52 protein-coding genes (1 of these 52 cut by a window edge) are annotated in these 55,432 nt (G+C 67.3%); 31 read left to right on the top strand and 21 right to left on the bottom strand.

Annotated features, from left to right (window positions below; translation table 11 throughout):
* The 5 genes from HMPREF2914_RS18145 to HMPREF2914_RS18125 all read left to right on the top strand — a co-directional run.
* Positions 1-331: the 3' portion of a TetR/AcrR family transcriptional regulator gene (locus tag HMPREF2914_RS18145; RefSeq protein ID WP_003093144.1), read on the top strand. 317 nt of this gene lie to the left of the window's left edge; only the last 331 of its 648 coding nucleotides appear in the window; the start codon falls outside the window, past its left edge; it ends in the stop codon at positions 329-331.
* Positions 328-1,977, top strand: coding sequence for an acyl-CoA dehydrogenase family protein (locus HMPREF2914_RS18140; RefSeq protein ID WP_023092452.1), 1,650 nt, complete (start codon positions 328-330; stop codon positions 1,975-1,977). Before HMPREF2914_RS18145 ends, HMPREF2914_RS18140 begins: the two co-directional genes overlap by 4 nt.
* Before the next feature lie 11 nt (positions 1,978-1,988).
* Positions 1,989-2,420 carry a PaaI family thioesterase gene (locus HMPREF2914_RS18135; protein ID WP_003137711.1) on the top strand — a complete coding sequence of 144 codons (432 nt, stop codon included), beginning with the start codon at positions 1,989-1,991 and terminating at the stop codon, positions 2,418-2,420.
* Between the two features lie 54 nt (positions 2,421-2,474).
* Positions 2,475-3,974, top strand: coding sequence for an AMP nucleosidase (gene amn / locus HMPREF2914_RS18130; RefSeq protein ID WP_003119204.1), 1,500 nt, complete (start codon positions 2,475-2,477; stop codon positions 3,972-3,974).
* A 150-nt stretch (positions 3,975-4,124) separates the two neighbouring features.
* Complete coding sequence (locus HMPREF2914_RS18125) at positions 4,125-4,691, top strand: SEC-C metal-binding domain-containing protein (RefSeq protein ID WP_003161869.1); 567 nt, start codon at positions 4,125-4,127, stop codon at positions 4,689-4,691.
* Here the strand turns inward: HMPREF2914_RS18125 and HMPREF2914_RS18120 are convergent.
* Positions 4,649-5,734 (bottom strand): MBL fold metallo-hydrolase, encoded by a 1,086-nt coding sequence (locus tag HMPREF2914_RS18120; RefSeq protein WP_023092453.1) that lies wholly within the window; start codon positions 5,732-5,734, stop codon positions 4,649-4,651. The two genes, HMPREF2914_RS18125 and HMPREF2914_RS18120, sit on opposite strands and share 43 nt — an antisense overlap.
* A gap of 138 nt (positions 5,735-5,872) precedes the next feature.
* On the opposite strand from HMPREF2914_RS18120, the gene HMPREF2914_RS18115 reads away from it, so the two are divergent.
* The gene (locus tag HMPREF2914_RS18115) at positions 5,873-6,442 is read left to right on the top strand and encodes a pseudouridine synthase (RefSeq protein WP_003093129.1); all 570 of its coding nucleotides are present in this window, start codon (positions 5,873-5,875) and stop codon (positions 6,440-6,442) included.
* A gap of 33 nt (positions 6,443-6,475) precedes the next feature.
* On the opposite strand, the gene HMPREF2914_RS18110 is transcribed toward HMPREF2914_RS18115, so the two are convergent.
* The 3 genes from HMPREF2914_RS18110 to HMPREF2914_RS18100 all read right to left on the bottom strand — a co-directional run bounded on the left by HMPREF2914_RS18110 (position 6,476) and on the right by HMPREF2914_RS18100 (position 7,889).
* On the bottom strand, positions 6,476-6,868 hold the full coding sequence (locus HMPREF2914_RS18110; RefSeq protein ID WP_003093127.1) for a globin: 393 nt from the start codon (positions 6,866-6,868) through the stop codon (positions 6,476-6,478).
* A 100-nt stretch (positions 6,869-6,968) separates the two neighbouring features.
* Entirely contained in the window at positions 6,969-7,178 is a 210-nt protein-coding gene (locus tag HMPREF2914_RS18105; protein ID WP_003093125.1) for a DUF2788 domain-containing protein, read from the bottom strand.
* A 201-nt stretch (positions 7,179-7,379) separates the two neighbouring features.
* Complete coding sequence (locus HMPREF2914_RS18100; protein ID WP_003119210.1) at positions 7,380-7,889, bottom strand: Lrp/AsnC family transcriptional regulator; 510 nt, start codon at positions 7,887-7,889, stop codon at positions 7,380-7,382.
* A gap of 447 nt (positions 7,890-8,336) precedes the next feature.
* Between HMPREF2914_RS18100 and HMPREF2914_RS18095 the strand changes: the two genes are divergently transcribed.
* Positions 8,337-9,020: a DUF6515 family protein gene (locus tag HMPREF2914_RS18095; RefSeq protein ID WP_023980206.1), complete on the top strand. Its 684-nt coding sequence runs from the start codon at positions 8,337-8,339 to the stop codon at positions 9,018-9,020.
* Here the strand turns inward: HMPREF2914_RS18095 and fieF are convergent.
* Positions 9,013-9,909, bottom strand: a complete 897-nt coding sequence (gene fieF, locus HMPREF2914_RS18090) for a CDF family cation-efflux transporter FieF (RefSeq protein WP_003093118.1) — start codon at positions 9,907-9,909, stop codon at positions 9,013-9,015. The two genes, HMPREF2914_RS18095 and fieF, sit on opposite strands and share 8 nt — an antisense overlap.
* An 88-nt stretch (positions 9,910-9,997) precedes the next feature.
* The gene (locus HMPREF2914_RS18085; protein ID WP_003093116.1) at positions 9,998-10,414 is read right to left on the bottom strand and encodes a hypothetical protein; all 417 of its coding nucleotides are present in this window, start codon (positions 10,412-10,414) and stop codon (positions 9,998-10,000) included.
* Between the two features lie 141 nt (positions 10,415-10,555).
* Between HMPREF2914_RS18085 and hrpB the strand changes: the two genes are divergently transcribed.
* Positions 10,556-13,072: an ATP-dependent helicase HrpB gene (hrpB, locus tag HMPREF2914_RS18080; RefSeq protein ID WP_015502379.1), complete on the top strand. Its 2,517-nt coding sequence runs from the start codon at positions 10,556-10,558 to the stop codon at positions 13,070-13,072.
* A gap of 10 nt (positions 13,073-13,082) precedes the next feature.
* Here hrpB and HMPREF2914_RS18075 read toward each other — a convergent pair whose 3' ends face one another.
* From HMPREF2914_RS18075 to HMPREF2914_RS18065, 3 genes are all read right to left on the bottom strand, one after another.
* Complete coding sequence (locus HMPREF2914_RS18075) at positions 13,083-13,490, bottom strand: hypothetical protein (RefSeq protein ID WP_003093113.1); 408 nt, start codon at positions 13,488-13,490, stop codon at positions 13,083-13,085.
* 23 nt (positions 13,491-13,513) lie between these two features.
* Positions 13,514-14,248 (bottom strand): substrate-binding periplasmic protein, encoded by a 735-nt coding sequence (locus tag HMPREF2914_RS18070; RefSeq protein WP_003093112.1) that lies wholly within the window; start codon positions 14,246-14,248, stop codon positions 13,514-13,516.
* A gap of 89 nt (positions 14,249-14,337) precedes the next feature.
* Positions 14,338-15,477 (bottom strand): endonuclease/exonuclease/phosphatase family protein, encoded by a 1,140-nt coding sequence (locus HMPREF2914_RS18065; protein WP_003106827.1) that lies wholly within the window; start codon positions 15,475-15,477, stop codon positions 14,338-14,340.
* 61 nt (positions 15,478-15,538) lie between these two features.
* Between HMPREF2914_RS18065 and HMPREF2914_RS18060 the strand changes: the two genes are divergently transcribed.
* Positions 15,539-16,375, top strand: a complete 837-nt coding sequence (locus tag HMPREF2914_RS18060) for an SDR family oxidoreductase (RefSeq protein WP_003106828.1) — start codon at positions 15,539-15,541, stop codon at positions 16,373-16,375.
* 6 nt (positions 16,376-16,381) lie between these two features.
* Here HMPREF2914_RS18060 and HMPREF2914_RS18055 read toward each other — a convergent pair whose 3' ends face one another.
* The 4 genes from HMPREF2914_RS18055 to HMPREF2914_RS18040 all read right to left on the bottom strand — a co-directional run bounded on the left by HMPREF2914_RS18055 (position 16,382) and on the right by HMPREF2914_RS18040 (position 19,456).
* Complete coding sequence (locus tag HMPREF2914_RS18055) at positions 16,382-16,816, bottom strand: VOC family protein (RefSeq protein WP_003093109.1); 435 nt, start codon at positions 16,814-16,816, stop codon at positions 16,382-16,384.
* A gap of 66 nt (positions 16,817-16,882) precedes the next feature.
* On the bottom strand, positions 16,883-17,539 hold the full coding sequence (locus HMPREF2914_RS18050; RefSeq protein WP_003106831.1) for a DUF7847 domain-containing protein: 657 nt from the start codon (positions 17,537-17,539) through the stop codon (positions 16,883-16,885).
* Between the two features lie 83 nt (positions 17,540-17,622).
* The gene (gene sfnG, locus HMPREF2914_RS18045) at positions 17,623-18,717 is read right to left on the bottom strand and encodes a dimethylsulfone monooxygenase SfnG (protein WP_003093107.1); all 1,095 of its coding nucleotides are present in this window, start codon (positions 18,715-18,717) and stop codon (positions 17,623-17,625) included.
* Positions 18,718-18,874: 157 nt separating this feature from the next.
* Complete coding sequence (locus tag HMPREF2914_RS18040; protein ID WP_003110389.1) at positions 18,875-19,456, bottom strand: cysteine hydrolase family protein; 582 nt, start codon at positions 19,454-19,456, stop codon at positions 18,875-18,877.
* A 99-nt stretch (positions 19,457-19,555) separates the two neighbouring features.
* Between HMPREF2914_RS18040 and HMPREF2914_RS18035 the strand changes: the two genes are divergently transcribed.
* From HMPREF2914_RS18035 to HMPREF2914_RS18025, 3 genes are all read left to right on the top strand, one after another.
* Complete coding sequence (locus tag HMPREF2914_RS18035; RefSeq protein WP_023092455.1) at positions 19,556-20,272, top strand: DUF2076 domain-containing protein; 717 nt, start codon at positions 19,556-19,558, stop codon at positions 20,270-20,272.
* A 65-nt stretch (positions 20,273-20,337) separates the two neighbouring features.
* Positions 20,338-20,841 carry a LabA-like NYN domain-containing protein gene (locus HMPREF2914_RS18030; RefSeq protein WP_003093104.1) on the top strand — a complete coding sequence of 168 codons (504 nt, stop codon included), beginning with the start codon at positions 20,338-20,340 and terminating at the stop codon, positions 20,839-20,841.
* A 77-nt stretch (positions 20,842-20,918) separates the two neighbouring features.
* The gene (locus HMPREF2914_RS18025) at positions 20,919-22,268 is read left to right on the top strand and encodes an RNA helicase RhlE1 (RefSeq protein WP_023092456.1); all 1,350 of its coding nucleotides are present in this window, start codon (positions 20,919-20,921) and stop codon (positions 22,266-22,268) included.
* A 22-nt stretch (positions 22,269-22,290) separates the two neighbouring features.
* On the opposite strand, the gene HMPREF2914_RS18020 is transcribed toward HMPREF2914_RS18025, so the two are convergent.
* Together HMPREF2914_RS18020 and HMPREF2914_RS18015 are read right to left on the bottom strand one after the other, a co-directional pair.
* Positions 22,291-23,532: a TIGR03862 family flavoprotein gene (locus tag HMPREF2914_RS18020; protein WP_023092457.1), complete on the bottom strand. Its 1,242-nt coding sequence runs from the start codon at positions 23,530-23,532 to the stop codon at positions 22,291-22,293.
* A 292-nt stretch (positions 23,533-23,824) separates the two neighbouring features.
* Positions 23,825-24,454 (bottom strand): response regulator transcription factor, encoded by a 630-nt coding sequence (locus HMPREF2914_RS18015; protein ID WP_003093094.1) that lies wholly within the window; start codon positions 24,452-24,454, stop codon positions 23,825-23,827.
* A 281-nt stretch (positions 24,455-24,735) separates the two neighbouring features.
* Here HMPREF2914_RS18015 and rocR point away from each other — a divergent pair, with 281 nt between their 5' ends.
* The 7 genes from rocR (at position 24,736) to HMPREF2914_RS17980 (ending at position 34,158) form a co-directional block, all read left to right on the top strand.
* Positions 24,736-25,914: a two-component system response regulator cyclic di-GMP-specific phosphodiesterase RocR gene (gene rocR / locus HMPREF2914_RS18010; RefSeq protein ID WP_003106013.1), complete on the top strand. Its 1,179-nt coding sequence runs from the start codon at positions 24,736-24,738 to the stop codon at positions 25,912-25,914.
* A 101-nt stretch (positions 25,915-26,015) separates the two neighbouring features.
* Positions 26,016-29,654, top strand: a complete 3,639-nt coding sequence (locus HMPREF2914_RS18005; protein ID WP_023092458.1) for a transporter substrate-binding domain-containing protein — start codon at positions 26,016-26,018, stop codon at positions 29,652-29,654.
* A gap of 214 nt (positions 29,655-29,868) precedes the next feature.
* Positions 29,869-30,459 carry a GNAT family N-acetyltransferase gene (locus HMPREF2914_RS18000; RefSeq protein WP_003110394.1) on the top strand — a complete coding sequence of 197 codons (591 nt, stop codon included), beginning with the start codon at positions 29,869-29,871 and terminating at the stop codon, positions 30,457-30,459.
* 26 nt (positions 30,460-30,485) lie between these two features.
* A complete protein-coding gene (locus HMPREF2914_RS17995; RefSeq protein WP_003110395.1) occupies positions 30,486-31,064 on the top strand; it encodes a GNAT family N-acetyltransferase in 579 nt (192 codons plus the stop codon).
* Between the two features lie 2 nt (positions 31,065-31,066).
* Positions 31,067-32,662, top strand: a complete 1,596-nt coding sequence (locus tag HMPREF2914_RS17990; RefSeq protein ID WP_023092459.1) for a SagB/ThcOx family dehydrogenase — start codon at positions 31,067-31,069, stop codon at positions 32,660-32,662.
* Positions 32,663-32,695: 33 nt separating this feature from the next.
* Entirely contained in the window at positions 32,696-33,565 is an 870-nt protein-coding gene (tesB, locus tag HMPREF2914_RS17985; RefSeq protein ID WP_023092460.1) for an acyl-CoA thioesterase II, read from the top strand.
* Positions 33,562-34,158 (top strand): HAD family hydrolase, encoded by a 597-nt coding sequence (locus HMPREF2914_RS17980; protein WP_003107576.1) that lies wholly within the window; start codon positions 33,562-33,564, stop codon positions 34,156-34,158. Before tesB ends, HMPREF2914_RS17980 begins: the two co-directional genes overlap by 4 nt.
* Positions 34,159-34,281: 123 nt before the next feature.
* Here the strand turns inward: HMPREF2914_RS17980 and HMPREF2914_RS17975 are convergent, their stop codons facing one another.
* Positions 34,282-34,608, bottom strand: a complete 327-nt coding sequence (locus tag HMPREF2914_RS17975) for an HU family DNA-binding protein (RefSeq protein ID WP_223198316.1) — start codon at positions 34,606-34,608, stop codon at positions 34,282-34,284.
* Positions 34,609-34,932: 324 nt separating this feature from the next.
* Here HMPREF2914_RS17975 and HMPREF2914_RS17970 point away from each other — a divergent pair, with 324 nt between their 5' ends.
* The 6 genes from HMPREF2914_RS17970 to HMPREF2914_RS17945 all read left to right on the top strand — a co-directional run bounded on the left by HMPREF2914_RS17970 (position 34,933) and on the right by HMPREF2914_RS17945 (position 41,872).
* On the top strand, positions 34,933-35,853 hold the full coding sequence (locus HMPREF2914_RS17970) for an acyl-CoA dehydrogenase family protein (protein ID WP_003143037.1): 921 nt from the start codon (positions 34,933-34,935) through the stop codon (positions 35,851-35,853).
* A gap of 204 nt (positions 35,854-36,057) precedes the next feature.
* The gene (tauA, locus tag HMPREF2914_RS17965) at positions 36,058-37,071 is read left to right on the top strand and encodes a taurine ABC transporter substrate-binding protein (RefSeq protein WP_023092461.1); all 1,014 of its coding nucleotides are present in this window, start codon (positions 36,058-36,060) and stop codon (positions 37,069-37,071) included.
* Positions 37,072-37,134: 63 nt separating this feature from the next.
* Positions 37,135-37,926 carry a taurine ABC transporter ATP-binding protein gene (locus HMPREF2914_RS17960; protein WP_003093072.1) on the top strand — a complete coding sequence of 264 codons (792 nt, stop codon included), beginning with the start codon at positions 37,135-37,137 and terminating at the stop codon, positions 37,924-37,926.
* Positions 37,916-38,734: an ABC transporter permease subunit gene (locus tag HMPREF2914_RS17955; RefSeq protein ID WP_003093070.1), complete on the top strand. Its 819-nt coding sequence runs from the start codon at positions 37,916-37,918 to the stop codon at positions 38,732-38,734. Before HMPREF2914_RS17960 ends, HMPREF2914_RS17955 begins: the two co-directional genes overlap by 11 nt.
* A gap of 106 nt (positions 38,735-38,840) precedes the next feature.
* A complete protein-coding gene (gene tauD / locus HMPREF2914_RS17950) occupies positions 38,841-39,674 on the top strand; it encodes a taurine dioxygenase (protein WP_023092462.1) in 834 nt (277 codons plus the stop codon).
* A gap of 161 nt (positions 39,675-39,835) precedes the next feature.
* Entirely contained in the window at positions 39,836-41,872 is a 2,037-nt protein-coding gene (locus HMPREF2914_RS17945) for an OPT family oligopeptide transporter (protein WP_023092463.1), read from the top strand.
* 107 nt (positions 41,873-41,979) lie between these two features.
* Here HMPREF2914_RS17945 and betT read toward each other — a convergent pair whose 3' ends face one another.
* The 3 genes from betT to HMPREF2914_RS17930 form a co-directional block, all read right to left on the bottom strand.
* Positions 41,980-43,941, bottom strand: a complete 1,962-nt coding sequence (gene betT, locus HMPREF2914_RS17940) for a choline BCCT transporter BetT (protein WP_003119234.1) — start codon at positions 43,939-43,941, stop codon at positions 41,980-41,982.
* A 189-nt stretch (positions 43,942-44,130) separates the two neighbouring features.
* Positions 44,131-45,105, bottom strand: a complete 975-nt coding sequence (locus tag HMPREF2914_RS17935; protein WP_021265241.1) for a sigma 54-interacting transcriptional regulator — start codon at positions 45,103-45,105, stop codon at positions 44,131-44,133.
* A gap of 175 nt (positions 45,106-45,280) precedes the next feature.
* Positions 45,281-46,060 (bottom strand): MetQ/NlpA family ABC transporter substrate-binding protein, encoded by a 780-nt coding sequence (locus HMPREF2914_RS17930; RefSeq protein ID WP_003093057.1) that lies wholly within the window; start codon positions 46,058-46,060, stop codon positions 45,281-45,283.
* Positions 46,061-46,497: 437 nt separating this feature from the next.
* On the opposite strand from HMPREF2914_RS17930, the gene cioA reads away from it, so the two are divergent.
* Genes cioA through HMPREF2914_RS17915 form a run of 3 tightly spaced genes read left to right on the top strand, consistent with a single transcriptional unit; the run spans position 46,498 to position 49,159 of the window.
* Positions 46,498-47,964, top strand: a complete 1,467-nt coding sequence (gene cioA / locus HMPREF2914_RS17925) for a cyanide-insensitive cytochrome bd quinol oxidase subunit I (RefSeq protein WP_003093054.1) — start codon at positions 46,498-46,500, stop codon at positions 47,962-47,964.
* A 3-nt stretch (positions 47,965-47,967) separates the two neighbouring features.
* A complete protein-coding gene (cioB, locus tag HMPREF2914_RS17920; RefSeq protein WP_003093053.1) occupies positions 47,968-48,975 on the top strand; it encodes a cyanide-insensitive cytochrome bd quinol oxidase subunit II in 1,008 nt (335 codons plus the stop codon).
* Between the two features lie 13 nt (positions 48,976-48,988).
* Positions 48,989-49,159, top strand: a complete 171-nt coding sequence (locus HMPREF2914_RS17915) for a DUF2474 domain-containing protein (RefSeq protein WP_003093052.1) — start codon at positions 48,989-48,991, stop codon at positions 49,157-49,159.
* A gap of 271 nt (positions 49,160-49,430) precedes the next feature.
* On the opposite strand, the gene HMPREF2914_RS17910 is transcribed toward HMPREF2914_RS17915, so the two are convergent.
* On the bottom strand, positions 49,431-50,219 hold the full coding sequence (locus HMPREF2914_RS17910) for an AraC family transcriptional regulator (RefSeq protein ID WP_003110797.1): 789 nt from the start codon (positions 50,217-50,219) through the stop codon (positions 49,431-49,433).
* A 101-nt stretch (positions 50,220-50,320) separates the two neighbouring features.
* Here HMPREF2914_RS17910 and HMPREF2914_RS17905 point away from each other — a divergent pair, with 101 nt between their 5' ends.
* Positions 50,321-51,502, top strand: a complete 1,182-nt coding sequence (locus tag HMPREF2914_RS17905) for an MFS transporter (protein WP_023092464.1) — start codon at positions 50,321-50,323, stop codon at positions 51,500-51,502.
* Between the two features lie 56 nt (positions 51,503-51,558).
* Here HMPREF2914_RS17905 and HMPREF2914_RS17900 read toward each other — a convergent pair whose 3' ends face one another.
* The gene (locus HMPREF2914_RS17900; RefSeq protein ID WP_003110795.1) at positions 51,559-52,734 is read right to left on the bottom strand and encodes an acetyl-CoA C-acyltransferase; all 1,176 of its coding nucleotides are present in this window, start codon (positions 52,732-52,734) and stop codon (positions 51,559-51,561) included.
* 181 nt (positions 52,735-52,915) lie between these two features.
* Here HMPREF2914_RS17900 and HMPREF2914_RS17895 point away from each other — a divergent pair, with 181 nt between their 5' ends.
* Positions 52,916-54,598, top strand: a complete 1,683-nt coding sequence (locus HMPREF2914_RS17895) for a fatty acid--CoA ligase (RefSeq protein ID WP_003103012.1) — start codon at positions 52,916-52,918, stop codon at positions 54,596-54,598.
* A gap of 211 nt (positions 54,599-54,809) precedes the next feature.
* The coding region (locus tag HMPREF2914_RS17890; protein ID WP_049263061.1) for a DUF1302 domain-containing protein at positions 54,810-55,432 on the top strand (623 nt) is incomplete at its 3' end.

Here is a 55,432-nt window from a genome sequence, read left to right as displayed (position 1 = left end):
CCAGCGGCTGGCCTTCGCCCTGATCGCCGAGCCGGTGGATCCTGAAGTCGACGAGCAGCGCCTGCGCTATCGCGAGGCCTACGCCGCACTGTTCGTCGAACTGCTCGAGGAGGGCCGGCGCAGTGGCGCATTCCAGCTTTCCCTGGTGCCGCTTGCCGCGGCCTGCCTGGTCGGGGCCATCGCCGAGGCGCTGGTCGGCCCCTTGTCTCCCCCGGCGCGCGCCGCTCGCGACAGCGGCCAGCCGGAACCGAGTCTGGAGCCGGTGAGTACGGCTCTGGTGAACTTCTGCCTGCGCGCGGTGGGCGCGCCTGTCTGCGAGGAACCCTCATGAACCTGCACCAGTACGCCGAAACCCACGAAGTGACCAACCAGGTACCGTCGCTGGATGGCGCCAACCTCTACCGCCTCGACCGGCCTCTCCAGGAGTGGGTGCGTCGCTACCAGGGCGGCTGGGCCGAGGAGCGCCTGCAGCGCTACGGCGAGCTGGCCGGCGGCCCGCTGATGGCGGCCGGCTTCCTGGCCAACCAGCACAAGCCGGAGTTCCATAGCCACGACCGCTACGGCAACCGCGTCGACCTGGTGGAGTTCCACCCCGCCTACCACGAGCTGATGCGCGCCGCCATCGAACACGAACTGCCCTCGCTGCCCTGGACCGACCCGCGCCCCGGCGCCCAGGTGGCGCGGGCCGGGCTGTCCTACCTGCACAGCCAGGCGGAGGCCGGCACCGGTTGCCCGTTGACCATGACCTACGCCAGCGTGCCGGCGATTCGCCTGCAGGCGGACCTGGCCGAGAAATGGCTGCCGAAGATCCTCTCCCGCGAGTACGACCCGCGCAACGTGCCGATGGAGCAGAAGGCGGGCGTCACCATCGGCATGGCGATGACCGAGAAGCAGGGCGGCACCGACGTCCGCGCCAATACCACGCGGGCCTACCCGGTGGGGATTCCCGGGCCGGGGCAGGCCTACGAACTGGTCGGGCACAAGTGGTTCTGCTCGGCGCCGATGTGCGACGCCTTCCTCACCCTGGCCTACACCGACAAGGGCCTGACCTGCTTCCTGCTGCCGCGCCACCGGCCGGACGGCAGCCGCAACCAGTTCTACATCCAGCGCCTGAAGGACAAGCTGGGCAACTGGTCGAACGCCTCCAGCGAAATCGAGTATCGCGGCGCCCTGGCCTGGATGGTCGGCGAAGAGGGCCGTGGCGTGCCGACCATCATCGAGATGGTCGCCATGACCCGCTTCGACTGCATGATCGGCTCCAGCGCACTGATGCGTCAGGCGTTGACCCAGGCCGCCCACCACTGTGCCTACCGCAAGGTCGGCGGGCGGGTGCTGGCCGAGCAACCGCTAATGCAGAACGTGCTCGCCGACCTGGCCCTGGAAAGCGAGGCGGCGCTGGCCCTGACCCTGCGCATGGGGCATGCCCTGGACCGTGCCCACGACGAGCAGGAGGAGAAGTTCGCCCGCCTGGTCACCGCGGTGGGCAAGTACTGGATCTGCAAGCGTGCCCCGGCGATGATCAACGAAGCCTCCGAATGCATGGGCGGTGCCGGCTACGTCGAGGAAACCATCCTGCCGCGGCTGTACCGCGAGGCTCCGGTGAACTCGATCTGGGAAGGTTCCGGCAACGTGCAGTGCCTGGACGTGCTGCGTGCCCTGTCGAAGGAGCCGGGGGTGCTCGACGCGCTGTTCGCCGAACTGGGCGACGGCCATGGCGACGCCCGTCTCGCCGCGCACATCGGCAACCTCAAGGCGGCCTTCGCCGACACCGCCGACATCCAGTACCGCGCCCGCCAGCTCACCGAGGACGTGGCGATCGCCCTGCAGGCCAAGCTGTTGCTGGAAGCCGGCAACTCCGCGGTGTCCGACGCCTTCATCGGCAGTCGCCTGGGGGACGGCGGGCGGGTCTACGGCACCCTCCCGCGCGGCGTCGAGGTCGAGGCGCTGTTGGCTCGCGCCACCCCGCACCTGGCCTGAGGCGCGTCGCGATGCAAGCGCATCCGCGCTACCGGGAGCTGGTCGAGCAGGGCTTCGCCGCGGCCAGTTTCGTCGGCGACCTCGGCATCCGTCCGCTGGACTGCGGGCCGGGTTGGGTCGAAGCGGGGCTGGACATCCTGCCCCGCCACGCCCAGCAGAACGGCTTCATCCATGCCGGGGTCCAGGCGACCCTGGCCGACCATGCCGCCGGGGCCGCCGCCGCGACCCTGGTGGAGGAGGGGCAGACGGTGCTGAGCCTGGAGTTCAAGCTCAACCTGTTGCGCCCGGCGCTTTGCCAGCGCCTGTTGTGTCGCGCCGAGGTGCTCAAGGCCGGGCGCCAGGTGACGGTGGTCGAGGCCGAGGTGTTCGCCGAGCGGGACGGTCGGCGGCGCCTGTTCAGCAAGGCCACCGTGACCATGGCGGTGGTGGCGCTGGCCGAATGAGGTAACGGGAGAAAAGCGCTGTGTTTTCCTGTCGGTACAGGCAAGATGTTTTCCATGCGAACCGACAGGAAGCCCACCATGAGTATCGATTCCGACGACGGGTTCGTCGTCGCCCGCACGGCCGAGGAGGCCGTCGACCGTCTTGCCGAGCTGCACCGCCAGGCCACCGCGGCGCTGAGCCAGGCGCTCAAGCGCTACATCAAGGAGCGCATCGAGCCGAGCGAGGCCGAGCGGCAGAACTTTCACTACCCGCAACTGCGCATCGGCTACCGCTGCCAGGGCGAGGTGCCGTCCACCACCCGCGCCTACGCCAAGGTCCAGGTGCCGGGCGAATACAGCGTCACCGTCACCCACCCCGACGCCTTCCGCAAGTACCTGCTGGAACAGTTGCGTCCGCTGATGGACGATTTCACCGTGCAGGTGCAGGTCGGCCCGAGCCAACAGGACATCCCCTATCCCTACGTGGTCGAGCAGGGCGACGAGCTGGCCGGCTCCGGGGTGACCGCCGCCGAGCTGGCGCGGGTGTTCCCCAGCACCGACCTGTCCGCCGCTTCCGACGACATCGCCGACGGCCTCTACGAATGGGAACGCGCCGACCAGTTGCCGCTGGCGCTGTTCGACGCCGCGCGGGTGGACTTCTCCCTGCGCCGCCTGGTGCACTACACCGGCAGCGACTGGCGCCACGTGCAGCCGTGGATCCTGCTGACCAACTACCACCGCTACGTCGACCAGTTCATCCGCCTCGGCCTGACCCGCCTGCGCGAGGACCCGCGCTTCGTGCGCATGGTCCTGCCGGGCAACGTGATCATCGAGCGCGGGATGGACGAAGGCGAGGCCAACGCCATCGTCGCCGGGGTGGTCTGGCACCGCTACCAGATGCCGGCCTACCACCTGATCGCCGCCGATGGCGACGGCATCACCCTGGTCAACATCGGGGTCGGCCCGTCCAACGCGAAGAACATCACCGACCACCTGGCGGTGTTGCGTCCGCATTGCTGGCTGATGATCGGCCACTGCGGCGGCCTGCGGCAGTCGCAGACCATCGGCGACTACGTGCTGGCGCACGCCTACATGCGCCGCGACGGCATCCTCGACCGCGCGCTGCCGCCGCACATCCCGATCCCGGCGCTGGCCGAAGTCCAGGTCGCCTTGCAGGAAGCCGCCGCCGAAGTCACCGGCGAGCGCGGCGAGTCGCTCAAGCGACGCTTGCGCACCGGCACCGTGCTCACCTACGACGACCGCAACTGGGAGCTGCGCTGGGCCCAGGAGCGGCCACTGATCAACCTGGCGCGGGCCATCGCGGTGGACATGGAGAGCGGCACCATCGCCGCCCAGGGCTACCGCCTGCGGGTGCCCTACGGCACGTTGCTGTGCGTCTCGGACAAGCCGCTGCACAGCGAGATCAAGCTGCCCGGCTCGGCCAACGCCTTCTACGAGCGCGCGGTGAACCAGCACCTGCGGATCGGCATCGCCGCCCTCGACCTGTTGCGCAGCCAGCTCAACTCGCTGCACTCGCGCAAGCTGCGGAGTTTCGACGAGCCGCCGTTCCGTTGATCGGACGCGCCCCGGTTTCCGCGCGGAAACCGGGGCGCGCTTCTACGCCTCGCGGCGCCGAGGCCCTACAATGACGGCCCTTCGCCCTGCGTGGAACCGCGGCGCCTTCTGCCGGTCGGAACGACCACGCCTGCCATCGATGTGAGCCCCATGCCGTTCAGCGCCCCCACTCATCTCAGCAACCCGCTCCGTCGCTTCGCCCGCCGCCTGGTGCCCGATGCCGCGCCGGAAGTGGCAGCGCCGTTGCCGATGCCGGAAAGCCTGGCCGGCGAACCGTGGTTCTCGGTCGGTCGGGCGGTCGAAGCCCTCGGCGGCGAGCGGGTCGACGGCTGGATCCTGGAAGAATGGCGCGGCCTGGCCCTGCGCGCGCGTTTCAGCGCTTGCTGGCGCGATCCGCGCGGCAACCTGTGGAATGTCCTGCCGCAGGCGGGCGCCATCGCTTTTCTGGCAGACCCGCAGCGGCGCTACGAAGGCGTGCCGCTGGCCGACCAGTACCAGGCGCTCAGCCGCGATGTCCTGCTGGAAGACTACCTCGGCCTGCGGCGCCAACTGGCCCGCGCCGGCCTGGACGACGAGGCCCGCGAGCGCCTGGCCGGGATGGCCGCGCGCCTGGAAAGCTGGCTGGCCCTGGGCGGCCGTGGCGACCAGGCTTGTCCGTGCGGCAGCGGCAAGCGCTACCGCAACTGCTGCTCCCGCCTGGTGGCCCCGGCCTCCTGAGCGACGTTGCGCGGTGCGACGCGCCACTGTTCGCCGGGTTTCGGCGTGCCGAAGGTCGCCGGGTCCACGCCTTGGCTGCGCAGCGCCGCCTGGAGCGCCTTGGGCGGGTCGTCCTGCTGTTCGTCGGTGAGATTGAAGGTACCGAAGTGGATGGCCATGCTGGTCTGCGCCTGCAGCGTGCGATGGGCCTGCACCGCGTCGTCGGGATTCATGTGGTGGTCGCGCATGAACCAGCGCGGCTCGTAGGCGCCGATCGGCAGGGCGGCGAAGCGCATCGCCCCGAAGCGCTGGTTGATCAGCCCGAACTCCGGGCCGAGCCCGGTATCGCCGGGAAACAGCAGCGGGCCGTCCGGCGAGTCGATGACGAAGCCGAGCCAGAGCGTGCGGTTGGTGTCGCTGCGGGTGCGCGACGACCAGTGCTGCACCGGTACGCCATGCAGCGTCAGGCCAGCGCCCAGCGGCACGGCCTGCCACCAGTCGATCTCCACGACGTCGGCGAAACCTGTCTGGCGGATCAGCCCGGCGTTGCCCAGGCCGCTGACCACCTTGGTCGTCGGCCAGCGCCGGTGGAGCTGGCGCAGGGTTTCCAGGTCGAGGTGGTCGTAGTGGTTGTGGCTCACCAGCACCAGGTCGATCGGTGGCAACTGGTCGAGCGTCAACCCGGGCGGATGGTGGCGCTTCGGGCCGATGAAGGCGAGCGGGCTGACCCGTTGCGACCAGACCGGGTCGGTGAGGATGTTCAGGCCGCGGTGCTGGATCAGCAGGGTGGCGTGGTTGATGTAGGTGACCCGCAGTTCTTCGCCGCGGGCGCGCTCGTTCACCCTTGGCGGCGTTGCCGTCGGCGGCAGGGCGACCCACGGGCGTTGCGGCGGGCGGTTCCACTGCCACTTGAGCAGGTCGCGCAGGCTCTTGTGCGCGGTCGGCTGGATATTGCGGAAACGTTCGCCGTCGAAATGGTCCGAAGGCGGACCCTGATAGGCGCTGCCAGCGCAGCCGGCCAGGGTCAGCAGGCTGATCAGCCAGGTGGGACGCAGGGAGGGCATGAGGGGATGCTCTTGCGGTCAGGCTCTCGGACAACCTAGCATGCCGCCCGGTACCCCGATCAAGCCAACTCGTTTCCAGTCATGTCCCGTCCCCCGCGTCCTTCCCCGCGTCATCCCGTCCGCCCTGCGCCACGCCGGGTGGCCAAGGCGCCGCCGAGCGAGCCGAAGCTGCTGCTGTTCAACAAGCCGTTCGACGTACTGACCCAGTTCAACGACGAGCAAGGGCGCTCGACCCTCAAGGACTTCATCCCGGTGCCGGGCGTGTATCCGGCCGGGCGCCTGGACCGCGACAGCGAGGGCCTGTTGCTGCTGACCAACGACGGTCGCCTGCAGGCGCGCATCGCCGACCCCCGGCACAAGCTGCCGAAGACCTACTGGGTGCAGGTCGAAGGCACGCCGGACGAGGAGCAATTGCGGCGCCTGCGCGAGGGCGTGACGCTCAACGACGGCCCGACGCTGCCCGCCGAGGCGCGTCTGCTGGATGAGCCGACGTTGTGGGAGCGGGTGCCGCCGGTGCGTTTTCGCAAGTCGGTGCCGACCCAGTGGCTGGAACTGGTGATTCGCGAGGGGCGCAATCGCCAGGTACGGCGGATGACGGCGGCGGTGGGCTTGCCGACGCTGCGGCTGGTGCGGGTGCGGATCGGCCCCTGGAGCCTGGACGGCCTGGGCCTCGGGGAATGGCGGGAAGTGCCGGCGCGGCTGGACTGACGAGAGGGGCGTCGTCCAGCGGGCGCGGAACGATCAGTAGTACGACTTGATCACGGCGATGCCACGACCCATCACGTCGCGCCAGGCGTCGCGGGTCTCGGCGTCGCAGTCGCGGTCGTGCTCGGCGACCGCCATCAGCAGGGCGTCCAGCCACAGGTCGTAGAGTTCCGGGCGGATATCCAGCGCGGCGCGCGAATGGCTGGCACCGAGGGCGCGCAGCTTGCTGTCGGACATGCCGCGGGCGTACATCACCAGGTTCATGATCCCGGCACGCAGCAGGTGTTTCTGCGCAGTCATGTCGGTGGTGGCGAACTTGGCGCGAATCTGCGGGGAACTGGCAAGGAAATGCCGGTAGAAATCATCGAAGAATCCGGTGCTGGCACAGCAGCGTCCATAACTCTGCATGACGCGGTCGGCGGCGTTCATGGCGACTCCCTTGTTCTAGGCAATGGCAAGGCGAGCCGGCCCCGTTGGCCGGGGCCGGCGGATGATTACGAGTGGTTGGATGACGCGCGTGGCGCCGGGGTTACATGCCCGCGCCTTCGAGGCTGCCGATGACCAGGCCCTTGATGATGAAGCCCAGTACGCCCAGGCCGAGGGCGAAGAACAGGATCAGGGTTCCGAACTTGCCGGCTTTCGACTTCTTCGCCAGGTCCCACACGATGAAAGCCATGAACAGGATAAGCACGGTCACCAGACCGGTCATCATCCACTCTTCGAACAGTTCGGGATCCATTGGCAACCTCCGGATTTTCAAGCAAACGAAGTCCGGCTCGCGGTCGGACGGAGCGTGCCATGGGGGGCGGGCAAGGCGTTTATCGTTCTACGAGCAGGCTGCTCTTTATATGCGGGGGCCACGCGGGCATGACAACTGAAACAGGCTGCCGATTATACGGCATGCCGCCTGTTCCGTGTCATGTCCCAGGTCTCGCTACGATCAATCGCGCAGGTGCTCCAGCGGCAGTTCGGTACTCGCCAGCACCTGGTTGAGGACGAAGCTGGAGCGCACGCTGGAGACCCCTTCGATGCGCGTCAGGGTACCCAGCAGGAGCTTCTGGTAATGGTCCATGTCCGGCACCACGACCTTCAACTGGTAGTCCGCGTCCATCCCGGTGACCAGGCTGCACTCCAGCACTTCCGGGCATTTGCCGATGACTTCCTGGAAATGTTCGAAGCGTTCCGGGGTGTGTCGGTCCATGCCTATGAGGACGAAGGCGGTGAGGCTCAGGCCGAGTTTCTTGCGGTCCAGCAAGGCTACCTGGCGGACGATGTAGCCGTCGTCCTCGAGCTGCTTGACCCGTCGCGAACAGGGCGATGGCGACAGGCCTATCCGTTCTGCCAGTTCCTGGTTGGAGATGCGTGCGTCGCGCTGGAGTTCTTCGAGGATACGCAGGTCGTAGCGATCGAGTTTGTTCATGGCGAGGATTTCTTTCAGGTTGATTGCCATTGGCAAGGTGAATTTGAGTGATTTATTGCGCAATCAAGGTTCTGGTGAGCAATATTAGCAATCATTGGTCGCGCCTGGCGACGTATTCTTTTACCCAGATTCACGGCCCGGACATCTCGTCCATCACGGCTCGCCCAATCAGGCCAGCCGTGGCCGCCGACCTTACAGGGTTGCGCCGGCCTCCGGGTTGCACACCGCCCAGAAGGTGGAGTGAGGTGAGCCGTCGCCAACAGCGCCGAGCCAGGACAGTTACCCCAGAAGGGAGGTCGACGGGCCTCCCTTTTTCTTTGCCCGCGATCCGGCCCGTGCCGCGCTTTTACCCATTCTTTACCCGGCGTTTACCCACCCTTGGCGGAAAACGGCGGAAAGTCGTTCCCGGGATCATTCGAACGTGGCCGGGCGACCAGGCCCGGGGCGAGGCAGACGATGAACGGTGGATGGTGGCGAATGCTCGGGGTGGGCGCTCTCTCGCTGAGCCTGTGCGTCCAGGTGCAGGCCGACGACGGCCGAGGGGGACGCGGCGGACCCGGCGGCGAGCGCGGTGTTGCCCACGGACAACCGGGACCTGGCCGCGGCGAAGCGCATGGCGGCAGTTGGGGACCGCATCCCGACTGGCGTCCGGGCCGGGTGGTGGAGGCCTTGCCGCGCGGACACCTGCGGGTGCCCTATCGCGGCGGCGAGTATTTCTTCCACGACGGCTACTGGTACCGACCCGACGGCCCGCGCTATGTGCTGGTCGTGCCGCCCCGCGGGGTGCGCGTCCGCAGCCTGCCGCCCTATGCGGAGCAGGTCTGGCTGGGCAGCGTGCTGTACTTCCTTGCCGCCGGCACTTACTACCTGTGGCATGCCGACACCCGCGAGTACGAAGTGGTCAGCCCGCCGCCGCGGGCAGCGGGACCCGTTTATCCGGTCAGCGGGCCGGCCGCCAGCTACGACGTGGTGGCCTACCCCGCGCGCGGCCAGGGGCCCGACCAGCAGGGCCGCGACCGCTACGAGTGCCACCGCTGGGCGGTGGGCGAGAGCGGCTTCGACCCGGCGGGGGCGACCTACGCGCCGGCCGCCGAGGTCGCCAACGACTACCGCCGGGCCATGGCCGCCTGCCTGAGCGGGCGCGGCTACAGCGTCAACTGACGGTTTCCTTGCCGACCACTTCCTGCGGGTCGGCATGGATCAGCACTTCGGCCTTCGGGTATTCGCGCTTGATCGCCAGCACTGCGCGGTCGGTCAGGGCGTGGGCCACCGACAGGCTCAGCTCGCCGGGCAGTTCGAGGTGCAACTGGACGAACCAGTGGTTGCCGGAAATCCGCGTGCGCACGTCGTGCGCGCCGAGCACTCCCGGCACGCTGCAGGCGAGTTCGCGCATGCGCTCGCTGATGTCGGTAGGCAGTTCCCGGTCCATCAGGATCGACACCGACTCGCGAGCGATCTGCAGGGCGCTCCAGAGGATGTACAAGGCGATGCCCAGGCCGAACAGGCCGTCGCTCTGTGGCCAGCCGTAGCGGGCCAGGAGCAGTGCCACGAGGATGCTGGCGTTGAGCAGCAGGTCCGAGCGGTAGTGCAGCGAGTCGGCGCGTATCGCGGTGGAACCGGTGCGGCGGATGACGTGGGTCTGGAAGGCCAGGAGAAGGGCCGTGAGCAGCAGCGACAGCAGCATCACCGCGATGCCCCAGGTGGCCGCGCCGAGGGGCTGCGGGTCGCGCAATTGCTCGACCGCCTGGATAGCCACCAGCACCGCGCTGGCACCGATGAACATGGCCTGGGCCAGGCCGGCCAGGGCCTCGGCCTTGCCGTGGCCGTAGCGGTGGTCGTCGTCGGCCGGGCGTAGCGAATAGTGCACCGCCAGCAGGTTGAGCAGCGAGGCGGCACTGTCCAGCAGGGAGTCGGTGAGGCCGGCGAGCAGGCTCACCGAACCGCTCAGCCACCAGGCAATGGCCTTGCCGATGACCAGGGTGACGGCGACACCGAGCGAGGCCAGGGTGGCCAGGCGCAGCAGGCGGGCGTGGGGGGAATCGGGACTCATGGGGCGCTTCTGGCAGAAGGGACGGCGCCACTGTAAACCAACCGGGCGGCGACCGGGCACTGACGCACGGTCGCGCTCGGAGGGCGGATCAGGCGGCCGGCTTCAGGCCATAGGCCGCCAGTTGCTCGACGCTGCCGCTGTGGCGGATGAGGCGCGGGTCGTCGAGCGGCAGTTCACGGCCGATCTCGCGTTCGAGGATGGCCTTGAGCTTGCGGTTGTCGACCTTGCCGTCCGCGCCGACGGCATCCTTGAGCACTTCCGGGGCGACCGAGTACTTGGCGTCGGGCAGGTAGATGGCGCCGGTGGCGAAGTCGACGCCGAAGGCGATCAGGCCGGGGATGATATAGAACAGCAGGCCGATGGCGTCGAAGGCGACGATGGCCGGATCGATGCGACCGTCGATCTGGCCGCGTCGCTCGGGGTAGAACAGCGTACCGCAGGCCGACAACTGGCTCAGCAGGGCTGCACTGAGAACGGCACAGGAAACGCGGGTGGCAAGGCGCATGTATGACCTCCGGGTGAACATGACGGCGAACTATAGCAATCGACCAGCGTTCGGCAATCTTCTGCCGCGACGATGACGATAAGACCGTCGAAAGCGCCTGCCGGTTCGCCGGTATACTTCCTCGGTCAGTCCGGAGCCAGCATGATTTCCCTACCCATCGACGCCGTTGTTCCCGCCCTGCGCCAGGCCCTTGGCGCACAACACCAGGCCGTCCTGGAAGCCCCGCCGGGTGCCGGCAAGACCACCCGGGTGCCGCTGGCCCTGCTCGACGAGCCCTGGCTCGCCGGCCAACGCATCCTCATGCTCGAACCGCGACGCCTGGCGGCGCGGGCCGCGGCCGAGCGGCTGGCCGCCGAGCTGGGCGAAAAGGTCGGCGAGACCGTCGGCTACCGGATCCGCCTGGAGAGCAGGGTCGGCCCGAAGACCCGCATCGAAGTGGTCACCGAGGGTATCCTTGCCCGTCGCCTGCAAGACGACCCGGCGCTGGACGGTGTCGGCCTGGTGATCTTCGACGAATTCCACGAGCGCAGCCTGGATGCCGACCTGGCCCTGGCGCTGACTCTCAATGGCCGCGAACTGTTGCGCGACGAGCCGCCGCTGAAAGTGCTGGTGATGTCGGCGACCCTGGAGGGCGAGCGTCTTGCGGCGCTGCTCGGCGAAGCGCCGGTGGTGCGCAGCGAGGGCCGCATGTTCCCGGTGGATATCCGCTGGGGACGGGCGGCGCAACCCGGCGAGTTCATCGAGCCGCGGGTGCAGCAGGCGGTGCTCCAGGCGCTGGCGGAGGAAAGCGGCAGCGTGCTGGTCTTTCTTCCCGGCCAGGCCGAGATCCGCCGCGTTCACGAAGGCTTGCGCGAGGCCCTTGGCGGTCGCCCCGAGGTGCTGCTCTGCCCGCTGCATGGCGAGCTCGACCTCGCCGCCCAGCGCGCCGCCATCGAGCCGGCGTCGCGGGGCACGCGCAAGGTGGTGCTGGCGACCAACATCGCCGAGACCAGCCTGACCATCGACGGCGTACGGGTGGTGATCGACGCCGGCCTGGCGCGGGTGCCGCGCTTCGATCCGGGTAGCGGCATGACCCGCCTGGAGACCCAGCGCATCTCCCGCGCCTCCGCTACCCAGCGTGCCGGCCGCGCAGGGCGCCTGGAGCCGGGCGTATGCTACCGCTTGTGGTCGGAGAGCCAGCATGAGCAGTTGCCTGCCTACGGCACGGCGGAAATCCTCCAGGCCGATCTGGCCGGGCTGGCCCTGCAACTGGCGCGCTGGGGCGTGGCGCCGGAGGAGCTGGCCTGGCTCGACGCGCCGCCCGCGGCGGCCTACGCCCAGGCCCGCGAGCTGCTCGGGCGGCTGGGGGCGCTGAACGCCAGCGGCGCGTTGAGTGCCCATGGCCAGGCGATGGCCGCATTGCCGACCCATCCGCGCATTGCCCACCTGCTGCTGCGCGGCCAGGCCCTCGGCCTTGGCGAACTGGCTTGCGACGTAGCGGCGCTGCTCGGCGAACGTGACATACAGCGTGGCGGCGGCGCCGACCTGCACAGCCGTCTCGCCCTGCTCGCCGGCGAGGCCCGCGCTGGCGCCTCGCGCGGCGCGGTACAGCGCGCCCGGCAACTGGCCCGGCAGTTCCGCGGTTACCTGCGCGGCGCCGCCAGCGAAGCGGTCGTCGATCCCGGCCATCCTCGCTGGCTGGGCTGTCTGCTGGCCTTCGCCTATCCCGACCGCATCGCTCGCCAGCGCCGCGCCGGCGGCGGCGACTACCGGCTGGCCAATGGGCGCGCTGCGCAGTTCGGCGAACCGGACAGCCTGATGAAGCAGCCTTGGCTGGTGATCGCCGATCTGGGCAGCCGCCAGGGCCAGCGCGAAGAGCGGATCTACCTGGCCGCCGAACTCGATCCGAGGTTGTTCGATACGGTCCTGGCGGAGCAGGTCAGCCAGCGCGACGAGCTGCAGTGGGACGAGCGCGAAGGCGTGCTGCGCGCCGAGCGCCAGCGCCGGGTCGGCGAACTGGTGCTGTCCAGCGAGGCGCTACCCGGCCTCGACGAAGCGGCGCGCAGCCAGGCGCTGCTCGGCCTGGTCCGGCGCAAGGGCCTGGAGTTGTTGCCCTGGACCCCGGAACTGCGCCAGTGGCAGGCGCGCATCGGCTTGCTGCGCCGGCTGGACCTGGAAGACAAGGGCGAGAGCGAGTGGCCGGACGTCAGCGACGCCGCGTTGCTGGAACGGCTGGAGGAATGGTTGCCGGCCTATCTCGGCAAGGTCACCCGCCTGGCTCACTTCGCCAACCTCGACCTGGCTTCGATCCTCGCCGGGCTGTTGCCCTGGCCATTACCGCAGCGTCTCGACGAGTGGGCACCGAAAACCCTGGAAGTCCCCTCCGGCTCGCGCATCCGCCTGGACTACAGCGAAACCCCGCCGATCCTCGCGGTGCGCCTGCAGGAACTGTTCGGCCTCGGCGACACTCCGCGCATCGCCCAGGGCCGCCTGGCAGTGAAGCTGCACCTGCTGTCTCCCGCGCATCGCCCGGTGCAGGTGACCCAGGACCTGGCGAACTTCTGGCGCAGCACCTATGCGGAAGTCAGGAAGGACCTGAAGGGACGCTATCCGAAGCATTATTGGCCGGACGACCCGCTGGTGGCCGAGGCCACTGCCCGGGCCAAGCCACGCAAGTAGTCGACGGCGCTCAGAGCACCCGGGTCAGGTCGTCGTCGAGGAAGTGCCGGAAACTCAGGCGCTGGCCGTCGGCGAAGTCGAAGTGGCTGTCCAGGGTCGGGCCGTTGAGGACGAACTCCAGGGCCAGCAGGCGCACACCGACCAGGCCGCGCTGCCGGCCGAGGTCGTGCAGGCGGTACTCGCCCGGGCCTTCGTCGTTCTCGCAGGGCCGCGGCGCTTCGCCGCTGCGCCAGAACACCGTCTCGCCCTCGAAGTAGAGGCGATACCAGCGTTGCTCGAACTGCAGGTAGACCACGTTCACCGGATCGGCCGGACGGCCTTCCCACCACCATTCCTGGATCAGCAGCGACTGGCAGACCTGTCCGCGCAGGGCGGGCTGTTCGCCGTTGATCGTGCAGCAGGGGATGGCGGTATGCATCGGGCTCCTCCTCCGGGGTCGGTTCACAGCAGGGACAGGTCGGCGCCGTCGCTCCGCAACTGGTCGTAGGCCTGGTCCAGGCGGTCGCGCAGCGCTTCGGCGCCGGGAATGTGGCGCGAGACGATCATCCGCAGCGGCAGGCGGTACAGTTCCTGGCTCGCCAACGCCTGGCGGCTGGCCGCTTCCACCGGCGCCTGGTAGTCGAGCAGGTAGTCGCCGCGCCCGAGTTCGAGCATGCGCAAGGCAGCGTGGTGGGTGCCGGTGCGGTACAGGCGCAGGTGCAGGTTGGGGTCCTGGATGAAGTTGGTGACCGGTTTCCAGTAGCTGTAGCCGCTGATCAGGATCAGCCGGCGTCCGGCCAGGTCCTGGGGAACCCGCGGTGCCGGCTGGTGCGCCGGGTAGTACAGGTTCAGGCTGACGTGGCCGAGCACGCGCCGCGCCTGGAGAGTGTCGGCGGCCAGCTCCGGCTTGGCCGCGCCGGCCCACAGCGCCACGCTGCCGTCCTGCAGCCCCAGGTACAGGCGCGCGCTGGGCAGGGCACGGAACGCCGGACGATAGCCGGCCCGCTCCAGCAGCAGGCGGACCAGGCGGGCGCCGGAACCGGCGGCGTGGCCATCCCGGGCGGTATAGATGTAGGGGGGGAATTCGTAGTAGCCGACGTTCAACGACGGCCTTGCGTCCTGCGCATGGAGCTGCGGGGCGGCCAGCAGGGCGAACGCCAGCAGCGCGAGCAGGGGCGTTGTGGTGCGTAGGGGCATGGTGTGCGGCCTTGCCGTTTTTTGTTGTTATGAATGGGGGCGAAGCATGCGGCGCGCCGGGCCGCTTGTCCAGCCCGGCGCGCGCCCGGTCAATGGGGCAGCAGGAAGCGCGCGGCGAGCGGCAGGTGGTTGGAGATCTGCAGCGTATCGCTGCGCCGGACCCGGGCATCGAGACGGGTCAGCGAGGGGCTGTGGAACAGGTAGTCGAGGGTCCGATCCGGCCCCTGGACCCGTGGGTCGTTGGGGAAGTGCGTGTACCAGCGAACCTGGTCGACGCCACTGGCCTCTTCCAGCGACGGCACCATCGGGAAGCGCCCGCTCAGGATGGCCAGTTCGCTGTCTTCCCGGTAGGGCGCGCGCAGCGGCGCCAGCAGGTAGGGATACTGGCCGGGCGGCAGCAGGTTGAGGTCGCCGCCGAGCAGCCAGGGCGTGCGCCTGGCCTGCAGTTCGTCGAGCAGCGTACGGGTGGTCTCGACCTGGCGCTCGAGGGTGTCGTCGTTCGCCTGCGGGCGGTCGAAGCGGGCGTTGAGCACGGCCAGCTCGCCGCCGCCGTCGATCGGTAGGTGGCTGACCAGGATCGCCGGGCGCGGTCCGAACAGGCGGTCGAACAGCCCGCCGTCGCGTGGCGGCAACTGGCGCCGCTCGGCGCTATCGATGCGATAGCGGCTCAGGGTGGCCTGCTTGCGGCCGACGCTGCCGAAGATGTGCGGCGTCGGCACGAAGGCCGACTTCCACTCGTAGGCCTGGGCGCTGCAATGGTAGAGATCGTTGATGCGCTCCTGGATCAGCGCCAGTTGGTCCTGATCGTCGGTGGCGCTGGAGCCGTCGTCGATCTCCTGGAGCAGGACCAGGTCCGGCTGCTCGTCGCGGATCACCCGGACCACCTCGTCGAGGGTGAACGCCAGGTCTTCGGCGGTGGGGCGCTGGTCCGGGCCGGTGGCATCCGGCAGGTCGTCCCAGAAGACGTAGCGCTTGCCGGCCAGGTACTGGATGTTCCAGGTCATCACCTTCAGGGCCTGCCCCGGCTTCAGCGCCGGCGCGGCGCCCTGGCAATGCAGGGGCGCGGCTTCGCGATCGGCGGGTTGCCAGCTCAGCAGGTAGCTGGCGAGCAGGGCACCGCCGACCAGCAGGAGCAGGCCGACGAACAGCAGGTTGCGTAGACGGGGCAGTGACATCGCAATCGAGACTATGCTGGAAAGGACCAGAGCATAGAGCTTGCCGCCGCGCATTTCACCCTTGCCGGTCGAATTGACGCAAGGGTTCGCGTTTTTTCGAGCGGGAGGGTATCGCATGCCGCGCAAGGTATTCAGCAGCCAAGCCTACCGCCACAAGGTGGTGCTGGTCAGTGGTGGTTGTTCCGGCATCGGTCGCGCGCTGGCGCTGCGTTTCGCCCGGGCCGGTGCGCGACTGGCGATCCTCGACCTCGACCAGGCGGCGCTGGACAGCCTGGTCCAGCACCTGCGCGACCACCTCGGCGGCGAGGCGCTCGGCCTGCGCTGCGACGTCGCCGACGCCGATGCGGTGGAGCGCGCCGTGGCGCTGGCGGTGGAGCGCTTCGGCGGCATCGACGTGCTGGTCAACAACGCCGGCATCACCCACCGCGGTACCTTCGCCGAAACCGGCCTGGGGGTTTTCCGCAAGGTCATGGCGGTGAACTTCTTCGGCGCCGTGCATTGCACCCGCGCGGCGCTGCCGAGCCTGCTCGAACGGCGCGGGCAGATCGTCGTGCTCGGTTCGCTGACCGGCTTCGCCCCGTTGCTCTACCGCAGCGCCTACAACGCCAGCAAGCATGCCTTGCACGGTCTGTTCGATACCCTGCGGATGGAGCTGGAAGGCACCGGCGTCAGCGTGACCCTGGCCTGCCCGGGATTCACCGCCACCGACCTGCGCAAGAATGCGCTGGTCGGCGATGGCTCGGTGACTCGCCAGCCGGTGCAAGTGCTGGGCAGCCAGGTGGCATCGCCGGTGGAGGTCGCCGAGGCGATCTTCCAGGGCGCCGCGCGGCGCCGGCGCCTGCTGGTGCTGTCCAACGTCAACTGGCGGGCGCGGCTGCTGGCGCGCTTCTTTCCGCGTCTCTTCGAAAAGCTGCTGGTGCCGCGCCTGTCGGGACTCAAGCCGCAACCCTGACGGTGTTCAGTGGGCGTGGTCGTGGGCGTCGAAGCCCTGGCTCATGTCCCAGTAGGAGGCCTCGACCTTGTGCCCGTCGAGGTCGCGGATGAAACACCCGTAGTAGGGCTCGCCGTAAAGCGGACGCGGGCCCGGCGCGCCCTCGTCGTCTGCGCCGGCGGCCAGGGCCGCGGCGTGGAAGGCGTCGACCTGGGCCTTGCTGTCGGCGAAGAAGCCGACGTGGCTGCCGTTGCCGACGCTGGCGGGACGGCCGTCGATCGGCGCCTGCACCCAGAACTCCGGATAGAGCTTGCCGTAGGCCACGGCGCCGGGGTATTCGAGGATCACCTTGCAGCCGAGGGCGGCCATCACCGCGTCGTAGAAGGCTCGGGCACGGGGAAAGTCGTTGGTGCCGATGGACAGGTGGGAAATGCAGCTGGGGTTGGCCGATTCGTCGCTCATGGTCCGTTCCTCGAGGCAGGGCTCGTCAAGCATAGGCCAGCGCGGCGAATCGGCGCGCGGCGCCGTTCACATCCCGTTGCGTGGCGCCGGACCGAGGCTGTAGATGCGGAAGGCGACGATGGTCAACAGCAGCTGGAAGAACCCGCTGAGCGTATGCAGGGCGACCCGCAGCACGACGGCGTCGCCGGCCGAATCGGCGAGCCAGGCTTCCAGGCTCCAGACCGGCAGCAGGATCACCAGCGAACAGGCGAGGATCAGGAAGAATCGCCCACGGGTGAACTCGAAGCTTTCCCGCAGCGCCTGCAGCGGACTACGGCCGCGCAGCACCAGGCAGAATTCGGCGAAGGACAGCTTCACCATGACGAAGATGCCCGGCAGGATCAGCAGCGACAGGCCGAGCACGATCAGCAGCGAAGTCAGCGCCGCGAGTAGCGCGAAGGCTGGCCACAGGCGCAGCGCGGCGCTCCACAGCTGGCCGACGCGAGGCCGCTCGTCGCGCCCGCGCGCGTCCATGAACAGGATCAGGGCTGCGGTGTAGAGCGGGTAGAAGAGCAGTCCGGCGACCAGGCTCCAGGCGCCCATCTGCTGGGGGCCGACGGCTTCGTCGATCTGCTGCTGGAGCAGGCTTTCGAGGAATATCCAGGGCAGGCAGAGCGGCACCAGGGTGGTCAGGTGGCGGGTGAAGAAGAACCAGGCGTCACGCAGCGGCAGCAGAGGATTCATCGCGGGTCGGCAGATCGGATACGAGCCCGCGACTCTAACCCAGCCGGCCGCCGAGGCCAACGCCTGGCGGCCGCCGTTGCCGTTCAGGCCGCTTCGCGAGCCTGGGCCTGCTCCAGTTCGCGGACCAGCGGCAACACGTGCTTGCCGAAATACTCCACTTCTTCGTGGAAGTGCAGGAAGGCCGACAGCACCAGGTCGACCCCGGCCGCCTTCAGCGCGACGATGCGCTCGGCGATCTGCCGTGGCGTGCCGATCAGGTTGGTCTTGAAGCCGTCGTTGTACTGCACCAGGTCTTCGAAGGTGGATTTGGCCCAGTTGCCATCGCCCTCCGGCGAGGCCTTGCCGGCCTGTTTCACCGCGTCGCCGAAGGCGTTCACCGCCTCGTAGTCGGCCTTGGCGATGATCTCGTCGAGCACCGCCCGCGCTTCCTCCTCGGTGTCGCGGGCAATGATGAAGGCGTTCACTCCGACCTTGACCGAATGGCCGTTGGCCGCCGCCTTGGCGCGGATGTCCTCGACCTGGGCGCGGATGCCGTCGATGCTGTTGCCGTTGGTGAAGTACCAGTCGGACACGCGCGAGGCCATGTCCCGCGCCGCCCGCGAGCTGCCGCCCTGGAAGATTTCCGGGTGCGGCTGCTGGATCGGCTTGGGTTTCAGGGTGTAGTCGTGGAAACGATAGAAATCGCCCTTGAAGGTGAAGTTTTCCTCGGTCCAGATGCCTTTCAGCACGCGGATGAACTCCTCGGAGCGCCGATAGCGTTCGTCGTGCTCCAGCCAGGGTTCGCCGATGCCGGTGAACTCTCCCTTGAACCAGCCGCTGACGATGTTCACCGCGACCCGGCCATTGGTCAGTTGGTCGATCGTCGCCAGTTGCTTGGCCACCACCGCAGGATGCCAGGGGCCAGGCAGGATCGCCGCGATCACCTTGAGCTTCTCGGTGGCCGCCAGCAGGGCGTGGCTGATGGCCACCGACTCGTGCTGGTACTCGGCGCCGTAGCCGGCGGTGAAGCGGATCTGCGAGAGGGCGTAGTCGAAGCCGTTGCGTTCCGCCAACTGGGCCAGCTTGCGGTTGTAGTCGATGTCCCAGCTGGTGCGCTGCTCGATCTTGCTCACCACCAGGCCGCCGCTGACGTTGGGGACCCAGTAGGCGAAGCGGATCGGCTGTTGCTCTTGGCTCATCGGGGGTATCTCCGGGTAGGGGCGTGGTCCGGTGTCTATGAAGGAACCGTGCCATCCCGGATTCATGTTTTCGAATCAATGGCTTATGGGGGATATGGCGGAGGCGGCCTGTCTTCTGCCGGACAGCCCTGTTGTCCCGCTGTTGCCCGGCAGACAGTCAGGCCGGCAAGCGCTGCAACAGTTCGGCGGCGCGCAGTACCACGGCGTACTCGCCGTGCAGGTTGGCCAACGCCATCGCATGTACCTCGTCGGCGCTGCGCGGGGTGCCATGGAAATCGGGCTTGGCGAAGGTGAAGCAGGCGTCGGCCACTACCCAGGTCTGGAAACCGAGGTTGCCGGCGCTTCGTGCGCTGGCTTCCACCGAGTTCTCCGTGGCTACTCCGACGAGCGCCACCTGGCGGATGTCGCGGACATGGAGCCAGCGTTGCAGGCCGCTGTTGATAAAGGCGTCGGGAACGTTCTTCTCGAACACCGCCTCGTCGTCGCGCGGCGCCAGCGCTGGCTGGAACTCCACGCCGGGCTGGCCGGGCGCGAAGGGCGAGCCGGGCTGCCGGGAAATGTGCCGGACGTGCACCACCGGCCAGCCGGCGGCGCGCCAGGCGGCAAGCAGTTCGACGATGCGCGCCTCGGCGCCGGGATTGTTGCGCGGCGGCAGGTCGTCGCGCTGCATGCCGCGTTGCAGGTCGACGATCAGCAGGGCGACCTGGGGCCGTGCGGAGCGCTGGGCGTGGTCATTCATCGGGAATTCACCGGAGGAACTTGAGATCGTGCAGGGTGCTCCAATATTTCCCTTTGGTGCAATCCATCCTTCCTTCTCGAAATGCAGTCGAGGCGTGCGATGAAATCCGATGAGAAAACCCTGATCGACGGCCTGTTCAGCCGCCTGCGCGAGGCCGAGGGGCAGTCCGCTCCGCGTGACGCCGAGGCCGAGGCGCAGATCAACCAGCACCTGGTGCGGCAGCCGGCGGCGCCGTACTACATGGCGCAGGTGGTGCTGATCCAGGAAGCCGCGCTGAAGCGCCTCGACCAACGGGTGAAGGAGCTCGAGGCGCAGGTCGCCCAGTTGCAGCAGAGCCGTCCGAGCAGCGGCGGCTTCCTCTCCGGCCTGTTCGGCGGCGGCGCGCGCGACGAGCCGGCGCCGAGCCAATCGGGGCGCCCGGCGGGCTGGGGCGAGACGCGTTTCTCCAATCCGGCGGTGGCGGCCGGCGACATGCGTCCGGGTATGGCGCCCGCCGCGGCGGCCGCGCCTTCGCGGGCCAGCGGTTTTCTCGGCGGCGCGTTGCAGACGGCCGCCGGGGTCGCTGGCGGGATGCTGGTGGCCGACCTGCTCACCGGCATGTTCCGCCACAGCCAACCGCAGGAAATCGTCGAGGTGATCCAGGACGTCCCGGTGGATAACCTCGACGCCAGTCAGTTTGCCGATCCCGAGCCGGCGACCGAGCGTTTCGCCGATAGCGACTATCCCACCGACGGCGGTTTCGCCGATGGCGATTTCAGCGATAGCGACTTCAACGACGACTCCAGCTTCCTCGGCGACGACGATTTGTTCACCTGACCGTTAGGGTTGCGGGCCGTGGGCTGCGATAATGGTGGCCCACTGCCGTCGTTCCGGAGTTCCCCTTGAGTCGTCCCGAGTCGCCCGCGGCGAAGAAGATCGCTGTCTTCGCCGATGTGCAGAACCTCTACTACACCGTGCGCCAGGCCTACGGCTGCCATCTCAACTACGCCGCCCTGTGGGCAGACATCGCTCGCGGCGGGAGCATCGTCGAGGCCTATGCCTACGCCATCGACCGCGGCGACCCGCGTCAGCAGCAGTTCCAGCAGATTCTGCGCAACCTCGGTTTCACGGTGAAGCTGAAGCCCTACATCCAGCGTGCCGACGGCTCGGCCAAGGGGGACTGGGATGTCGGCATCACCATCGACGTACTGGATGCCGCGCCACGGGTGGACGAAGTGGTGCTGCTGTCCGGTGACGGCGACTTCGATCTGCTGCTGGAGAAGGTCATCCGCGCCCACGGCGTCGTGGCTACGGCCTACGGGGTGCCTGGCCTGACCGCCAACGCGCTGATCCGAGCGGCGTCGCGCTACGTGCCGATCGAGGGCGGACTGCTGCTCAAGGGCTGACCGGCCGCGCTCCAGAGGACGATGGGAGACGGCGAATCCGCTAGAATGCCGTCCGTTTCCTTTTTTCCGAGTCGCTCATGACGTTCGCTTCCCTCGGTCTGCTCGACCCCCTGCTCAAGGCCCTCGAAGGGCTCGGCCACGGCACGCCTACGCCGATCCAGGCCCAAGCCATACCCCCGGCGCTCAAGGGCCGCGACCTGCTCGCCGCAGCACAGACCGGCACCGGCAAGACCGCCGGTTTCGCCCTGCCGTTGCTGCAGCGGCTGACCCTAGAGGGGCCGCAGGTCGCTGCGAACTCGGTGCGCGCACTGGTCCTGGTTCCGACCCGCGAACTGGCCGAGCAGGTCCACGCCAGCGTCCGCGACTACGGCCAGCACCTGCCGCTGCGTACCGCGGTGGCCTACGGTGGGGTCAGCATCAACCCGCAGATGATGAAGCTGCGCAAGGGAGTGGATATCCTCGTCGCCACTCCCGGGCGGCTGCTCGACCTGTATCGGCAGAACGCGGTGAAGTTCGCCCAGCTCCAGGCGTTGGTGCTGGACGAAGCCGATCGCATGCTCGACCTCGGTTTCGCCCGCGAGCTGGACGAACTGTTCGCCGCGCTGCCGCGCAAGCGCCAGACCCTGCTGTTTTCCGCGACCTTCTCCGACGCCATCCGCACGCTGGCCCGTGAACTGCTGCGCGACCCGCTGTCCATCGAGGTCAGTCCGCGCAATACCGCGGCGAAGAGCGTCAGGCAATGGCTGGTGCCGGTGGACAAGAAGCGCAAGGCCGAGCTGTTCTGCCACCTGTTGCAGGCCAATCGCTGGCGCCAGGCGCTGGTCTTCGCCAAGACCCGCAAGAGCGTCGAGGAACTGGTCGGACTGTTGCAGCGGCAGGGTATCGCCGCCGACTCGATCCATGGCGACAAGCCGCAGCCGGCGCGGCTGCGCGCCTTGCAGCGGTTCAAGGCCGGCGAGGTAGACCTGCTGGTAGCCACCGACGTGGCCGCGCGTGGCCTGGATATCGAGGAAATGCCGCTGGTGGTCAACTTCGACCTGCCGATCGTCGCCGAGGACTACGTGCATCGCATCGGCCGTACCGGCCGTGCCGGTGCCTCCGGCCAGGCGGTGTCGCTGGTCTGCGCCGACGAAGTGGAGCTGCTGGCGGCGATCGAGACACTGATCGGGCAGACCCTGCAGCGACGCGAGGAGCCCGACTTCGAGCCGGAGCACCGGGTGCCGCAGACCGCACCGGGCGGCGTGGTGCTGAAGAAACCGAAGAAACCGAAGAAACCCAAGGCCGCGGAGAGCGCCGGCAAGCCCGGCAAGATCCACTTGGGCAGTTGGTTCGACAGCAGCGCGCCGACGGTCAAGGCGGTGCGCAAGGCGCCGGGCTTCGGCGCGGGCGCGGCGGGCAAGCCGAAGAAGCGGCCGTCCGGCAAATAGCGAGGCGCTGGCGTACCGGTCTCTAGCGCCTGCCGCGCAACCAGGCCAGCGCGCCGAGTCCGGCCACGCGCCCGCTGGCGAAGCAGGCGGTCAACAGGTAGCCGCCGGTGGGCGCCTCCCAGTCGAGCATTTCCCCGACGCAGAACACGCCGGGCAAGCCAGCGAGCATCAGGTTGCGGTCGAGCGCCTCGAAGCGCACGCCGCCGGCGCTGCTGATCGCCTCGTCCAGCGGACGCGGGCGCAGCAGCGTCAGCGGCAGGCGCTTGATCGCCACCGCCAGGCGGGCCGGCTCGGCATAGGTGGCGGCGGGGGTGAGTTCACGCAGGAGGCCGGCCCGAACCCCATCGATGCCCAACTGGCTGCGCAGGTGATTGGCCATCGACCTGGAGCCGCGCGGGCGAGCCAGGGCTGCCTCGATCTGCTCGCGACGCCTGTTCGGCAACAGGTCCAGCCATACTTCGGCCGATCCCTGTGCCTCGATCCGTTCGCGGATGGCGGCGGAGAGGGCATAGACCAGGCTGCCCTCGATACCGTCGCGGGTCACGACGAATTCGCCCTGGCGCGGCGTTTCGCCCGCCAGTCCCATGGCCACCGGTTTGACCGGAGCGCCGGAGAACTTGTCGCGAAACAGCTCGCTCCAGCCGCCGATCTCGAAACCGCAATTGCTTGGCCGCAGGGGCTCGACCTCGACGCCGCGGGCCCGCAGCAGGGGCACCCAGGCGCCGTCGGAGCCCAGGCGCTGCCAACTGCCGCCACCGAGCGCCAGGATCACGGCGTCGGCCCGTATCGACAGGCGCTCGGCGGCGCTCTGGATGTCCAGCGTACCGTCCGCGTTCCAGCCCAGCCAACGGCAGCGGGTATGGATGAGCACGCCTTGCTCGCGCAGGCGCTTGAGCCAGGCACGGAGCAACGGCGCGGCCTTCATGTCGGAGGGGAACACCCGGCCGGAACTGCCGACGAAGGTGTCGATACCCAGGCCGTGGATCCAGGCGCGCAACGCATCCGCGTCGAATTCGCCGAGCAGTGCGGCGATTTCCTTCTGGCGCCTGCCATAGCGGCCGAGGAATTGTTCCCTGGCCTCGGCATGGGTGATGTTCATGCCGCCGACGCCCGCGAGGAGGAATTTCCGGCCGACCGAGGGCATGGCGTCGAACACTTCCGTGCGTACGCCCGCCTGGCTCAGGACCTCCGCGGCCATCAGGCCTGCGGGACCGCCGCCGACGATGGCGACCTGGGGGGAAGGGGAGGATGCTTGACTGGGCATGTGGACGACGAGCGAGACCTGGGGAAACCGGCGTGCAGTGTAACCGAGGCGAAGACCGCCTCCGAGCCTTGTCGATGCCACCTGGTCCGCTCGCCGTGCGCCTGGTCAGGAACTGATCAACCGTCGGGAGGCCAGGCACGATGCGCTGCACGGAGCGTTTTTCGCACCTTATCCACAGGCGGTTCCACATGCTTTGTGGAAATCCGCCGACGCTCGTCGCGTGGCAGGAACGGCTTCCGGTCGCGCTTGCCCGAAGGTGCCTAGGCCTGGGCTTCGACAGCGAAGCGCCAGGTCAGTGGATCAGCGAATTGCGCTTGGCGAACTCTGCGAGGTCGACCAGCGAACCCAGGCCGAGCTTCTGCAGCAGGCGGGTCTTGTAGGTGCTGACGGTCTTGTTGCTGAGGAACAGCTTCTCGCCGATGGCCTTGTTCGAATAGCCCATGGCGAGATGCTGGAGGACGATCATCTCGCGGTCGGAGAGCAGGCCGATAAGCTCGCTTTCGGAAATGCGCTCCGGCGGGGTGCCGAGGGTATCGAACGTGAGCGAAGGAAAGAACGTGTAGCCAGCGATCACGGCGTTCAGGGCGTTGATCAGGTTGTTCAGGTCTTCTTCCTTGTTGACGAACCCACGGGCGCCGACCTGGATACAGCGCTTGCAGAACGCCTCTGCGGATTGTGAAGTGAGTACCAGCACCTGGGTGCGCAGTTCCAGCGACTTGATCCGCGAGATCACGGTCAGGCCGTCGAGCTTGGGAATGCCGATGTCGAGAATCACCACGTCCGGTTCGTGCTCCCGGACCAACTGGATGGCATCCACGCCATTGTCCGTCTCGGCCACCACCTGCAAACCATGCTTTTCCAGCAGGACGCGCACGGCGAGGCGGATGACGGGGTGGTCGTCGACGATCAGGACGGTATGCATAAATTCGATTTACCTTGAGGGACCGGGGCAGGGTCGGGATTCGATTTCCCGGGCGCTGCCGCCGGTGGTCATCCATGTTGGGCGCTAGGCCGAGATCGCCGTCCAGAATAGCCTGTTGAGGCGGGGCGATTCGGTTTTTCATGTGGAACCATGCTAATCCAACCGAACCTCCAAATCAGTAGGAAAATTCCCACAAAACATGGGGACTTGTCCCATAGGTCTAGTAAGGGAAACACAGCAGTATATCGCCGGTATTTCCTGGAAACCCTGTGTGGACCGTGATGAATGATTTGAATGTTCTGGTGTTGGAGGATGAGCCTTTTCAGCGCCTGGTAGCCGTCACAGCCCTGAAGAAAGTGGTGCCCGGATCGATCCTCGAGGCGGCGGACGGCAAGGAGGCGGTGGCGATCCTGGAGTCCTGCGGACACGTCGACATCGCCATCTGCGACCTGCAGATGAGCGGCATGGACGGCCTGGCGTTCCTTCGCCACGCAAGCCTGAGCGGCAAGGTCCATTCGGTGATCCTCAGCAGCGAGGTGGATCCCATCCTGCGCCAGGCCACCATTTCGATGATCGAGTGCCTGGGCCTCAATTTTCTCGGCGACCTCGGCAAGCCATTCAGCCTGGAGCGGATCACCGCCCTGTTGACCCGCTACAACGCTCGTCGCCAGGACCTGCCGCGACAGATCGAAGTCGCCGAGCTGCCCTCCGTGGCGGACGTGGTGCGCGGCCTCGACAACGGCGAGTTCGAAGCCTACTACCAGCCCAAGGTGGCCCTGGATGGCGGCGGCCTGATCGGCGCCGAGGTCCTGGCACGCTGGAACCACCCGCATCTCGGCGTACTGCCGCCGTCGCATTTCCTCTATGTGATGGAAACCTACAACCTGGTCGACAAACTGTTCTGGCAACTGTTCAGCCAGGGTCTGGCGACGCGCAGGAAGCTGGCGCAGTTGGGGCAGCCGATCAACCTGGCGTTCAACGTCCATCCTTCGCAACTGGGTTCGCGTGCGCTGGCCGAGAACATCTCGGCGTTGCTGACCGAGTTCCACCTGCCGCCCAGTTCGGTGATGTTCGAGATCACCGAGACCGGGTTGATCAGCGCTCCTGCCAGCAGCCTGGAGAACCTCGTGCGTCTGCGGATCATGGGCTGCGGCCTGGCGATGGACGATTTCGGCGCCGGCTATTCGTCCCTCGACCGGCTCTGCGAGTTTCCCTTCAGCCAGATCAAGCTGGACAGAACCTTCGTCCAGAAGATGAAGACCCAGCCCAGGAGTTGCGCCGTCATCAGCAGTGTCGTGGCGTTGGCTCAGGCGCTGGGAATTTCCCTGGTGGTGGAAGGGGTGGAGAGCGACGAACAACGGGTACGCCTGATCGAACTCGGTTGCTCCATAGCCCAGGGCTATCTGTTCGCCCGGCCGATGCCGGAACAGCACTTTCTCGACTATTGCTCCGGATCCTGACGCCGCCGCCCTGGCCTCGGCTGCCTCTAGCCGAACGCCGGGCCTCGCGCCGGACGCGTTTCCTTTCCATACAACTGCCGGCCCTGCCGCACAGACCTTTCATGCGATCAAAACTATTCCTGCTGTTCTTCTGCCTGCTGCTGTCGGGCGGACGCCTGTTCGCCGTCGAAGCGCATCCGTCCCTGACGCTGTTCAGCCAGTTGCGCATCGAGCACGAGGACATGGCGATCGCCGAGGACGACTGGGCCTGGCTGCGCCACAAGGGTCACCTGAGGCTCGGCGCGGCGCTGGACGAGACCTCGCCCTTCAACGTCCGGCTCGACGACGAGAACTACGAAGGCATAACGGCGGACGTCGCCACGCTGGTCGGGCAGTTGCTCGGCATGCGCATCAAGGTCGTGAGCTTCGATACCCATGCGGATGCCGTGGCGGCGCTCGCTGCCGGAAAGATCGACCTGCTTGGCAGCCATTACAGCTCGGCGGGCGATTCTTCCCTGGTGCTCAGCCAACCCTACGCCCGTGACCGATTGGCGGTGTTCAAGCGGATGGGGGAAAAGCGCAACTCGCCGGAGGATCTCGCCGGACTCAGCGTGGCGGTGGCCCGGGAGCATGTCGGGGAATTGCGCCAGCGTTTCCCGCGGGCGCGTTTCGTGGTCTTCGGCAGCCATGACGAGGCCGTTGCCGCGGTGGCTTTCGGACATACCGACCTGTATCTCGACGATGTGCTCAGCGCCTACCACCGGATCAATCGATCCTATTACGGCTACGTGAGGTTCGAGCGGTTTGCCGATGCCCGCCTGGAAGGGGGCTACGGCTTCCTCCTTCGTCGCGGCGATACGAACCTGTTGCGCGTCGTCAACTCGGCCATCGGCGCGATCAACCAGGACCGTCTCGAAAGCATCGCCAGGCGCTGGGTCGGCAGCGGCTCCCTGCCAACGGGCCAGCGTATCGCGCTGACGCCGCAGGAGAGCCGCTGGATCGCTCGCCACCCGGTGGTGCGGTTGGTCATCAACGACGACCTGGCGCCGCTGGCCTTCTTCAATTCCGACGAGACCTTCTCGGGCATCGCCTCCGACCTGCTGGACATGATTTCCCGCCGCACCGGCCTGCATTTCCAGGTCACGCCTCGCAGTGGCGGCTTCCCCGAGCAGATCGGCGTATTGGCCAGGAAGGAGGCGGACCTGGCGATCATGAGCCGCAGCAGCAAGCGCGAGGAAATGCTGCGTTTCACCCGCTCGTTCCTGTCCACCTCGTACGTCCTCGTCACCCGGGCGGACGACAAGGGACGCGCGGAGAGCCCCGGAAGCCTCGACGGCAAGCGCATAGCGATTCCCGCCGGCCATGTGGGCATGCAACAGGTGCGCGAGCGCTATCCGCAGGCCTCGATGGTGGAGGTCGGCGTCGCGCTGGATGCCATGAACCTGGTCTACGAAGGGCGGGCCGACGCGGCGGTGGTGCCGCTGGTCACCGCTCGCTACTACATCGTCCGGTTGTTCCGCGAGAGGCTGGCGATCGCCGACCTGGTTCCCATCGGCGCGGCCACCGCCCACTTCGCCGTTCGCCGAGGCGACGCCGAACTCCAGTCGATTCTCGACAAGGCCTTGCTGAGCATCTCGCCGGACGACCTGAGCGATATCGTCAATCGCTGGCGCTCGCCGCCGGGAATGAGCGGCCAGACCTGGGTCGACTACATCCTGGTGATCACCGAGATCCTGGCGATCGCAGCGGCCTTGCTGCTGTTCTGCCTGGGCTGGGTCACTTATCAGCGCCGGCAGATCAGGGCGCGCGCGCGGGTCGAACAGGCGCTCAGCGACCAGTTGCGGTTCGTCGAGGCCCTGACCGACTGCATGCCCCCGCCGCTGTATGTGCGCGATGTCAACGGACGGATGCTGTCCTGCAACCGCAGCTACTTGCAGAGCGTCGGCCTGAGTTCCGAGGAGGTGATGAACCGCACCGTGCTCGAGCTGCCCATGGAAAACTTCGAGACCGCTCCGGAGTTCCATCGCAGCTACCTGATGGCCATGCGCGAGGGCAGGACCATCGAGGCGGTCTACCCGGTGGCGCTGGGCGGCCGGGAGCGCTGGATCGACCACTGGATCCAGCCGTTCCGCGATTCCAACGGGACCATCCGCGGTGTCATCTGTGGCTGGCTGGACATCACCGAGCACCGCCAGTTGATCGACGAACTGGAAGAAGCGAAGAACCTGGCCGACGAAGCGAGCCGGGCCAAGACCACCTTCCTGGCGACCATGAGCCACGAGATACGCACGCCGATGAATGCGGTGATCGGCATCCTCGAACTGGCGCTCAAGCGTGCCGAGACCGGTCGGGTGGACCGTTCCAGCATCGAGATCGCCTATGCCTCGGCGAAGAGCCTGCTGGAGCTGATCGGCGATATTCTCGACATCGCCCGCATCGAGTCAGGTCGCCTCAGCCTGTCGCCGAAACGGGCCAACCTGCGCGAGCTGGTGGAATCGGTGGCACGGGTATTCGAAGGCCTGGCCCGGCAAAAGCGCCTGAGCCTGGTGCTGGAGATCGATTCGAGCATCAACGGCGACGTACTGCTGGATGCCATGCGCTTCAAGCAGATCCTCTCCAACCTGGTCAGCAACGCGATCAAGTTCACCGACGAGGGCTCGATCCGCATCCGCATCGATGGCCGCCAGGTGGAGCCGTCGCTGTTGCAGGTCAATCTCTGTGTGGAAGACACCGGCATCGGTATTTCCCTGGGCGACCAGCAACAGTTGTTCCGGCCTTTCGCCCAGGTCAACCGCAACCTGCAGAACACCGAGGGCACCGGGCTCGGCCTGGTGATCTCGCGCTCGCTGTGCGAAATGATGGGAGGGCGCCTGGTGATGAGCAGCGAGCTGGGGCAGGGGACGCGGATCGACGTCGAGCTGCGCCTGCAAGTGCTGGAACCGATCGTCGAGAGCGTGCGGGCGATCCCGCTCGGCAATCGCCAGGCGCGGCGGTTGCAGGTCCTGGTGGTGGACGATCATGCGGTCAACCGGCAGATCCTCCATCAACAGCTGAGCTTCCTCGGCCACGACGTAGAGGAGGCGGAAAACGGCCTGAGCGCTCTCAACCTGTGGCATGGGCAACCGTTCGACATGGTCATCACCGACTGTCACATGCCGCTGATGAGCGGCTCCGACCTCGCCCGCTCGATCCGCCAGGAGGAGCGCGAGAATGGCGAGGAACCGGTGGTCATCATCGGCCTCACCGCGGACGCCCAGCCGGAGGAGATCGAGCGCTGCATCCAGGCTGGAATGAACGAGTGCCTGATCAAGCCCATCGGCCTCGATGTTCTCGAGGAGCGTCTTCTGGCCCTGGGCTTTGCCGACGACGACCTGCCCGTCACCATCGACGCCGAACCCGTCGCGATACCGTCGGACCCCCGTCTCTACGACCTGGATTCCCTGCATGCGCTGACCGGCGGCGAGCCGACGATGCTCAGGCGGCTGCTCGATGAACTGCTGACCAGCAACCGCAAGGACCTGGAGACCCTCGAGGGACTGGTGCAACGCCAGGAGACCGGCGAACTGGCCGAGCTGGCGCATCGGATCAAGGGCGCGGCGAGGGTGGTGCGTGGCGAGCAACTGGTGGAAAGCTGCCGGCGCCTCGAGGATGCCTGCCTCAGCCCGAACGCCTCGTTCGCCTGGGTGGAGGAGTGCGCCGTTGGGGTGAAACTGGCGATCCTCGCCCTGGACGAGAGTCTGGTGGAAGAGTGCACGGATTGACGTGGCTTGCGCCCGTTGCCCGGGCGGTAAACCAATCGTCATCGCTTTGCCCGAGGATCGGGCATGTCCAGGCGCGGAAAAGACTACACTCCGGTTGGGTAGCCTTTTCCGCGAAGCCTGACCAAAGATCGGAATACCGCCCTCGCGGGCACCCCAGCCGATTCCTGCGGTCAGATAGTCCTTCTGGAGTGCGTTGAACGAAAGGAACCAAGCGATGGCCGACCTGACCAGCCTGAGCATCGAGCATCTGCGCTCGCCACGGCTGTATACCCACCGTCTGATCCTGCGGCCCTGGCTGGTGCAGGACCGAGCCAGGTTCGCCGAGCTGAATGCCGACCCGCGGGTGATGGAGTTCTTTCCGTCCTGCCTGGATCGCGCCCAGAGCGACGCGTTGCTGCGCCGCATCGACGCGCACTTCGCCGAGCACGGTTTTGGCTGGTGGGCGCTGCAGGTCAAGGGCGGCGATCCTTTCATCGGCTACGTGGGGCTGGAGGTCGTGGACTTCGATGCGCCCTTCGTACCCGCGGTGGCCATCGGCTGGCGTCTCGCCGCCGAGCATTGGGCGGAGGGCTTCGCCCACGAGGCGGCCGAGGCGGCGCTGAGCTACGCCTTCGATACCCTTGGCCTGGACCAGGTGGTGGCTTTCACCGTACCGGCCAACGAGAACTCCCTGGGACTGATGGAGCGCTTGGGGATGCATCGCGATCCCACCGACGACTTCGAGCATCCCGACCTGCCCCCCGGCCACCGCTTGCGGCATCATGTGCTGTACCGGTTGACGCGCGAGGACTGGCTTCGCAGATGAGTCGGCCGTTTCCGAAAAGGCCTCCCATGAACGCGAACCTTCCCCCTTCCGCCATTTCCGAACTGCATGGCCCGCGCCTGCTGCTGCGCGCCTGGCGCGACAGCGACCGCGAGGCGTTCGCCGAGATGTGCGCCGACCCGCAGGTAATGGAGTTCTTCCCCAGTGTGCTCGACCGCGCGCAGAGCGACGCCTTGGTCGATCGCGTCCAGGCGCATTTTGCCGAGCGTGGCTACGGGCCCTGGGCCCTGGAGCTACCGGGCGAGGCGGCGTTCATCGGATTCACCGGCCTGTTCGACGTGACCATGGACGTGCACTTCGCCCCGACCGTGGAGATCGGCTGGCGCCTGGCGCCCGCCTACTGGGGCCGTGGATTCGCCCGCGAAGCGGCAGAAACCGCCTTGGACTTCGCCTTCGAGCGGCTGCGCCTGCCCGAGGTGGTGGCCTTCACCACGCCGCCCAACCGCCGCTCCTGGGGCTTGATGGAGCGCCTGGGCATGCGTCGCGATCCGGCCGAGGATTTCGACCACCCACTCCTGGCAGCGGATCACCCGATGCGCCGGCATATCCTCTATCGCGTCGACGCGGCCCGCTGGGCGGAGCGGTGAACATGGGCGACGGCGGCGGCGAGGTGCTCTCCTACCATCGCCTCAGCATGCATCGCCCGGAGCGCTACGCTCCCGGTCCCGGCGGACTGGACTGGGCGACCCAGCCGGCGCCGTTCCGCCAGTACCGGGGCTGCCGGCAAGTCGAACTGCTGCATCGGCCGCTGGAGGAGTCGCCACCCTACGACGGGGTGTTTTCCGGGCCGGCGGCCGCGCCCTCTCGGCTCGATCGCCGCAGCCTCTCGCAGATGCTCTACGACGGATTGGCGCTGTCGGCCTGGAAGGAGGCCGGCGGCACTCGCTGGGCGCTACGGGTCAATCCGTCGAGCGGCAACCTGCATCCCACCGAAGCCTACCTGCTGCTTCCCGGCGGTACCCTGGAGCCGGCGCCGCTGCTCGCCCATTACCGTCCCGACAAGCATGCCCTGGAGGTGCGCGGCGAACTGCCGGCGCCGCTGGCTTCGCTGCTGGATGACTGCTTGCCGCCCGGCGGTTGCCTCCTGGCATTGACCAGCGTGCCCTGGCGCGAGGCCTGGAAATACGGTGAGCGAGCCTATCGCTACTGCCAGCATGACCTCGGCCACGCGCTGGCCTGCCTCTCGATCGCCGCGGCGATCCAGGGCTGGGAGATGCGCCTGCTGCGCGGCGTCGCCGAAAGCGCACTGGACGGCCTGTTCGGCCTTGACCGGGACGGCTTCGCCGAGGGCGAGAGCGTCGACGCACTGTTCTGGATCGGGCCGGCGCTCACGCAGGAGCCTTCCCTTTCGCCGCGCCTGTGCAAAGGGCTGGCGGCCCTGCCATTGGCCGGCGCACCGAACCGGCTGTCGCGGGAGTACCGGGACTGGCCGGAGTTGCAGCGGATACATGGGCTATGCCGGGCGCCGCGCCTGCCGGCACGCCCGTGGAGGGTCGCACCGGGCGAGCCCGGCAACGACAACCCCGGCCTGCCGCTGCGACCGCTGCTGCATCGGCGGCGTAGCGCGCAGCGCATGGACGGGCGCGCCGGCATCGATGTCGAACTGCTGCGGGCCTGGCTGCGCAGGCTGCTGCCGGAGCGCTCGCCGGTGCCTTTCGCGGTCACCGGCGAGGCCGCGCGGGTCGATCTACTGCTGTTCGTCCATCGCGTCCGGGGCCTGGTGCCGGGGTTGTACTGGCTGGATCGCAGCGGCCTGCGGCGGCCGCCGATGCGCGAGGACTTCCTCTGGCAGCGCGTCGATCCGGAGTTGCCGCTGTACCTGTTGCAGGAAGGCGATGCGCGCGCGCTGTCGGCGTATCTCTCCTGCCAGCAGGACATCGCCGGCGACGGCTGCGTCGCGCTCGCCATGCTCGCCCATCTCGGCGCGGCGCTCGAAGAAGGCCCCTGGTGCTATCCGCGGCTGTACTGGGAATGCGGGCAGCTCGGCCAGTTGCTCTACCTCGAGGCGGAGGCCGCTGGGCTGTCTGGGACGGGTATCGGCTGCTACTACGACCCCCTGGTGCATGAGCTGCTTGGACTAACGGATGAGTCCATGGCCAGTCTCTACCATTTCACCCTCGGCCGCGCGGTGTGGGACACTCGTCTTTGCAACATGCCCGCGTACCCGGCCTTGCGCCGCGACTAGCCCGTCGACAGCCCGAATTCGAGGAAACACCCCATGACCCAGATACTGGACAACCTGGTGGCTTTGCTGAGCCTGGAACCCATCGAGGAGAACCTGTTCCGGGGCATGAGCCAGGATCTCGGCTTCCGCCAGCTCTATGGCGGCCAGGTCCTGGGCCAGGCACTGTCGGCGGCCAGCCAGACGGTGGAGGACGATCGCCACGTACACTCCATGCACGGCTACTTCCTGCGTCCCGGTGACGCCAGCATGCCGGTGGTCTACCAGGTGGACCGGGTGCGCGACGGCGGCAGCTTCAGCACCCGCCGGGTCACCGCGATCCAGAAAGGCCAGCCGATCTTCACCCTGAGCAGCTCCTTCCAGTACGACGAGGAAGGTTTCCACCACCAGATCGAGATGCCCGAGGTGGTCGGCCCGGATAACTTGCCTTCGGAGCTGGAGCTGACCCGCCAGCGCGCCGAGCAGATTCCCGAGCGCATCCGCGACAAGCTGCTGTATCCGAAGCCCATCGAGATTCGTCCGGTCACCCAGCACGACCCCTACGACCCGCAGCCCGACGAACCGGTGAAGTACCTCTGGTTCCGTGCCGACGGCAAGCTGCCGGACGTCCCGGCGCTGCACAAGTACCTGCTGGCCTACGCCTCGGATTTCGGTTTCCTTACCACCTCGATGCAGCCCCATGCCGTTTCGGTGTGGCAGAAGACCATGCAGGTCGCCAGCCTCGACCACGCCCTGTGGTTCCACCGCGACCTGCGCGCGGACGAGTGGCTGCTCTACGCCATCGACAGCCCCTGGGCCGGCAACGCACGCGGTTTCGTGCGCGGCAGCATCTTCAACCAGAGCGGCCAGCTGGTCGCCTCGTCGAGCCAGGAAGGCCTGATCCGCAAGCGTGAGGACTGGGCGTGAGGCTGGCCGACATCCGCCACTGGGTGTTCGACATGGACGGCACCCTGACCCGGGCCGTGCACGACTTCCCGGCGATCCGCCGAGCGCTGGACATCCCCGAGCAGGACGACATCCTGCTGCACCTCGCCGCCCTGCCCGAGGCCGAGGCGGCGGCCAAGCACGCCTGGCTGCTCGAACACGAGCGCGCCCTGGCCGAGGCCGCGCGGCCGGCGCCGGGCGCACTGGAACTGGTGCGCGAGTTGCAGCGGCGCGGCGTGCGCCTGGGCATCCTGACCCGCAACGACCACCAGTTGGCGCTGATCACCCTCGAAGCGATCGGCCTGGGCGGCTGCTTCCCCACCGAGCACATCCTCGGGCGCGGCGAGGCGCGGCCCAAGCCGGACCCTGATGGCTTGCTGCGCATCGCCCGACGCTGGAACGTGACGCCGGCGGAGCTGGTGATGGTCGGCGACTACCGTTTCGACCTCGACTGCGGACGCGCCGCGGGTAGTCGCACGGTGCTGGTCAACCTGCCGGAAAACCCCTGGCCGGAGCTGGCCGACTGGCACGCTGCCGATTGCCATGCGTTGCTCGAGCAACTGCAAACGCCGTAGGAATATCCGGCGGAAAACCTCGAGGGCGGCAGCGCCAGCGGCTCCCCGAAAACGAAAAAAGCGCAGGAGGCCAGGCTCCTGCGCTTTTTTCCTGCGCATCCGTGCGGGATGCGGCGGCCGTTATCAGCCGTTGATCGCGTCGGTCAGCGCCTTGGCCGGAACGAACTTGGCTACACGCTTGGCAGCGATCTCGATCGCCTTGCCGGTCTGCGGGTTGCGGCCGGTGCGCGCGGGACGCTCGGAGACCTTCAGCTTGCCGATACCCGGCAGGGTGATTTCGCCATCGTTCTCCAGGGCGTCCTTGACGATCTCGGCGAGCTGGTCGAGCGCGCTGCGAACGGTGGTCTTCTGCGCGTCGATGGCTTCGGCGATGTCCTGGATCAGTTGGTCTTTGGTCAGTGCCATGGTGGTGTAGCTCCTTGGTAAAAGACTGCGCGAGGGGCCTCGCACAGAAACGGGCGTGATTTTAAACAGCTTGGCGCGAATAAGGTTCCCTTTTCTCCGCTTATTTGTTTCCTCGCACGACGCGCATGACAGAGCCGTTACAGAGGTTTTCGCGGCTGTCCGGAATGATGCCGGCGTCGGTTGCCCGACGCACCCTCATGGTTCTGCCAGGGGCGCATGCCTCCGGTTCTTAGTTAAGGATTATTGGTTATTTATGAGTTAGGGTTTCATCCATTAGGGTTATAAGCAGGACATCCCGTCCCTTTCCATCACCGGAGCCTGCTTACCTCGCGCCAACGCCTGGCCCTCGCTCCCCGTTCGAGGTGCCGCATGAGCGAAGCCCGGCTCCACTCGCCCGACCCCAGGACACCGCGACCCATGGCCGGTTGGGCGGCAAGCCTGCGCGACAGTGGACTGCTGGCGCTGGCAGTGCCGCGCGTGTTCGCCGGCATGGAGCGGGACTGGGGGGAAATCTTCGCTGGCGTCCGCCACCTGGCCGAGCAGGAACTCGAGCTGGCACGGCGCCTGGCCCTGCATCATCTGCAGATCGCTTCCATTCGCCTGCTGGGTAGTCCTGAACAGCAGCGCCGCCTGTTGCCGGCCAGCGTCGAGCGCCGCTGGCTGTGGAGCGAGGCGGTCGATCTGCGGCGCGCCCAGCCCGAAGCGCAGGAGCACTGGCGGGGCGGTTTCCTGGTGGGTGGACGGGGTAGCGATTGCTTCGCCGTGGAAGACGTGGATCGCTTGCTGATCTCAGCCTGGCACGCGCCCTCCCGCGCTCACCTGATCGCTGTTGCCGAAACGGGGCGGGCAGGCATCGACATCTCCGGCCTCGCCGATGGCTCGGGGCTGTTCTTGCCCGCCGGGCAGCGGCTGCATTACCAGCGGCTGCGGCTGCATCCCGAGGACATCCTGGTGCCGCCCGGCCTGCCGCCGACCCCGTGCGGGCAACTGCGCGAAGGCTTGACCCGATTGGCCCAGGCCAACCTCGACCTGGGCCAGGCTGCGCGGGTGCCGGGCGACGTGGCGGGGCAGGGAGAGGCGCCGCGTCTCCTCGCCCTCGCGCTGCGTCTTGTCGAACTGGCGGCGGAGTCCTTCCAGGCGGCATTCGCCCGCGGCGGCGCGCTGACATTCCGCGAAAGCGCGGCGGCGTCGCTGCTGGCGAGCGAGGCGGAGGCGGTGGCCCGCGCCGGGCTGCTCGCCTGCCTGCGCCGACAGGCCCTGGAAGCCCGTTTGCTGGGCGCGGCCCTGTAGGGACGGGGGCATGGAGCAAGGGCGGAAGGGCATCCGGGTGCGCATTCGCGCTCATAAACTAATTCCAAAATATTATTTATATCGAGTTTTTTATATCTGTAATCTGCATCGCACCGGACCACCGGACTCGCTGTCGCCACCCATTGCCCGTCCCTGGTCCGTTCTCCTCCGGAGCGCGGCACCGTTGCCTCCGAGGTTCGCCCGATGAAACGCCCGAATTCCCTGCACCGCCTGGTGGCAGCCCTGGCCTTTGCCAGCCTTTCCGTCGCCGCCCAGGCCGCCGACATCACGGTCGGCTACCAGACCGGCATCGACCCGACCAAGGTGCCCCAGGCCGATGGCCTGTACGAGAAAGCCATCGGCGAGAAGATCGACTGGCGCCGCTTCAACAGCGGTCCGGAAGTGATCGCCGCGCTCGCCTCCGGAGACCTGCAACTCGGCAACATCGGGTCCAGCCCGCTGGCAGCGGCGACCTCGCGGAAGCTGCCGATCGTCGCCTTCATCGTTTCCGCGCAGATCAACGCCGCCGAGGCGCTGGTGGTGCGCAATGGAAGCGGGATCGGGAAACCCGAGGACCTGGTCGGCAAGACCATCGCTACCCCGTTCGTTTCAACCTCCCACTACAGCCTGCTCGGCGCCCTCAAGCACTGGCAGATCGATCCGTCCAAGGTGAAGATCGTCAACCTCAACCCGGCCGAGATCGCTGCCGCCTGGCGTCGCGGCGACATCGACGGGGCCTTCGTCTGGTCGCCGGCGCTGGGCGAGATCAAGAAAAGCGGCAAGGTCCTCACCGACGCCGCCGAAGTCGGCCAGTGGGGTGCGCCGACCTTCGAGGTGTGGGTGGCGCGCAAGGACTTCGCCGAGAAGCATCCTGAAATCGTCGCCCGCTTCGCCCGCGTCAGCCTCGATTCCTTCGCCGACTACAACGCGCACAAGGTCGAATGGACCGCCGACTCCGAGCCGGTGAAGAAGATCGCCCGGCTGACCGGCGCCGATCCCAGGGACGTCCCCGAACTGCTGGCCGGCTCGACCTTCCCGGAAAGCCAGGCGCAACTGTCCGCCGACCTGCTCGGCGGCGGCACCGCCAAGGCTATCGCCGGCACTGCCGAATTCCTCAAGGAACAGAAGCGCGTGCCGGCCGTCCTCGGCGACTACTCGCCCTACGTCAGCGCCGACTTCGTGCGCCAGGCGGAGCAGGTCCAGGTCGGCCAGCGCTGAATTCCGCGCCTCCGCTCCGCCTGTCGAAGCGGAGGCTTTCTTACCCTACGGAGGGCAGAACACATGAGCCGTCTGACGGCCGAGGCGATCAGCCTCTCATTCGAACAGCGCGGCCAGCGCCGCGCCATCCTCCGCGATCTCAGCCTGGGCCTGGCCAAGGGCGAGTCGCTGGTGGTGCTGGGTCCTTCGGGCTGCGGCAAGTCGACACTGCTGAACATCCTCGCCGGTTTCCAGACGCCGGACCAGGGACGCGTGCAGATCGACGGCCGGACACTCGAAGGGCCTGGCGGCGAGCGCGGCGTGGTATTCCAGGACGACGCCCTGATGCCCTGGCTCAACGCCCTCGACAACGTCGCCCTGGGCCTGCGCATCCGTGGCCTGGGCAAGGCCGAGCGCACCGCGCGGGCGCGCCAGGTCCTGCAACTGGTGGGCCTCCAGGAGTACGCCGAGCAGTCCGTCGCCCAGCTCTCCGGCGGCCAGCGGCAACGCCTCGGGCTGGCACGCGCGCTGGCGGTCGAGCCGGACTTCCTGCTGCTCGACGAGCCGTTCGGCGCGCTCGACGCGCTGACCCGCGAGCGCATGCAGGTGCTCCTGCTGGACCTGTGGAAGCAGACCGGCAAGGGCCTCTTCCTGATCACCCACAGCGTCGACGAAGCCCTGTTCCTGGCTACCGACCTGGTGGTGATGGACGGCCCGCCGGCGCGCATCGTCAAGCGCCTGCCGGTGGACTTCGCGCGGCGCTACGCCGCCGGCGAAACGGTGCGCTCGATCAAGGCCGATCCCGAGTTCGGCCGTTTGCGCCAGGCGTTGCTGGACGAATTCCTCGATGTCGCGGAGGCCGAACATGCCCACTGATACCCTCGGACTCGCCGCCGCCAAGCCTGTCCCGCGCAAGCGGCGCCTGCCCGGCGACCGTCGGCGCTGGGCCGCCGGTGCCAGCGTGCTGGCCCTGGCCCTGCTGTGGTGGGCGGCGACCCGTTTCGGCTGGGTCGACGTGCTGTTCCTGCCGGCGCCCGAACAGCTCTTCGAAGCCCTGCAACGGCTATGGCAGGAGGGCTACCTCGATGCCAGCCTGCTGCAACACGTCGGCACCAGCCTGCTGCGGGTGCTCCTGGCGCTCGGCGCCGCGGTGCTGACGGCGATCCCGCTGGGCGTGCTGATGGGCCTCAATCCCCTGGCCGGCGCCGCCCTCGATCCGCTGGTGGAGTTCTACCGGCCGATCCCGCCGCTGGCCTACTTGCCGCTGATCGTCATCTGGTTCGGCATCGGCGAGCTGAGCAAGGTGCTGCTGATCTACCTGGCGCTGTTCGCGCCGCTGCTCATCGCTACCGCCGCCGGCGTGCGCCGCGTCGACCGATCGCGGGTGCAGGCGGTGCGCTGCCTGGGGGCCAGCCGCTGGCAGGTGGTGCGCTACGTGATCCTGCCGAGCGCCCTGCCGGAGGTCCTCACCGGCCTGCGCATCGCCCTCGGCGTCGGCTGGTCGACCCTGGTCGCCGCCGAACTGATCGCGGCCAATCGCGGCCTCGGCTTCATGGTCCAGTCCGCCGCGCAATTCCTCGCCACCGACGTGGTGGTGGTCGGCATCCTGCTGATCGCCGCCATCGCCCTGGCCTTCGAACTGGGGCTGCGCTGGGTCCAGCGGCGCTTCGCCGCCTGGGGCTGAACGCGAGAGTCCCGAGTCATTCCCGAACCGGCCTTCACCCTCGCGGCGAAGGCCGGAGCGAGGGCGCGCAGGACGCGCCCGCAACCTGCCCGACGAGTAGCACGACATGAGCCTGACCATCCAACCCATCAGCCCGGCCCTGGGCGCCATCGTTTCCGGCATCGACCTCGGCGCGCCGCTGGACGACACCGGCCAGCGGGCCATCGAGCAGGCCCTGCTCGAACACCAGGTGCTGTTCTTCCGCGACCAGTCGCTGGAACCCAGGAGTCAGGCGCGCTTCGCCGCCCGCTTCGGCGACCTGCACATCCATCCGATCTACCCCAGCGTGCCGGAGCAGCCGGAGGTCATCGTCCTCGACACCGCGGTCACCGACGTGCGCGACAATGCCATCTGGCACACCGACGTGACCTTCCTCGAGACCCCGGCGCTGGGAGCCGTGCTCGCCGCCAAGCAATTGCCGCCGTACGGCGGCGACACCCTCTGGGCGAGCAGCACGGCGGCCTACGAGGCGCTGTCGGCGCCGCTGCGGCGCCTGCTGGACGGCCTCACGGCGACCCACGACATCGGCAAGTCCTTCCCCCGCGAGCGCTTCGGCGTCACCGAGGCTGACCTGGCGCGCCTGGAGGAGGCCCGCCTGAAGAATCCGCCGCGCTCGCATCCGGTGGTGCGCACCCATCCGCTCACCGGGCGCAAGGGCCTGTTCGTCAGCGACGGCTTCACCACCCGCATCAACGAACTGGCGCCGGCCGAGAGCGACGCGCTGCTGACGTTCCTCTTCGCCCATGCCACCCGCCCCGAATTCACCGTGCGCTGGCGCTGGCAGGAAAACGACGTGGCGTTCTGGGACAACCGCGTGACCCAGCACTACGCGGTGGACGACTACCGGCCACAGCGGCGGGTCATGCATCGCGCCACCATCCTCGGCGACAAGCCCGTCTGACGCCACCGCGCGCGGGCTTCCTCCGGCGGCCCGCGCCGGCAACTGTCCGTTCCGCCAGCTTTTGCTCTCGAAAAGGTCGCCTCTGCGACATTCGCTGTCGCGTCCCGGCGTGCCGCTCTCGCCTAAGCTTGGCGGGTCAATTGTTTCGAGAGTTTTCATCCATGCAAGAACGCATTCCGGATGAGCTGACCCTGCCAGAGCTCACCCTGCGTGGCCTGATCCTCGGTGCGCTGATCACCGTGGTCTTCACCGCCTCCAACGTCTACCTCGGGCTGAAGGTCGGCCTGACCTTCGCCTCGTCGATCCCGGCGGCGGTGATATCGATGGCCGTCCTGCGCTACTTCTCCGGCGCCAACATCCTCGAGAACAACATGGTGCAGACCCAGGCCTCGGCGGCCGGCACCCTGTCCTCGATCATCTTCATCCTTCCCGGCCTGCTGATGATCGGCTACTGGAGTGGCTTCCCGTTCTGGCAGACCGCGGCGATCTGCTCCATCGGCGGCATTCTCGGGGTGCTCTATACCATTCCGCTGCGCCGGGTGATGGTGGTGCAGAGCGAACTGCCGTATCCGGAAGGGGTGGCGGCGGCGGAAATCCTCCGGGTCGGCAGCGACGGCGCCGAGGACGAGGAAGACGCCCGCGCGCCGCGCGCCACCGGCAACGCACCGGGCCTGTACGACATCCTCGGCGGCGGCCTGGTGGCGGCGCTGTTCAGCCTCTGGAGCAGCGGCTTCAAGGTCCTCGCCGAAGGCTTCAGCGTCTGGCTCAGCGCCGGGCAGGCGGTGTTCCGCCTGTCCACCGGTTTTTCCCTGGCGCTGGTTGGTGCCGGTTACCTGATGGGCATCACTGCCGGCATCGCGATCCTCATCGGCGTGGTGGTCTCCTGGGGCGTCGCGGTGCCGCTGCTGACCGTCAACAGCGTGCCGGCCGACGGCCAGAGCCTGTCGGACCTGGCCACCCAACTGTGGAGTTCGCAGGTGCGCTTCCTCGGCGCCGGCACCATCGGCGTGGCCGCGCTGTGGACCCTGGCGACCCTGTTCAAGCCGATGGTGCGGGGCGTCTGGGCCTCCCTCGGGGCAGTGCGCGGCAATAGCCAGGCGAGCAGCCTGCGCACCGAGCTGGACATGCCGGCCAAGTGGATCCTGCTGATCGCCGGGATACTGCTGGTCTCGCTGTTCGTGGTCTTCAGCCACTTCCTCGGTGCCGCCGCGCCGGACATGGCCGGCCCGCAGTTCTGGAGCCTGGTGGCGGTATGCGTGGTGTTCGCCTTCTTCTTCGGCTTCCTGATCGCCGCCGCCTGTGGCTACATGGCCGGCCTGGTCGGTTCGTCGAGCAGTCCGATCTCGGGGATCGGGATCATCGCGGTCATCCTGGTGTCGTTGCTGATCCTCGGCTTCGGCAGCATCGAGGGCGGCCTGCTGGACCGCCAGAACGGCAAGCTGGCGATCGCCCTGGCGCTGTTCACCACCTCGGTGGTGCTGGCCATCGCGGCGATCTCCAACGACAACCTGCAGGACCTCAAGACCGGCTACCTGGTCGGCGCCACGCCCTGGCGCCAGCAGGTCGCGCTGATCGTCGGCTGCATCGTCGGCGCGCTGGTGATCCCGCCGGTACTGGAACTGCTCTACAGCGCCTACGGCTTCACCGGGGCCCTGCCGCGCGAGGGAATGGACCCCGGCCAGGCCCTGGCCGCGCCGCAGGCGACCCTGATGACGGCGATCGCCAGCGGGATTTTCCACGACGCGCTGAACTGGAACATGATCCTCATCGGCGTCGCCCTGGGCATCGCCCTGATCCTCGTCGACCTGCTCCTGCGCCGTACCGGCAAGGCCTGCCTGCCGGTGCTGGCGGTGGGCCTGGGGATCTACCTGCCGCCGACCATCGGCATGACCCTGGTGGTCGGCGCGCTGATTTCCTGGCTGCTGGAAAATGCCCTGAAGAAGCGCGCGGCGGGAGCCGGGGTCGACGAAGAGACCTATGCCGAAGAGCCGAAGCGACGCGGCGTGCTGCTGGCCTCGGGGCTGATCGTCGGCGAGAGCCTGATGGGCATCCTGCTCGCCGGGGTGATCGGCGCCACCGGCGAGGACGCGCCGCTGGCGCTGGCCGGCGCCGGTTTCGCGGGCATCGCCCAATGGCTGGGACTGGTGGTATTCGTCGCGATCTGCGTGCTGTTCTACCGGCGAGTGCTGGCGCGCTGAGGGATTCGCGGCTGCACGGGGATGGGATGTTGCCGCTAGCGTCATTCCCTGCGGTCAGGGACGGAGGATGAGGGAAGGGGCGCCCTGCGCGCCCCCTTTTCCTGCACTCAACGCACCAGGTGCAGGAACTGCAGGTGCCGCTCGTACTGGTCGAGCATGTCGTTGATGATCTGCTCCTTGGTGTAGCCCATCAGGTCGTAGTCCTGGCTACCCTCGGCGAGATGCACCTCGGCACGGAAGTAGCGGCGGTTCTTCAGGTGCAGGCCGCCCATGCCGGCACGCGCGAAGGACGGCGTGAAGTAGCCGCGCATCAGCACCTGGTAGAGGAACCGATGCTGCTCGCCATGACCGATCTCCAGGCTCAGCGAGGCGTTGCCCGGGTCGAGCTGGGCGTCCACCGCCAGGCCCTTCTCGCGGAACACCTCGGAAACCTCGCTGATCGCCGGGCGCACCACGTCGTTCATGAAGCGGTACACCTCGTCCCGCGAGGGGAAGTGCACGGCCTGCGACAGGCGTCGCTTCCAGCCGCCGGAGCGCTTGCCGTTGCCGCTCATCAGCGGCGCCAGGGAGTGGCTCCGCGCCCGCTGGCGCTGCGACTCCATGTAGAAGGCCTTGTGCAGGCCCCACATCATCAATAGCAGGATCAGCGAGAAGGGCAGGGAGGTCAGCACCACCGCCGACTTCAGCGCGTCGATGCTGCCGGCGAACAGCAGCCCGCCGGTGACCAGCGCGGTGACCGAGCCCCAGAACACCCGCAGCCACTTCGGTCCGTCGTCGTCGGCGCTGCCGCCGTGGGCGGAGAGGGTGGAGAGGACCACGGTGCCGGAGTCCGCCGAGGTGACGAAGAAGACGAAGCTGACCAGCACAGTGACGGTGATCACCGCGCGGCTCCAGGGGTAGTTCTGGAGCATCTGGTAGAGGGCCATCGACGGCTGCTCGATGGCCACCCGGCCGAGTTCGCTGGCGCCGCCGAGGGCCTGCTCCAGGGCGCTGTTGCCGAAGATCGACATCCACGCCAGGGTGAAGCCGAGCGGGATGAACAGCACGCCGAAGACGAATTCGCGGATCGTCCGGCCGCGCGAGATGCGCGCGATGAACAGGCCGACGAAGGGCGCCCAGGCGATCCACCAGGCCCAGTAGAACACCGTCCACGAGCCCAGCCAGTCGCTGGGACCACCGTAGGCGTAGAGGTCGAAGCTCTTGCCCGGCAGGTGGCCGAGGTAGTCGCCGACGTTCTGCACCAGGGTGTTGAGCAGGTGCTGGGTCGGACCGGCGAACAGCACGAACAGCAGCAGGCTGCAGGCCAGCAGCATGTTGATGTCGGAGAGGATGCGGATGCCCTTGTCGACCCCGGAGACCGCCACCGAGATCGCCGCGCCCATCATCAGCACGATGAGCGCCATCTGCACCGGGTGGGTATGCGGGATGGCGTACAGGTAGTCCAGCCCGGAGTTGAGCTGGAGCACGCCGAAGCCCATGTCGGCGCCGAGGCCGAACACCGTGGCGATGATGCCGAAGCAGTCCACCGTGTAGCCGATCGGCCCGTTGATGCGCTTGCCGATCAACGGGTAGAGCGCCGAGCGCAGGGCCAGTGGCAGGTTGTGGCGGTAGGCGAAGTAGGCCAGGGCCATCGCCACCAGGGCGAACACGCCCCAGCCGTGCAGGCCCCAGTGCAGGAACAGCAGTTCCATGGCCTGCCGCGCGGCTTCCTGGGTACCGGCCTCGCCTTGCGGCGGCTGGAGGAAGTGGGTCAACGGCTCGGATACGCAGAAGAAGAACAGGGTGATGCTGATGCCGGCGGCGAACAGCATGCCGGCCCAGGACAGGTAGCTGAATTCCGGCTCGTCGTGGTCGGCACCGAGCTTGATCTTGCCGTAGCCGGAAAGCGCGGTGACCACCACGAAGATCAGGTACAGCGTCATCGCCAGCAGGTAGTACCAACCGACGGTCTGCGAGGCCCAGGTCTGTGCGGCCAGCAGCCATTCGCCGGCGCGCTGGGGGAAGCCGATGACCACCGCGGCGAACAGCAGGATCAGGATCGCCGCACCGTAGAACACCGGGGGATTCATGCGGATGGGCGTGGGGGTGGAGGGGGTGGCGGAGGGCGATTGTGCGTCAGTCAAAACAGGCTGGTCTCCTCGTCCTTAATTTGATCAAGCGTTCAATATAAACACGATCAAGGGCCCGGGAGCCAATCCTTCGGACGTATGGGAGCCTTCGGCGCCGCGCTTTTCCCGCACGTTCGCCGAAGGATTCCTTCAGTTCGCCGCCAGTCCCAGGCGCCGCCTTCCCGCCTCCTCGTCGCCGCCTGCCTGCTCGGTGGCCAGTTGCAGGAGCAGGGCCTGTACCTGCTCCAGCGACGGCGCTCCGGCTTGGCCGAGCAGGCGCCGCAGACCGGCCAGCGATGGGTCTGGCGTTGCCCCGCCAAAATTCAGATGCTGCGGCAGGATTTCTTCCTTGTCGCTGACCAGCAGGGCGAAGTGGACGACGTTTTCCAGTTCGCGGATGTTGCCTGGCCAGGGATAGCTCTCGAGGATCCGCTGGGTCTCCACGCCGATGGCCGGCACCGGCAGGTCCAGGCGCTGGGCATAGACACCGACGAAGTATTCCGCCAGCGGCAGGATGTCTCCCGGACGTTCGCGCAATGGCGGCAGGCTCAGGCGGCCGTCGTGCAGGTACTGCTGCAGGCCGGCCAGGAACTTGCCGGCGCGCACCGCCTGGTCCAGGTCGACGCTGGTGGCGGTGACCAGGCGCACGTCATGGGGAATCGGCTGCTGCGCGCCGACCCGCAGCACCTCGCGTTCCTCCAGCGTCTGTAGCAGCCTGGCCTGCAACGTCAGCGGCAGGTCGCCGATCTCGTCCAGGTACAGGGTGCCGCCATTGGCCGAACCGAACCAGCCGGCGCGGCTGCCGACCGGGCCGTTGTGGGCGCCGGGGGCGTAGCCGAACAGCTCGGCTTCGGCGTGGTTGCGACTGAGGGCGCTGCAACTGACCGCGACGAACAGACCGGCGCGTTCGCTGTGGCGGTGGATCTGCCGGGCGAGCAGCTCCTTGCCGGTGCCGGTCTCGCCTTCGATCAGCACCGGCTGGCCCTGCGGCGCGAGGCGCTCGAGTTCTTCGCGGACCCGGTGCGAGCGTGGGTCGAAGAACACCAGGGCCTTGGCGCGGATGCTCAGCGGACTGCGGTCGGCGTCGGGGAAGGTCAACGGCGCGGGGCGTGGTTTCTCGCTCATGGGTAACTCCTTGACGGCACGGGGCGCCTCCAGCGCCTGCGCCGCGACGACGGACCGGGACGGCTGCGGGCGGGGGCCGTTGCGGAAAAAGAAACGCCGGTGCAAGCCATGCGACACCGGCGTGAACAAGGGGCGCTGCAACGGCGCCCAGCGTGGGAGTCGGGACGGGCTGGGGTCAGAAGGCCGGGACCACCGCGCCGGCATATTTCTTCTCGATGAAGGCTTTCACTTCCGGGCTGGTCAGCGCGGCGGAAAGCTTCTTCAGGGCGTCGCTGTCCTTGTTGTCCGGACGTGCCACCAGGTAGTTCACATAGGGCGAGTCGCGGTCTTCCAGGACCAGCGCGTCCTTGGCCGGGTTGAGCTTGGCCTCCAGCGCGTAGTTGGTGTTGATAAGGTCCAGGTCGACCTGGTCCAGCACGCGCGGCAACAGGGCCGATTCGAGTTCCTTGAACTTCAGGTTCTTCGGGTTCTCGGCGATGTCCTTGGGCGTGGCCAGGGCGTTGTTCGGGTCCTTCAGCTTGAGCAGGCCGGCCTTCTGCAACAGCAGCAGGGCGCGCCCGCTGTTGCTGCCTTCGTTGGGGATGGCGACGGTGGCGCCGTCGGGCAGCTCGGCCAGCGACTTGTATTTCCTCGAATAGCCACCGAAGGGTTCGACGTGTACGCCGACCACGGTGACCAGGTTGGTGCCCTTGCCTTTGTTGAAGTTCTCCAGGTACGGCAGGGTCTGGAAGTAGTTGGCGTCCAGACGCTTCTCGGCGACCTGCACGTTGGGCTGCACGTAGTCGGTGAACACCTTGATCTGGAGGTCGACGCCTTCCTTCGCCAGGGTCGGCTTGATGAGTTCGAGGATTTCCGCGTGAGGGATCGGCGTGGCGGCGACGATGAGCTTTTCCGCGGCGCTGGCGGAAACGCTGATGACGGAGGCCAGGGCAGTCAGCAGGAGCAGTTTTTTCATTCTTCGATCCTTGTAGGGCGATGTCCGCCGCTGCGCGCAGGGCGGTGAAGGAGGGGCGCCAACACGCGAGGGGCGGCTTGAAGGGGAGAGTAGCGACTCTTTTTATTCCATAAAAATATTATTTATTTATTTTTATATTCTATTAATGAATATGCGAGGGCTGAGGCAATTTGTCTCGCGACAACCGACCACAGCAGGACGGTCTAGGCTAACGGGTAAGATTTTCGTACCGAATTGCTCTGCATCAAGGCGGGTGGTCCGGGAATCTGCTTGCGACCCTTCCCGCATTCCTGCCATCCAGGGCTGCGGTCGCTTTCCAATGACAAGAACGATAGCTGAAGGATGTGTTCCAAAACCTTGCGTAGCGTTGCGCGTGAGGAAGCACGGCCGAATCCGCACGTAAGCCGGAAGGGCCGAGAACCTGAAGAGGAGTTGCCATGTTCGGATTGGAGGCTATCGACCTTGCCCGCATCCAGTTCGCGTTCACCGTGTCCTTCCACATCATCTTCCCGGCGATCACCATCGGGTTGGCCAGCTACCTGGCCGTACTGGAAGGCCTCTGGCTGAAAACGAACGAAGAGGTCTACCGCGACCTCTATCATTTCTGGTCGAAGATTTTCGCGGTCAACTTCGGCATGGGCGTGGTGTCCGGGCTGGTCATGGCGTACCAGTTCGGCACCAACTGGAGCCATTTCTCCGACTTCGCCGGGTCCATCACCGGTCCGCTGCTGACCTACGAGGTGCTCACCGCGTTCTTCCTCGAGGCCGGTTTCCTCGGCGTCATGCTGTTCGGCTGGAACCGCGTGGGACCGGGCCTGCATTTCTTCGCCACGGTGATGGTGGCGATCGGCACGCTGATCTCGACGTTCTGGATCCTCGCTTCCAACAGCTGGATGCAGACCCCGCAGGGCTTCGAGATCGTCGACGGCCGGGTGATCCCGGTGGACTGGGTGGCGGTGATCTTCAACCCGTCGTTCCCCTACCGCCTGCTGCACATGTCGGTCGCCGCGTTCCTCGCCACCGCCTTCTTCGTCGGCGCCTCGGCCGCCTGGCACCTGCTGCGCGGGCGCGACAACCCGGCGATCCGCAAGATGCTCTCGATGGCCATGTGGATGGCGCTGATCGTCGCCCCGGTACAGGCGCTGATCGGCGACGCCCATGGCCTCAATACCCTGGAGCACCAGCCGGCGAAGATCGCCGCGATGGAAGGCCACTGGGACAACAGCAGCGGCGAGCCGACCCCGCTGATCCTGTTCGGCTGGCCGGACATGCAGCGCGAGGAAACCCGCTTCAAGGTGGAGATCCCGGTGCTCGGCAGCCTGATCCTCAAGCACAGCCTGACCGAGCCGATCCCGGCGCTGAAGGACTTCCCGCCGGAAGACCGGCCGAACTCCACCGTGGTGTTCTGGTCGTTCCGGATCATGGCCGGCCTCGGCATGCTGATGATCCTGGTCGGCGTCTGGAGCCTGTGGCTGCGCTGGCGCGGCCAGGACAAGCTGTTCAACTCGAAGGCCTTCCTGCGCCTGACCCTGCTGATGGGACCGTCCGGCCTGATCGCGATCCTCGCCGGCTGGTTCACCACCGAGATGGGCCGCCAGCCCTGGGTGGTCTACGGGCTGATGCGCACCGCCGACGCCTCCTCGGCGCAGAGCGTGACGCAGATGAGCCTGACCCTGCTGACCTTCGTGGTGGTGTACTTCTCGCTGTTCGGCGTCGGCATCGGCTACATGATGCGCCTGGTGCGCAAGGGCCCGGTCACCCATGAGGGACGCGAGACCAACCCGGGAGGCGCCGGGCAGAAGCGCACGCCGGCGCGGCCGTTGTCGGCCGCCGGCGAAGGTTTCGACGAAGAGCACGACGGCCACGCGCAAGCGGCCGACCGCGACCAGGACAAGAGGAACTGAGACATGGGTATCGATCTTCCCCTCATCTGGGCGGTCATCATCATCTTCGGCATCATGATGTACGTGGTGATGGACGGCTTCGACCTGGGCATCGGCATGCTCTATCCGTTCTTCAAGGACAGCGGCGACCGCGATGTGATGATGAACACCGTGGCGCCAGTCTGGGACGGCAACGAGACCTGGCTGGTGCTGGGTGGCGCGGCGCTGTTCGGGGCCTTCCCGCTGGCCTACGCGGTGGTCCTGTCGGCGCTCTACCTGCCGTTGATCTTCATGCTCGTCGGGCTGATCTTCCGCGGCGTCGCCTTCGAGTTCCGCTTCAAGGCCAAGCCGGCCAAGCAGCACATCTGGGACAAGGCGTTCATCGGCGGTTCGCTGGTGGCGACCTTCTTCCAGGGCGTGGCGCTGGGCGCCTTCATCGAAGGCATCCCGGTGGAGAACCGCAGCTTCGCCGGCGGTTCGCTGGACTGGATCGCGCCGTTCCCGCTGTTCTGCGGCCTGGCCCTGATCGTCGCCTACACCCTGCTCGGCTGCACCTGGCTGATCATGAAGACCGAAGGCCGCCTGCAGGAGCGCATGCACGACCTGGCGCGCCCGCTGGCGCTGGTGCTGCTGGCGATCATCGGGGTGGTCAGCCTGTGGACGCCGCTGGCCCATGCCGAGATCGCCGCACGCTGGTTCAGCCTGCCGAACCTGTTCTGGTTCCTGCCGGTGCCGATCCTGGTCCTGGTGACCTTCTATGCGCTGCTGCGCTCGGTGGCCAACAACGACCACGTGAAGCCGTTCGTGCTCACCCTGGTGTTGATCTTCCTCGGCTACAGCGGCCTGGGGATCAGCCTGTGGCCGAACATCATCCCGCCGGCGGTGAGCATCTGGGAGGCCTCGGCGCCGCCGCAGAGCCAGGGCTTCATGCTGGTCGGCGCGCTGTTCATCATTCCCTTCATCCTCGGCTACACCGCCTGGAGCTACTACGTGTTCCGCGGCAAGGTGAAGCACGGCGATGGCTATCACTGAGGAGGCGCCGCATATGGTCCGTACGCCGAGTCATCCCGAACGAGATAGCGCGGCCAAGCCACCGCTCTGGCGACGCCTGGCCTGGCTGGCGGGTATCTGGACCGCCAGCGTGCTGGCCCTGGGCGTCGCCGCCTGGCTGATGCGCCTGTTCATGAGCGCGGCGGGGCTGGGCGTCCCGCACTGATCGACGATCCCATCCGGGCGCTCCGGCGCCCTTTTCCGAGAGCCCTCCGCTGGAGGGCTTCTTTTTGTCCGCCGATCCGCCAGTGCTTGGTGTTGCGCCGTAGGGCGTCAATCCTCGCGTTCCCGCCTTGCACCATCCAGGCCGGTTCGGCGGATAACCGCGCTGCGGGAGCCTTGGCGGCGGATGCGCCCTAGCGGCGCCTTGGTAGGGCGAATGACGCCGCAGGCGTTATCCGCCGATCCGCCATTGCTTGGCGTTGCGCCGTGGGGCATCAGTCCTCGCGGCCCCTGACCCGTGCCAGTTGCTCCAGTCGCCCCAGGTAGTCGCGCGGGGTTTCGCCGAGCAGGCGGCGGAACATGCTGCTGAAGGCCCGCGTACTGCCGTAGCCGAGGTCGCGGGCGACCACCTGCACGCTGTCGCCGGCCAGCAGGCGCGGCAGGGCTTCGGTCAGGCGCAGTTGCTGGCGCCACTCATGGAAGCTCATCTGCAATTCCTGGGCGAACAGCCGCGCCAAGGTGCGCGAGCTGGCGCCGACCCGCAGGCCCCAGTCATCGAGGGTCAGCCCCAGTTCCGGCTGTTTCAGCAATGCCTGGCAGATCGCCTGCAAACGGCGGTCGCGGGGCATCGGCAGGTACAGCGGCATCCGTTCGAGGTTGGCGATCTCGCTGAGGATCAGCTCTTGCAGGCGCTGGCGGAAGTCGTCCAGGCGCGGCTGGCTCTCGAGGTGGATGGCGCGCAGGATCATTTCCCGCAGCAGCGGCGTCACCGCCAGTACGCAACAGTCGTTTAGCGGTGTCGGTGTTTCGGGTTGCTCGATGAACAGGGTGCGCATGTGCACCTCGCCGGACATGAATATCTCGTGCTCCACCCGGGGCGGAATCCATACCGCGCGGGTCGGCGGGATCACCCAGGCGCCGTGGTGGGTGGCCAGGCGCATCAGGCCGCGAGCGGCGTAGAGGAACTGCGCCTGCGGGTGGAAATGCCGCCCCAGGTGATGGCCGTCGGGGAAGTCGAGGGAGATGGCGGCCAGCAGGCCGTCCGGGCGGTGCTCGATCAGCATGTCCGTTTCGATGACCTCGCTGTCCTGTCTGCGCTTTTCGGTCAACCTATCATGCCCGGGTCATGACGCCCATTCCTCACCGACCATTCAGACCGCACGCCATGAACCGACCTCGAACCGTTATCCGCTTCATCAACGCCGCGCATGTCATCGACCATATGTTCATGCTGATCTTCCCCGCCGCCGTGCTCGGCATGGCCGGCAGCTTCGACCTCGACTACGCCGGTCTGATCGGCCTGTCGCTGGGCGGTTTCATCGCCTTCGGCGCCTGTTCGCTGCCGGCCGGCTGGCTGGGCGATACCTGGAGCCGGCGGCGGATGATGCTGCTGTTCTTCTTCGGCATCGGCGCCGCCGCGCTGCTCACCGGGCTGGCCGGCAGCGTACCGATGCTGGTGACCGGGCTGACCCTGATCGGGGTGTTCGCCGCGATCTACCACCCGGTCGGCACCGCGATGCTGGTGGCACACGCGGAGAACCGCGGCCGCGAGATCGGCATCAACGGCATGTGGGGTAACCTCGGGGTCGCCTTCGCCGCGCTGCTTACCGGCTTTCTCACCGCGCACTTCGGCTGGCGTGCGGCGTTCATCCTGCCCGGCGGGGTGGCCATCCTGCTCGGCATCGGCTTTTTCTTCTGCGTGCGCGAGGAGCCATCGCCGCACCTGTCGGCCAAGGCCGCGGCGCGTGGCGAGGACAGCGAGGGTCTGTCGATGCGCCGGGTGTTCGGCGTGCTGGCGCTGGTCACCGCCACCGGCGGGGTGGTGTTCAACGCCAGCACCGTGACCTACCCGAAGCTGTTCCAGGAGCGCCTGAGCGACTTGCTGGCGTCGCCGCAGACCCTTGGCGTGGTGGTCAGCCTGGCCTATGCCTTCGGCGCGGTGGCGCAACTGATCATGGGCCGCCTGATCGATCGCCTGAACCTGAAGTTGCCGTTCGTCTTCCTCACCTTCTGCCAGGTGCCGCTGCTGCTGGCCCTGGCCTACGGCCACGGCAGCGCGGTGGTGCTGTTCGGCGCGCTGTTCATGTTCGCGGTGTTCGGCCAGGTGACGGTGAACGACGCGATGGTCGCCCACTTCGTCGCGCCGCAGTGGCAGGCGCGGGTCTTCGCCCTGCGCTATTTCCTGTCGTTCGGTGCCAGCGCGGCGGCGATCCCGATGATCGCCTACCTGGAGCCACGGCAGGGGCTGCTGGGGTTGTACCTGGTACTGGCGGGCTTCGCCGCGCTGACCTTCGCCGCGGCGCTGGTGTTTCCGCGTCCGGCGCGCAGCGCCGCGGTGGGCGCCTGAGGAAGAGGGCGCCCGGACAGCACGAGCCGGCCGGGCGTCGATGGCTCAACGCCGTATCAGAGCAGTTCGAGCGCCACGGCGGTGGCTTCGCCGCCGCCGATGCACAGCGAGGCGACGCCGCGCTTGCCGCCTTTCTGGCGCAGGGCGTTGATCAGGGTGAGGATGATCCGCGAGCCGGTGGAGCCGACCGGATGGCCCTGGGCGCAGGCGCCGCCATAGACATTGACCTTGGCATGATCGAGGCCGTGTTCGCGCATGGCGAGCATGGTGACCATGGCGAAGGCTTCGTTGATCTCGAACAGGTCGACGTCGTCCTTGTTCCAGCCGGTCCTGGCGAACAGGTTGGTCATCGCGCCGATCGGCGCCAGGGTGAACTCGCTCGGGTCCTGGCTCTGGGTGGCATGGCCGACGATTCGCGCCAGCGGCTTCAGGCCACGGCGCTGGGCTTCCTCGGCGGTCATCAGGACCAGCGCGGAGGCGCCGTCGGAGATCGAGCTGGCATTGGCGGCGGTGATGGTGCCGTCCTTGCGGAACGCCGGCTTGAGGCTGGGGATCTTCTCCAGGTTGGCGGTCAGCGGTTGCTCGTCGTCCTTCACCACGTTCTCGCCCTTGCGGCTGGTGACGGTGACCGGGACGATTTCCGCCGCCAGCGAGCCATCGGCGATGGCGGCCTGGGCGCGCTTGAGCGATTCGATGGCATAGGCGTCCATCTCCTCGCGGGTCACGCCGTACTTGTCGGCGGTCTCCTGGGCGAACGAACCCATCAAACGGCCGGTGCGGGCGTCCTCAAGGCCGTCGAGGAACATGTGGTCCTTGATCTCGCCGTGGCCCATGCGCAGGCCGCTGCGGGCTTTCTCCAGGACATAGGGCGCGTTGGACATGCTTTCCATGCCACCGGCGACCATCACCTGGTTGGTGCCAGCCTTGAGCAGGTCGTGGGCCAGCATCACCGCCTTCATCCCGGAGCCGCACAGCTTGTTGATGGTGGTGCAGCCGGTGGCGGCGGGCAGGCCGGCCGCCAGCGCGGCCTGGCGGGCCGGGCCCTGCTTCAGGCCGGCGGGCAGGACGCAACCCATGATCACTTCCTGTACGTCCTCGGCGGCGATGCCGGCGCGCTGCACCGCTTCGCGGATCGCGACGGCACCCAGGTCGACCGCGGAAACGCCGGCCAGGCTGCCCTGGAAGCCGCCCATGGGAGTACGGGCGCCGGCGACGATGACGATATCGGACATGGAACGTTACCTCTTGTTCTGGATAGGGTCTGAACGATTCAGTGGGCGGATTCTATCTTGTGACCAGGAGGCTCCGAAAGGTCACGGGGCAAATCACTCTTTTGACTGATGAACAAAGCCCGCCGACGGCTCTAGAGTCGGCCTCATCCTGACAACGAACCCGCTCCCAGGTGTACGCCCCATGCTGAAGACCCGTCTCATCCCGGCCGCCGCCGGCGCTTATCAGTATCCGTTGCTGATCAAGAGCCTGATGCTTTCCGGCCGTCGTTACGAAAAGAGTCATGAAATCGTCTACCGCGACCAGGTGCGCTACAGCTACGCCACCTTCAACGAGCGCGTCGCGCGCCTGGCCAACGTACTCAGCGAGGCCGGGGTGAAGGCCGGCGACACGGTGGCGGTGATGGACTGGGACAGCCATCGCTACCTGGAATGCATGTTCGCCATCCCGATGATCGGGGCGGTGCTGCATACCATCAATATCCGCCTCTCCCCGGAGCAGATCCTCTACACCATGAACCACGCCGAGGATCGCTTCGTGCTGGTGAACAGCGAGTTCGTCCCGCTCTACCAGGCGGTGGCGGGGCAGCTGGCCACGGTGGAGCGGACCATCCTGCTCACCGATGGCGCGGAGAAGAGCGCGGAACTGCCCGGCCTGGTCGGCGAATACGAGTCGCTGCTGGCCGCGGCCAGCCCGCGCTACGACTTCCCCGATTTCGACGAGAACTCCATCGCCACCACCTTCTACACCACCGGCACCACCGGCAATCCGAAAGGTGTGTATTTCAGCCACCGGCAACTGGTCCTGCACACCCTGGCGATGGCTTCGACCATCGGCAGCCTGGACAGCATCCGCCTGCTCGGTACCAGCGACGTGTACATGCCGATCACCCCGATGTTCCATGTCCACGCCTGGGGCACTCCGTACGTGGCGACCATGCTCGGGGTCAAGCAGGTCTATCCCGGGCGTTACGATCCGGAACTGCTGGTCGAACTGTGGAAGCGCGAGAAGGTCACCTTCTCCCACTGCGTGCCGACCATCCTGCAGATGGTGATGAACGCCAGGGCTGCCCAGGGCGTGGACTTCAAGGGCTGGAAGGTGATCATCGGCGGGAGCGCGCTGAACCGCTCGCTCTACGAGGCGGCCAAGGCGCGCGGCATCCAGCTGACCGCCGCCTACGGCATGTCGGAGACCTGTCCGCTGATTTCCTGCGCCTACCTCAACGACGAACTGCTGGCCGGAAGCGAGGACGAGCGCACCACCTACCGGATCAAGGCCGGCGTGCCGGTGCCGCTGGTGGATGCGGCGATCATGGACGAACAGGGCCGCTTCCTCCCGGCCGACGGCGAGTCCCAGGGCGAGCTGGTGTTGCGCTCGCCATGGCTGACCCAGGGGTATTTCCGCGAACCCGAGCGCGGCGAGGAGTTGTGGCGCGGCGGCTGGATGCATACCGGCGACGTGGCGACCCTGGACGGCATGGGCTTCATCGAGATCCGCGACCGCATCAAGGACGTGATCAAGACCGGCGGCGAGTGGCTGTCCTCCCTGGAGCTGGAAGACCTGATCAGCCGCCATCCGGCGGTACGCGAAGTGGCGGTGGTCGGGGTGCCCGATCCGCAATGGGGCGAGCGCCCGTTCGCCCTGCTGGTGGTGCGCGAGGGCCAGCAACTGGACGCCCGTGGCCTGAAGGAGCACCTCAAGCCTTTCGTCGAGCAGGGCAACATCAACAAGTGGGCGATCCCCTCGCAGATCGCGGTTGTTACCGATATTCCCAAGACCAGCGTCGGCAAGCTGGACAAGAAGCGCATCCGTATCGAGATCGCCCAGTGGCAGGAAGCCGGCAGCGCCTTCCTGTCGACCGTCTGACGGGGCTTTCCTACACCGCTGAAACGCCCGGAGGCCAAGCAAACGCTTGGTCTCCGCGTTTTCGCGACCGCCCGGTCATTCTCCATCCGCCGCAAAGGCGCGAGCCAGAGTGGTTGCGCCGCGCAAATCACACTTTCGAGGGATCAAGCGGCAGGCAGCGCTAGCTATAGTCCACGCACTCATAACAAAAAACACACATGGAGTAGCGTCGATGACAACCCGTAATCCGTTCTCGCGTCGGGCCCGGTTGCCGTTGGCCGTCAGCCTGGCTTCCTCGCTGGCGGCTCCGGCCTTTGGGGTGACCTTCAACATCGGGGAAATCGAAGGTTCCTTCGACTCGGCGTTGTCGGTCGGGGCCAGCTGGTCGACCGCCAAGCCGAACAAGAACCTGATCGGTGTGAACAACGGCGGCAAGGGACTTTCCCAGACCTCCGACGACAGCCACTTGAACTTCAAGCGTGGGGAAACGTTCTCGAAGGTCTTCAAGGGCATCCATGACCTCGAGCTGAAGTACGGCGATACCGGTGTGTTCCTGCGCGGCAAGTACTGGTACGACTTCGAACTGAAGGACGAGCACCGCGAGTTCAAGGACATCGACGACAGCGGCCGCAAGACCCTGGCCAAGTCCTCCGGCGCCGAACTGCTCGACGCCTTCATCTACCACAACTATGCCATCGGCGATCTGCCGGGCAGCGTGCGCCTGGGCAAGCAGGTGGTGAACTGGGGCGAGAGCACCTTCATCCAGAACGGCATCAGCGCCATCAACCCGATCGACGTCACCGCCTTCCGCCGGCCCGGCTCGGAGATCAAGGAAGGCCTGATCCCGGTGAACAT

This window comes from Pseudomonas sp. HMSC067G02 (assembly GCF_001813485.1).
GTDB lineage: Bacteria > Pseudomonadota > Gammaproteobacteria > Pseudomonadales > Pseudomonadaceae > Pseudomonas > Pseudomonas aeruginosa.
This window is presented reverse-complemented; position numbering and strand designations above follow the sequence as displayed.

Coding starts and splice junctions, on each gene's coding strand:
- HMPREF2914_RS18135 (WP_003137711.1), top strand. CDS start 1,989: ATGCAAGCGCATCCGCGCTACCGGGAGCTGGTCGAGCAGGGCTTCGCC.
- HMPREF2914_RS18025 (WP_023092456.1), top strand. CDS start 20,919: ATGACGTTCGCTTCCCTCGGTCTGCTCGACCCCCTGCTCAAGGCCCTC.
- HMPREF2914_RS17915 (WP_003093052.1), top strand. CDS start 48,989: ATGGTCCGTACGCCGAGTCATCCCGAACGAGATAGCGCGGCCAAGCCA.
- HMPREF2914_RS17960 (WP_003093072.1), top strand. CDS start 37,135: ATGAGCCGTCTGACGGCCGAGGCGATCAGCCTCTCATTCGAACAGCGC.
- HMPREF2914_RS18100 (WP_003119210.1), bottom strand. CDS start 7,889: ATGGCAATCAACCTGAAAGAAATCCTCGCCATGAACAAACTCGATCGC.
- HMPREF2914_RS17930 (WP_003093057.1), bottom strand. CDS start 46,060: ATGAAAAAACTGCTCCTGCTGACTGCCCTGGCCTCCGTCATCAGCGTT.
- cioA (WP_003093054.1), top strand. CDS start 46,498: ATGTTCGGATTGGAGGCTATCGACCTTGCCCGCATCCAGTTCGCGTTC.
- HMPREF2914_RS17970 (WP_003143037.1), top strand. CDS start 34,933: ATGAGCGAAGCCCGGCTCCACTCGCCCGACCCCAGGACACCGCGACCC.
- HMPREF2914_RS18110 (WP_003093127.1), bottom strand. CDS start 6,868: ATGAACGCCGCCGACCGCGTCATGCAGAGTTATGGACGCTGCTGTGCC.
- HMPREF2914_RS17905 (WP_023092464.1), top strand. CDS start 50,321: ATGAACCGACCTCGAACCGTTATCCGCTTCATCAACGCCGCGCATGTC.
- HMPREF2914_RS18020 (WP_023092457.1), bottom strand. CDS start 23,532: ATGCCCAGTCAAGCATCCTCCCCTTCCCCCCAGGTCGCCATCGTCGGC.
- sfnG (WP_003093107.1), bottom strand. CDS start 18,717: ATGAGCCAAGAGCAACAGCCGATCCGCTTCGCCTACTGGGTCCCCAAC.
- HMPREF2914_RS17990 (WP_023092459.1), top strand. CDS start 31,067: ATGGGCGACGGCGGCGGCGAGGTGCTCTCCTACCATCGCCTCAGCATG.
- HMPREF2914_RS17945 (WP_023092463.1), top strand. CDS start 39,836: ATGCAAGAACGCATTCCGGATGAGCTGACCCTGCCAGAGCTCACCCTG.
- fieF (WP_003093118.1), bottom strand. CDS start 9,909: ATGAGTCCCGATTCCCCCCACGCCCGCCTGCTGCGCCTGGCCACCCTG.
- HMPREF2914_RS18055 (WP_003093109.1), bottom strand. CDS start 16,816: ATGAGCGACGAATCGGCCAACCCCAGCTGCATTTCCCACCTGTCCATC.
- amn (WP_003119204.1), top strand. CDS start 2,475: ATGCGAACCGACAGGAAGCCCACCATGAGTATCGATTCCGACGACGGG.
- HMPREF2914_RS18125 (WP_003161869.1), top strand. CDS start 4,125: ATGCCGTTCAGCGCCCCCACTCATCTCAGCAACCCGCTCCGTCGCTTC.
- HMPREF2914_RS18035 (WP_023092455.1), top strand. CDS start 19,556: ATGAAATCCGATGAGAAAACCCTGATCGACGGCCTGTTCAGCCGCCTG.
- HMPREF2914_RS17895 (WP_003103012.1), top strand. CDS start 52,916: ATGCTGAAGACCCGTCTCATCCCGGCCGCCGCCGGCGCTTATCAGTAT.
- HMPREF2914_RS18060 (WP_003106828.1), top strand. CDS start 15,539: ATGCCGCGCAAGGTATTCAGCAGCCAAGCCTACCGCCACAAGGTGGTG.
- HMPREF2914_RS18040 (WP_003110389.1), bottom strand. CDS start 19,456: ATGAATGACCACGCCCAGCGCTCCGCACGGCCCCAGGTCGCCCTGCTG.
- HMPREF2914_RS17910 (WP_003110797.1), bottom strand. CDS start 50,219: ATGCTGATCGAGCACCGCCCGGACGGCCTGCTGGCCGCCATCTCCCTC.
- HMPREF2914_RS18075 (WP_003093113.1), bottom strand. CDS start 13,490: ATGCATACCGCCATCCCCTGCTGCACGATCAACGGCGAACAGCCCGCC.
- HMPREF2914_RS17995 (WP_003110395.1), top strand. CDS start 30,486: ATGAACGCGAACCTTCCCCCTTCCGCCATTTCCGAACTGCATGGCCCG.
- HMPREF2914_RS18120 (WP_023092453.1), bottom strand. CDS start 5,734: ATGCCCTCCCTGCGTCCCACCTGGCTGATCAGCCTGCTGACCCTGGCC.
- HMPREF2914_RS17935 (WP_021265241.1), bottom strand. CDS start 45,105: ATGAGCGAGAAACCACGCCCCGCGCCGTTGACCTTCCCCGACGCCGAC.
- rocR (WP_003106013.1), top strand. CDS start 24,736: ATGAATGATTTGAATGTTCTGGTGTTGGAGGATGAGCCTTTTCAGCGC.
- HMPREF2914_RS18095 (WP_023980206.1), top strand. CDS start 8,337: ATGCTCGGGGTGGGCGCTCTCTCGCTGAGCCTGTGCGTCCAGGTGCAG.
- tauA (WP_023092461.1), top strand. CDS start 36,058: ATGAAACGCCCGAATTCCCTGCACCGCCTGGTGGCAGCCCTGGCCTTT.
- HMPREF2914_RS18070 (WP_003093112.1), bottom strand. CDS start 14,248: ATGCCCCTACGCACCACAACGCCCCTGCTCGCGCTGCTGGCGTTCGCC.
- tesB (WP_023092460.1), top strand. CDS start 32,696: ATGACCCAGATACTGGACAACCTGGTGGCTTTGCTGAGCCTGGAACCC.
- HMPREF2914_RS18105 (WP_003093125.1), bottom strand. CDS start 7,178: ATGGATCCCGAACTGTTCGAAGAGTGGATGATGACCGGTCTGGTGACC.
- HMPREF2914_RS17900 (WP_003110795.1), bottom strand. CDS start 52,734: ATGTCCGATATCGTCATCGTCGCCGGCGCCCGTACTCCCATGGGCGGC.
- cioB (WP_003093053.1), top strand. CDS start 47,968: ATGGGTATCGATCTTCCCCTCATCTGGGCGGTCATCATCATCTTCGGC.
- HMPREF2914_RS17955 (WP_003093070.1), top strand. CDS start 37,916: ATGCCCACTGATACCCTCGGACTCGCCGCCGCCAAGCCTGTCCCGCGC.
- betT (WP_003119234.1), bottom strand. CDS start 43,941: ATGAATCCCCCGGTGTTCTACGGTGCGGCGATCCTGATCCTGCTGTTC.
- HMPREF2914_RS18085 (WP_003093116.1), bottom strand. CDS start 10,414: ATGCGCCTTGCCACCCGCGTTTCCTGTGCCGTTCTCAGTGCAGCCCTG.
- hrpB (WP_015502379.1), top strand. CDS start 10,556: ATGATTTCCCTACCCATCGACGCCGTTGTTCCCGCCCTGCGCCAGGCC.
- HMPREF2914_RS18065 (WP_003106827.1), bottom strand. CDS start 15,477: ATGCGCGGCGGCAAGCTCTATGCTCTGGTCCTTTCCAGCATAGTCTCG.
- HMPREF2914_RS18000 (WP_003110394.1), top strand. CDS start 29,869: ATGGCCGACCTGACCAGCCTGAGCATCGAGCATCTGCGCTCGCCACGG.
- HMPREF2914_RS18015 (WP_003093094.1), bottom strand. CDS start 24,454: ATGCATACCGTCCTGATCGTCGACGACCACCCCGTCATCCGCCTCGCC.
- HMPREF2914_RS18005 (WP_023092458.1), top strand. CDS start 26,016: ATGCGATCAAAACTATTCCTGCTGTTCTTCTGCCTGCTGCTGTCGGGC.
- HMPREF2914_RS18140 (WP_023092452.1), top strand. CDS start 328: ATGAACCTGCACCAGTACGCCGAAACCCACGAAGTGACCAACCAGGTA.
- HMPREF2914_RS18050 (WP_003106831.1), bottom strand. CDS start 17,539: ATGAATCCTCTGCTGCCGCTGCGTGACGCCTGGTTCTTCTTCACCCGC.
- tauD (WP_023092462.1), top strand. CDS start 38,841: ATGAGCCTGACCATCCAACCCATCAGCCCGGCCCTGGGCGCCATCGTT.